General features: G+C 60.4%; 49 protein-coding genes (2 of these 49 cut by a window edge). 20 read left to right on the forward strand and 29 right to left on the reverse strand.

Going from position 1 to position 57,671, the window contains the following annotated elements; translation table 11 throughout:
- Positions 1 to 339, reverse strand: partial view of a LysR family transcriptional regulator gene (locus tag O987_RS29630; protein ID WP_043375898.1) — the 5' portion only. The gene continues 582 nt to the left of window position 1, outside the view; only the first 339 of its 921 coding nucleotides appear in the window; the start codon lies at positions 337 to 339; the stop codon falls past the left edge of the window.
- A gap of 91 nt (positions 340 to 430) precedes the next feature.
- Here O987_RS29630 and O987_RS27205 point away from each other — a divergent pair, with 91 nt between their 5' ends.
- The 4 genes from O987_RS27205 to O987_RS28570 are packed head-to-tail and all read left to right on the forward strand — an operon-like array spanning position 431 to position 5,360.
- Positions 431 to 1,564: a mandelate racemase/muconate lactonizing enzyme family protein gene (locus O987_RS27205; protein WP_043375899.1), complete on the forward strand. Its 1,134-nt coding sequence runs from the start codon at positions 431 to 433 to the stop codon at positions 1,562 to 1,564.
- A complete protein-coding gene (locus O987_RS27210; RefSeq protein WP_080731622.1) occupies positions 1,561 to 2,577 on the forward strand; it encodes a Bug family tripartite tricarboxylate transporter substrate binding protein in 1,017 nt (338 codons plus the stop codon). The genes O987_RS27205 and O987_RS27210 overlap by 4 nt, the downstream gene beginning before the upstream one ends.
- Positions 2,578 to 2,622: 45 nt before the next feature.
- Entirely contained in the window at positions 2,623 to 4,194 is a 1,572-nt protein-coding gene (gene mdlC, locus O987_RS27215) for a benzoylformate decarboxylase (protein WP_043375905.1), read from the forward strand.
- Positions 4,194 to 5,360 (forward strand): alpha-hydroxy acid oxidase, encoded by a 1,167-nt coding sequence (locus O987_RS28570; RefSeq protein ID WP_080731623.1) that lies wholly within the window; start codon positions 4,194 to 4,196, stop codon positions 5,358 to 5,360. The genes mdlC and O987_RS28570 overlap by 1 nt, the downstream gene beginning before the upstream one ends.
- A gap of 99 nt (positions 5,361 to 5,459) precedes the next feature.
- Here the strand turns inward: O987_RS28570 and O987_RS27225 are convergent, their stop codons facing one another.
- Genes O987_RS27225 through O987_RS27235 form a run of 3 tightly spaced genes read right to left on the reverse strand, consistent with a single transcriptional unit; the run spans position 5,460 to position 7,204 of the window.
- Entirely contained in the window at positions 5,460 to 6,032 is a 573-nt protein-coding gene (locus O987_RS27225; RefSeq protein WP_326998631.1) for an HAD domain-containing protein, read from the reverse strand.
- Positions 6,033 to 6,062: 30 nt separating this feature from the next.
- A complete protein-coding gene (locus tag O987_RS27230; RefSeq protein WP_043375909.1) occupies positions 6,063 to 6,620 on the reverse strand; it encodes an HAD domain-containing protein in 558 nt (185 codons plus the stop codon).
- Complete coding sequence (locus tag O987_RS27235) at positions 6,617 to 7,204, reverse strand: HAD domain-containing protein (protein WP_144244982.1); 588 nt, start codon at positions 7,202 to 7,204, stop codon at positions 6,617 to 6,619. Before O987_RS27235 ends, O987_RS27230 begins: the two co-directional genes overlap by 4 nt.
- Before the next feature lie 711 nt (positions 7,205 to 7,915).
- Here O987_RS27235 and O987_RS29740 point away from each other — a divergent pair.
- On the forward strand, positions 7,916 to 8,164 hold the full coding sequence (locus tag O987_RS29740; RefSeq protein WP_043375916.1) for a helix-turn-helix domain-containing protein: 249 nt from the start codon (positions 7,916 to 7,918) through the stop codon (positions 8,162 to 8,164).
- A gap of 405 nt (positions 8,165 to 8,569) precedes the next feature.
- Here the strand turns inward: O987_RS29740 and O987_RS27250 are convergent, their stop codons facing one another.
- The 9 genes from O987_RS27250 to O987_RS27290 form a co-directional block, all read right to left on the reverse strand.
- On the reverse strand, positions 8,570 to 9,583 hold the full coding sequence (locus O987_RS27250; RefSeq protein ID WP_043375918.1) for a hypothetical protein: 1,014 nt from the start codon (positions 9,581 to 9,583) through the stop codon (positions 8,570 to 8,572).
- Positions 9,584 to 9,946: 363 nt separating this feature from the next.
- Positions 9,947 to 11,713 carry an AAA family ATPase gene (locus O987_RS27255; protein WP_158407690.1) on the reverse strand — a complete coding sequence of 589 codons (1,767 nt, stop codon included), beginning with the start codon at positions 11,711 to 11,713 and terminating at the stop codon, positions 9,947 to 9,949.
- Positions 11,714 to 11,797: 84 nt separating this feature from the next.
- On the reverse strand, positions 11,798 to 12,931 hold the full coding sequence (locus O987_RS27260) for a dsDNA nuclease domain-containing protein (RefSeq protein ID WP_158407691.1): 1,134 nt from the start codon (positions 12,929 to 12,931) through the stop codon (positions 11,798 to 11,800).
- A gap of 336 nt (positions 12,932 to 13,267) precedes the next feature.
- Positions 13,268 to 13,699, reverse strand: a complete 432-nt coding sequence (locus O987_RS27265; protein WP_043375924.1) for a hypothetical protein — start codon at positions 13,697 to 13,699, stop codon at positions 13,268 to 13,270.
- Positions 13,696 to 15,708 (reverse strand): integrase, encoded by a 2,013-nt coding sequence (locus tag O987_RS27270; protein WP_043375926.1) that lies wholly within the window; start codon positions 15,706 to 15,708, stop codon positions 13,696 to 13,698. Before O987_RS27270 ends, O987_RS27265 begins: the two co-directional genes overlap by 4 nt.
- Entirely contained in the window at positions 15,705 to 17,252 is a 1,548-nt protein-coding gene (locus O987_RS27275; RefSeq protein WP_051962276.1) for a tyrosine-type recombinase/integrase, read from the reverse strand. The genes O987_RS27270 and O987_RS27275 overlap by 4 nt, the downstream gene beginning before the upstream one ends.
- Entirely contained in the window at positions 17,233 to 18,492 is a 1,260-nt protein-coding gene (locus O987_RS27280) for a tyrosine-type recombinase/integrase (RefSeq protein ID WP_051962277.1), read from the reverse strand. Before O987_RS27280 ends, O987_RS27275 begins: the two co-directional genes overlap by 20 nt.
- A 137-nt stretch (positions 18,493 to 18,629) precedes the next feature.
- A complete protein-coding gene (gene ssb / locus O987_RS27285; protein ID WP_043375927.1) occupies positions 18,630 to 19,178 on the reverse strand; it encodes a single-stranded DNA-binding protein in 549 nt (182 codons plus the stop codon).
- Between the two features lie 258 nt (positions 19,179 to 19,436).
- Positions 19,437 to 20,663, reverse strand: coding sequence for an MFS transporter (locus tag O987_RS27290; RefSeq protein ID WP_419177863.1), 1,227 nt, complete (start codon positions 20,661 to 20,663; stop codon positions 19,437 to 19,439).
- Positions 20,664 to 21,100: 437 nt separating this feature from the next.
- On the opposite strand from O987_RS27290, the gene uvrA reads away from it, so the two are divergent.
- Positions 21,101 to 24,169, forward strand: coding sequence for an excinuclease ABC subunit UvrA (uvrA, locus tag O987_RS27295; RefSeq protein WP_043375929.1), 3,069 nt, complete (start codon positions 21,101 to 21,103; stop codon positions 24,167 to 24,169).
- A 53-nt stretch (positions 24,170 to 24,222) separates the two neighbouring features.
- A complete protein-coding gene (locus tag O987_RS27300) occupies positions 24,223 to 25,395 on the forward strand; it encodes an NAD(P)/FAD-dependent oxidoreductase (protein ID WP_043375931.1) in 1,173 nt (390 codons plus the stop codon).
- 559 nt (positions 25,396 to 25,954) lie between these two features.
- Here O987_RS27300 and O987_RS27305 read toward each other — a convergent pair.
- From O987_RS27305 to pyrF, 3 genes are all read right to left on the reverse strand, one after another.
- Positions 25,955 to 26,938 carry a Bug family tripartite tricarboxylate transporter substrate binding protein gene (locus tag O987_RS27305; protein WP_003060082.1) on the reverse strand — a complete coding sequence of 328 codons (984 nt, stop codon included), beginning with the start codon at positions 26,936 to 26,938 and terminating at the stop codon, positions 25,955 to 25,957.
- Positions 26,939 to 27,142: 204 nt separating this feature from the next.
- A complete protein-coding gene (locus O987_RS27310) occupies positions 27,143 to 28,051 on the reverse strand; it encodes a LysR family transcriptional regulator (protein ID WP_003060079.1) in 909 nt (302 codons plus the stop codon).
- A 17-nt stretch (positions 28,052 to 28,068) separates the two neighbouring features.
- Entirely contained in the window at positions 28,069 to 28,896 is an 828-nt protein-coding gene (gene pyrF, locus O987_RS27315; protein WP_043375933.1) for an orotidine-5'-phosphate decarboxylase, read from the reverse strand.
- A gap of 215 nt (positions 28,897 to 29,111) precedes the next feature.
- On the opposite strand from pyrF, the gene O987_RS27320 reads away from it, so the two are divergent.
- Positions 29,112 to 29,996 carry a DMT family transporter gene (locus O987_RS27320; RefSeq protein ID WP_043375935.1) on the forward strand — a complete coding sequence of 295 codons (885 nt, stop codon included), beginning with the start codon at positions 29,112 to 29,114 and terminating at the stop codon, positions 29,994 to 29,996.
- Here the strand turns inward: O987_RS27320 and O987_RS27325 are convergent.
- The 6 genes from O987_RS27325 to sucC form a co-directional block, all read right to left on the reverse strand.
- Entirely contained in the window at positions 29,993 to 30,562 is a 570-nt protein-coding gene (locus O987_RS27325; protein ID WP_043375936.1) for a dihydrofolate reductase family protein, read from the reverse strand. The two genes, O987_RS27320 and O987_RS27325, sit on opposite strands and share 4 nt — an antisense overlap.
- Before the next feature lie 89 nt (positions 30,563 to 30,651).
- A complete protein-coding gene (locus O987_RS27330; protein WP_003060072.1) occupies positions 30,652 to 31,092 on the reverse strand; it encodes a PaaI family thioesterase in 441 nt (146 codons plus the stop codon).
- A complete protein-coding gene (locus tag O987_RS27335) occupies positions 31,092 to 31,526 on the reverse strand; it encodes a MerR family transcriptional regulator (RefSeq protein WP_003060070.1) in 435 nt (144 codons plus the stop codon). Before O987_RS27335 ends, O987_RS27330 begins: the two co-directional genes overlap by 1 nt.
- 136 nt (positions 31,527 to 31,662) lie before the next feature.
- Positions 31,663 to 32,355, reverse strand: coding sequence for a TerC family protein (locus O987_RS27340; protein ID WP_003060067.1), 693 nt, complete (start codon positions 32,353 to 32,355; stop codon positions 31,663 to 31,665).
- Positions 32,356 to 32,501: 146 nt separating this feature from the next.
- Positions 32,502 to 33,401, reverse strand: a complete 900-nt coding sequence (sucD, locus tag O987_RS27345; protein ID WP_003060065.1) for a succinate--CoA ligase subunit alpha — start codon at positions 33,399 to 33,401, stop codon at positions 32,502 to 32,504.
- Positions 33,402 to 33,421: 20 nt separating this feature from the next.
- Complete coding sequence (gene sucC / locus O987_RS27350) at positions 33,422 to 34,582, reverse strand: ADP-forming succinate--CoA ligase subunit beta (RefSeq protein ID WP_003060063.1); 1,161 nt, start codon at positions 34,580 to 34,582, stop codon at positions 33,422 to 33,424.
- Positions 34,583 to 35,054: 472 nt separating this feature from the next.
- Between sucC and argC the strand changes: the two genes are divergently transcribed.
- The 3 genes from argC (at position 35,055) to yddG (ending at position 39,177) form a co-directional block, all read left to right on the forward strand.
- Complete coding sequence (argC, locus tag O987_RS27355; protein WP_043375938.1) at positions 35,055 to 35,987, forward strand: N-acetyl-gamma-glutamyl-phosphate reductase; 933 nt, start codon at positions 35,055 to 35,057, stop codon at positions 35,985 to 35,987.
- Between the two features lie 719 nt (positions 35,988 to 36,706).
- A complete protein-coding gene (gene cycA, locus O987_RS27360) occupies positions 36,707 to 38,119 on the forward strand; it encodes a D-serine/D-alanine/glycine transporter (RefSeq protein WP_003060059.1) in 1,413 nt (470 codons plus the stop codon).
- A 137-nt stretch (positions 38,120 to 38,256) separates the two neighbouring features.
- Complete coding sequence (gene yddG / locus O987_RS27365; RefSeq protein WP_043375940.1) at positions 38,257 to 39,177, forward strand: aromatic amino acid DMT transporter YddG; 921 nt, start codon at positions 38,257 to 38,259, stop codon at positions 39,175 to 39,177.
- Positions 39,178 to 39,202: 25 nt separating this feature from the next.
- Here the strand turns inward: yddG and O987_RS27370 are convergent, their stop codons facing one another.
- The 3 genes from O987_RS27370 to recA form a co-directional block, all read right to left on the reverse strand.
- Positions 39,203 to 39,937 carry a hypothetical protein gene (locus O987_RS27370; protein ID WP_043375942.1) on the reverse strand — a complete coding sequence of 245 codons (735 nt, stop codon included), beginning with the start codon at positions 39,935 to 39,937 and terminating at the stop codon, positions 39,203 to 39,205.
- Positions 39,938 to 39,996: 59 nt separating this feature from the next.
- On the reverse strand, positions 39,997 to 40,467 hold the full coding sequence (gene recX, locus O987_RS27375; RefSeq protein WP_003060052.1) for a recombination regulator RecX: 471 nt from the start codon (positions 40,465 to 40,467) through the stop codon (positions 39,997 to 39,999).
- Between the two features lie 190 nt (positions 40,468 to 40,657).
- Positions 40,658 to 41,767 (reverse strand): recombinase RecA, encoded by a 1,110-nt coding sequence (recA, locus tag O987_RS27380; protein ID WP_003060050.1) that lies wholly within the window; start codon positions 41,765 to 41,767, stop codon positions 40,658 to 40,660.
- Positions 41,768 to 41,905: 138 nt separating this feature from the next.
- Here recA and O987_RS27385 point away from each other — a divergent pair, with 138 nt between their 5' ends.
- The 4 genes from O987_RS27385 to O987_RS27400 all read left to right on the forward strand — a co-directional run bounded on the left by O987_RS27385 (position 41,906) and on the right by O987_RS27400 (position 45,930).
- Positions 41,906 to 42,397, forward strand: coding sequence for a MarR family winged helix-turn-helix transcriptional regulator (locus tag O987_RS27385; protein ID WP_003060049.1), 492 nt, complete (start codon positions 41,906 to 41,908; stop codon positions 42,395 to 42,397).
- A gap of 109 nt (positions 42,398 to 42,506) precedes the next feature.
- Positions 42,507 to 43,184: a response regulator transcription factor gene (locus O987_RS27390; RefSeq protein ID WP_003060046.1), complete on the forward strand. Its 678-nt coding sequence runs from the start codon at positions 42,507 to 42,509 to the stop codon at positions 43,182 to 43,184.
- 105 nt (positions 43,185 to 43,289) lie between these two features.
- Positions 43,290 to 44,732: a sensor histidine kinase gene (locus O987_RS27395; RefSeq protein WP_043375945.1), complete on the forward strand. Its 1,443-nt coding sequence runs from the start codon at positions 43,290 to 43,292 to the stop codon at positions 44,730 to 44,732.
- A gap of 220 nt (positions 44,733 to 44,952) precedes the next feature.
- Positions 44,953 to 45,930 (forward strand): tripartite tricarboxylate transporter substrate-binding protein, encoded by a 978-nt coding sequence (locus tag O987_RS27400; RefSeq protein ID WP_003060043.1) that lies wholly within the window; start codon positions 44,953 to 44,955, stop codon positions 45,928 to 45,930.
- A gap of 90 nt (positions 45,931 to 46,020) precedes the next feature.
- Here O987_RS27400 and O987_RS27405 read toward each other — a convergent pair whose 3' ends face one another.
- The 3 genes from O987_RS27405 to O987_RS27415 all read right to left on the reverse strand — a co-directional run bounded on the left by O987_RS27405 (position 46,021) and on the right by O987_RS27415 (position 48,489).
- A complete protein-coding gene (locus tag O987_RS27405) occupies positions 46,021 to 46,800 on the reverse strand; it encodes a hypothetical protein (RefSeq protein WP_003060041.1) in 780 nt (259 codons plus the stop codon).
- 183 nt (positions 46,801 to 46,983) lie between these two features.
- A complete protein-coding gene (locus O987_RS27410; protein ID WP_043375947.1) occupies positions 46,984 to 47,817 on the reverse strand; it encodes a biotin--[acetyl-CoA-carboxylase] ligase in 834 nt (277 codons plus the stop codon).
- 165 nt (positions 47,818 to 47,982) lie between these two features.
- Positions 47,983 to 48,489, reverse strand: coding sequence for an SET domain-containing protein (locus tag O987_RS27415; protein ID WP_043375949.1), 507 nt, complete (start codon positions 48,487 to 48,489; stop codon positions 47,983 to 47,985).
- A 117-nt stretch (positions 48,490 to 48,606) separates the two neighbouring features.
- Between O987_RS27415 and O987_RS27420 the strand changes: the two genes are divergently transcribed.
- Positions 48,607 to 51,543, forward strand: coding sequence for a DNA topoisomerase III (locus O987_RS27420; RefSeq protein WP_043375951.1), 2,937 nt, complete (start codon positions 48,607 to 48,609; stop codon positions 51,541 to 51,543).
- 65 nt (positions 51,544 to 51,608) lie between these two features.
- Here the strand turns inward: O987_RS27420 and O987_RS27425 are convergent, their stop codons facing one another.
- Positions 51,609 to 52,259 (reverse strand): TetR/AcrR family transcriptional regulator, encoded by a 651-nt coding sequence (locus O987_RS27425; RefSeq protein WP_268746935.1) that lies wholly within the window; start codon positions 52,257 to 52,259, stop codon positions 51,609 to 51,611.
- A 110-nt stretch (positions 52,260 to 52,369) separates the two neighbouring features.
- On the opposite strand from O987_RS27425, the gene O987_RS27430 reads away from it, so the two are divergent.
- From O987_RS27430 to O987_RS27445, 4 genes are all read left to right on the forward strand, one after another.
- Positions 52,370 to 53,614 (forward strand): branched-chain amino acid ABC transporter substrate-binding protein, encoded by a 1,245-nt coding sequence (locus O987_RS27430; protein ID WP_043375953.1) that lies wholly within the window; start codon positions 52,370 to 52,372, stop codon positions 53,612 to 53,614.
- A 103-nt stretch (positions 53,615 to 53,717) separates the two neighbouring features.
- Positions 53,718 to 55,367, forward strand: a complete 1,650-nt coding sequence (locus O987_RS27435; protein WP_003060029.1) for an acyl-CoA dehydrogenase family protein — start codon at positions 53,718 to 53,720, stop codon at positions 55,365 to 55,367.
- A 14-nt stretch (positions 55,368 to 55,381) separates the two neighbouring features.
- Positions 55,382 to 56,923 (forward strand): class I adenylate-forming enzyme family protein, encoded by a 1,542-nt coding sequence (locus tag O987_RS27440; protein WP_080731624.1) that lies wholly within the window; start codon positions 55,382 to 55,384, stop codon positions 56,921 to 56,923.
- Positions 56,924 to 57,078: 155 nt separating this feature from the next.
- Positions 57,079 to 57,671, forward strand: partial view of a tyrosine-protein phosphatase gene (locus O987_RS27445; RefSeq protein WP_019042633.1) — the 5' portion only. The gene runs 175 nt beyond the window's last position; the window shows 593 of its 768 coding nt (coding positions 1–593); the start codon lies at positions 57,079 to 57,081; its stop codon lies beyond the right edge, outside the window.

Here is a 57,671-nt window from a genome sequence, read left to right on the forward strand (position 1 = left end):
GGCCGTATCCGACATCGCAAGATGAAAGGTCCGATTCGACGTTCGCGGCTCGAATCCAGACGCCTCTAAAGAGCGTCGTACGACTTCAAGAACAACGCCTGCGCACTCAAAAAGCGCATCAGCAGCAGGAGTTGGCAGCAACCCCTCGGAGCTTCTGACGAAAAGCTGGTCTCCGTATGCATCTCTAAGCCTAGCTAGACAACGACTCATCGCAGGTTGACTAAGGCCAAGCTCTAACCCTGCCGCAGTCAGGCTCCGCAATCGATACACGGCATCGAATAACTCCAGGAGATTGAAGTCAACGCGATTGGAAAGCCGTTGTGTAGCTCTAACCATCATGCTCCTAGAGAATGCCAACTATCAGTACATATCATTTTACGCATGACGTGCCCGAACCTACGATTAGCTATCGACGTTTGCAGAGGCATTCATGCGCATCACTTCTATACGGGCACATGCCCTCGTTGTACCGACTGCGGTCCAAGTTCCAGGCGTAGGTGAACATCGCGAACAGCTAGGCTGCTGCGTTGTTGTTGTTGAGACTGACGAGGGCTACGTTGGTCACGGTCTCACTGGGATAACACAAGAAGCAGTAGTACAGACCGTGGTGAATGATGTGCTTGCACCAGCACTCATTGGCACCGACCCCATGCTGCATGAAGCTCGTTGGGAACAGATGTACTGGATGCTGTCTTCCCGAGGACAAACAGGTTACGCACAGCATGCGATTGCTGCGTTGGACATTGCTCTCTGGGACATCAAAGGACATGCTCTGCAGCAGCCAATTTGGAAGTTGCTCGGAGGAGCACGTAAGCGAGTACCCGTGTACTCGACATTTGGATTTGATTTCCTATCCAAGGACGAATTAGTCGCAGCCGCGAAGTCCATAACCGCTCAGGGATTGCGACATCTGAAGATGGTGGTTGGACATCGGGCACTTCAACGAAGAGATACATCCAAGAGCCGTGAACTTGGGCAAGTAATCCGCGCAGATGCGGAACGCGTTCGCGCAGTCCGAGAGGCGGTCTCGGCCGAAACAACCCTCTACATCGATGCGAACTGCAGCCTCGATGCATATCACGCAGGAAGACTTGCATCCATGGTTGCAGACTGCGGTATTGGCTTCTTCGAAGAGCCAGTAACGCAGAACGACGCAAGTGCACTTGCTCACCTACGCAGAACAAGCGGAATCCCCATTACTTGCGGCCAAAACGAAGGCCTCGCACACCGATTCAAAGACTGGCTAGTAAACGGAAGCGTTGACTATCTACAGCCCAATGTGGTCATCAGCGGAGGGTTTACACAATGCGCTCGCATTGCTGCTTTGGCGTCCGCGTTCAACGTGAACATCACAAACGGTGGTGCATTTCCATTGCACAACATGCATCTGCAAGCAGGGGTTTCCAACGGCACAAAGGTCGAATGGCACCTTCCCGTGGTTGCCCTGATGAAGGAAATCTATGAGGGCTACCCGGTACCCCAAGACGGAGAAATCGCGCTAACCGATAAACCAGGTCTGGGGTTCAGCCTCCGGCGTAGCGCACTCGAGCAGTTTGCAATTTGACGAGCCTTTCCCACACCCAACAACAAGGAGACATTGTGAGAAGAAGATGTTTTGTGAGTGCCTTGGTGAGTGTGCCATTCGTCAGTCCTGCAACTGCTCAGGCAAAAAAATGGACCGAGTCTCTTGCTAGATTCGTCGTTCCTGCTGCACCAGGCGGAACACTTGACCAGTTGACCAGACTGCTTGCGACCGAAGTGGGCAAGCTCACCGGACAGCGAGTCATCGTAGAAAACCGCGCAGGCGGAGCTGGCGCACCAGCGCGTCAGTATGTTGCTACAGGTCCGTCTGATGGGACATTAATTTTCATGGGCCAAGTTCACGAGATAACGCGTGCAGCCCTCGTGAATTCCGTGCCATATGCTATGACCAAAGAGCATTTCGAACCTGCGTCCATGATTGGAGAGGTTCCCAACGTTCTTGTAGTTAATTCCAAGTTGCCTGTGAAGTCCGTCAAAGACCTGCTTGACTGGGGCAAGCGCGAAGGCCGGGAGTTGAACTATGGGGTTGGGAGCATCGGGAATCTTCAAAACCTTGCTGGGATTCTCTTTCAGCAACAGTCGGGCCTAGCCCTCAAGTCAATTCCTTACAAGGGCAGCGGGCCTGCAATCGTTGACCTCATTAGCGGTCAGATTGACCTTCTCTTTGAGACCTTACCAGCCACTCTCGCACATGTTGCATCGGGGAAGCTACGCGCTCTCGCAGTGACATCCGTAAAGCGCAACCCTGCGCTCAAACATGTCCCGTCATTTACCGAATCTGGCTTCCCCAAGATGCAGATGACTACTTGGTATGGGGCCTTCCTCAGGACAGGTGTTAGTCAAGCAACTACTTCCCAAGTTGCAACGGCGATAAGCACGGCTCTTGCCTCCCCTGAGTTGACTACTGCATGGAGTCAAGCCGGAATGTTGCCCCCTCCTTACGTGTCTGGAGAACGGTTTAGCGAGTTCGTAAGCACGGAAGAGAAGCGATGGAGCGACCTAGTCAAAGCCACTGGGGCGAAGGTCGATGAGTGAGTCACGACCAGACCGACCGACAAACAAAATCAGGAAGAGCAAGAAATGGAATTGATAACAGTTCGTGACGCCGTCTACGACTTCATGCGCCAGTGCGGTGCCAACAAATGGTTTGGCAATCCGGGGTCAACTGAGCTACCGATGCTCAAACATTTCCCTGATGATTTCGAGTACGTACTTGGCTTGCAAGAGGCAACTGTGGTTGGCATGGCTGATGGCTATGCCCAAATTACAGGGCGAGCTGCTTTTGTAAATCTGCACTCAGCTGCCGGAATTGGCAATGCCATGGGCAATATTTATACAGCGTTCAAGAACCAGACTCCTATGGTGATTGTTGCTGGCCAGCAGTCCAGAGGCATACAACAGTTCGATGCCTATCTAAACTCAAAGCAAGCAAGTGAACTTCCGAAGCCCTACGTCAAATGGTCGATAGAGCCAGCCCGTGCCCAAGACGTGCCTGCGGCCATCGCCCGGGCTTACTACACAGCAATGCAGATTCCCCGAGGGCCCGTTCTAGTGTCTGTGCCAGCCGACGACTGGGATGAGCTCGCTAGTCACGTTCATCTGCGTGAGCTTTGCTCTGCGGTCAAGCCTGATTTGAGTGCCGTTCAAGCGCTTGCTGCTCGTCTTCGAGAAGCTCATCGACCTGCCCTTATTGTCGGCGCCGCTATTGACCGGGATGACGCCTGGGAACAGGCAGTGGCTGTTGCAGAACGATTGGGCGCAGCAGTTTTTGTCGCACCTTTGTCTTGCAGGTGTAGCTTCCCAGAAGACCATCCGAACTTTCAAGGCTTTCTACCTGGGGTGAGAGACCAGATTTGCCAGCGCCTGGAAGGTTACGACCAAATATTGATTGTGGGTGCTCCCGCCTTCACGTATCACGTCGATGGTGACGGCCCTCACATTCCGCCTACATCTCAGCTTTCGATGCTCACTGATGATGCAGAGATTGCCACCTGGGCGCCGGTCGGGGATGCTTTGATTTGCGGTATCAAGGGTGGTTTAGTTAGTCTGCTTGAGCAACTCGAAAAAACGTCAGCAATTGCCGTTCGAAAGAGGGCAGACCCAAGCGCTGTGGATGACGCCACCATGTCCGCGGCTTTAGTGATGAAGAGTCTCGCCAAGGTTCGGCTACCCAATGACATCTTTGTAGAGGAAGCTCCAACAACACGCGTGGTCATCCATGAGCATCTTCCTATGCTTAAGCCTAGGAGCTTCTTCACCATGGCCAGCGGCGGGCTTGGATTCAGCATGCCTGCGGCTACGGGGATAGCGATGGGCTCGCCTGCCACCAGAGTGATAAACATCGTCGGAGATGGCTCAGCAATGTATAGCCCTCAGGCCATCTGGACCGCCGTGCAACATCATCTGAACGTCAAGTTCCTCATCATCAACAATGGGCGCTATGCCGCGCTCAAACGATTTGCAGGAGTACTGAAGTTCCCTGCAGATTCCAAGCTTGTAGGGACAGAGTTACCAGGCTTGGATTTTGTGAGCCTGGCGAAAAGCTATGGATGCCCTTCAATTCGCATTGAGACCACTGGAGAACTTGAGCGAGAACTAAAGGCAGCTATCGATGGTGACGGTCCAATGCTGCTAGAAATAGTGGTGCCTTGATGCAGCAGCTTCGAAATATTTATGCGCTGTCAGACCTCGAGAGGTTGGCTCGGAAACGCCTTCCGAAGAGCCTCTTTACCTACATCGCTGCAGGAGCCGGCGACGGGACCGTGGTTTCAGCGAGTCGGCATGCCTTTGACTCCTACAAGTTGGTGCCGAAGGTTCTAACGAACGTATCAGAGCGAAACAAGCAAGTGACCCTATTTGGACGTCCATTCGATGCCCCGATAGGAGTGGCTCCGATGGGGATAGCCTCTCTTTGTCATTTCGATGGTGACCGGGCGCTTGCTAAGGCGGCAGCACGGCATAACTTGCCCTATGTTCTTAGTGGAGCCTCGACAACACCTCTCGAGGCCGTTCTAAAGGTAAATGACGCTACTTGGTTCCAAGCCTACCTGTCCTCCCGCTGGGAGCTAACAGCTCCATTGCTCGACAGGTTGAGTACATCTGGAGTGAAAACCTTGGTCATAACGGTTGATGTTCCAGTGGCAGCTATTCGAGAGGCTGAGCGCAGAGCGGGATTCAGTGTCCCCTTGAAGGTTAGCCCGAAGCTAGCCATAGATGCACTAATGCATCCAAGGTGGCTGCTCGGCTCGCTCGGAAGGAGTCTGCTAAAGCAAGGCGTTCCTCATTTTGAAAACATAGGAGCTGGCCGCAGTGGGCCGGTGTTTTCTACCAGTGTTGACCATCGAGCGAGTCGTGCTGAATTCACTTGGGACCATATCAAGCAAATACGCGAATACTGGAAAGGAAACCTTGTACTGAAAGGTATCTTGCGTACGGAAGATGCGCTGCGAGCTGAGTCCATCGGCGTTGACGGCCTGATTGTTTCGAACCATGGAGGGCGTCAACTCGGTGGTTGCGTTACTCCAATGGAAGTATTGGCTCAGATAGTGAGTGCAGCTCCAAACCTCACGGTGATGGTCGATGGCGGTGTGCGACGAGGAGTGGATGTTCTAAAAGCCTTAGCGCTCGGTGCCAAATGTGCATTCATCGGCCGACCTGTTATGTACGGATTGGCAAGTCATGGCTCAACTGGGGCTAGCCATGCTCTTGAGGTACTGAAACGGGAAATCGACATTGATATGGCACTAGTGGGATGTAGCGAAACCCACTCAATTGACCATAGCTTCATACTTAATCCCACCCAAGCAGGGGCTCCCTAGCACTGCCTTTGAGCACAATTCACTTATGAGAATTTCAGAGTGCAAGGGAGCAATATTGGATGCACTAATGGCCGCGCGCTGCCCAGTCCGGCCACGAATTCACGACAAGCTAGATTTCGCATGATGGGGCCGCGAACTCCTTAGCCTCCTGGACTGCTCTCCAAGCCTCACTGAGAGCTCAGTGACAGTCTTCGGATTTGAGAGCCCTTGGCTCCCGTTCGATAGCACCAGATGGTTTGAGGCTGCGCCAAGCCACCCTTCATCGTCGTCATCCAATGCGACCCAGTTGGTTGCCGAGCGGCGTGTGGCGTCGGCCAATACTTGGGCACCTCGGGTCATCGCATCAAACTCGAACTTGTTCATTGCACTGTGGAACGTTGCTCCAATCACCCTCGAGCGCAAAGCTTCTGGAAGATAGGCCCTGGCCTGGGAATAGCTCAACACTCGCACCCAGGAAGTGGACAGGACGATGGCGACATCAGGGTACGGTGCCAGAGCTTCAACAAGGACCTCTGCGTACTCAAACAAGCTGTGGCCAGCATGCTCAAGACCAAAGTACATCCCGCCCCTTGGGTGCCGGTAGACCGGCTCCGGGTGCAGGACTCCGTCATAGTCTAGGTACAGAATGGTCTTTGACATGTTTGCCTGGCTTGCTGGTACGTCAGCAGGCATAGAGGTGCGCCATCTGAAATGCAGCGGATTTCACCGTTTAGAACTTAAACCTCGCAGCGCAAAGGCACGCCTAAGGCTTAGAAGCTCGTCTTTCTGGAAGCCAACGCCTTCCTGGCAAAGGACGACGAATTGACGCCGCTCGCGCGTCCAAGTATCAAACCCGGTGCCGGAGAGCCCATCATCGAGCACTGCCCACGAGTGAGCATTGTCTGGATGCTGCTCAAGCCAATTGTTGATTTCAACAGCCCGATGCGCCCGCCTCGAGACTTGAGGCGTCGTCCAATCTTGGTGCATGCCCTGTACGACAAAGCCAAGACCGCCCAGCTCGAGCGTCTTCTCCAAGAGGTCTTTGTCAAAAAACCAGCGCCAACTTGTGGAGAGCACATACCGCGGAGAGAACTCTTCATGCACCAGCCTAAGGTGCGACACAGCAGGAGTATCGAATAGCTTGGTCCACAGTTCATCCCCAGCACGAAGGGGTAGGCCTTCTCGAGCTGCTTGTGCCAAAACGGTTAATGCGTCATAGCCGCCGAATGGGTTGTTAAGGCAAATGACGTCATCGAAGTCCAGGAAGAGGATGGGACTCATACGGGCTCGGCTCGCTTCTGCTCATTGCCGAGGGATTGGCCTTCGCCCGCAGTCACACAGGCAGTGCGCCGGCTCATCCAGTCACGAAGCTTCTGCTGGACGCTCACGTCCGATATCCCAGTCTCGCTCTCACAGAGTATCAACGTGGGCCAAGACTCTGGCGGCCCCGGGAAGAACTTGGGTTTGTCGTCGAGCACAGCATAGTCAGTGATGGCGTTGTGCTCCAGCCAGGCACGAATGGCGACGTCTCGTCCTATATGTGGGTTGCCGACGGAACCTCCGTACCATCGGGCAATGGGGGCGAGGAGCTCTCCCAGCTGGGCGTCATTCAAGAAGATGCGCCAGGAACTGCTGACAACCACCGCGATATCCGCATGCTTCTGCAGCAGGCCCGCGAGGATGCCAAGGTGCTGGAAGGTAGCCGGCCATCCTGCCTGAATTTCATGCGGCTCCAGTGGAGGCTTCGCTCCTGTAATAGCTCGAGGGGGATGCAAGACTCCATCAAAGTCTAAAAAAATGACACGACTGCATCGCTTCGCAAGCGATGGCGCAAGCTTGTTAGGTCCGTACTTTGATGAATTCATCTCGACCACTCAAAAGGACAACCACTTGTGTATGACACGTCGTTGGCAAGCAACTCGGCACCAGTTGACTCGAAATAGACTAATTTCGTGAGCCCCGCTTCGCAGAAGAAGCGGTAATTTCAAGCAATGGCACCCAGTCTTCCCCCTCGGTCTTCAAGACGGGCTTCATGGTGTGACCATCGAGATACGTGTCTACAGCTCCTGACATCTTTAGGACCAACTTTTCGCCGTAGCGTCCGGAGCGAACCCATACCTCCTCTATGGACTGCGTGGCCAAGTTAGTCTGCTGTTTGGCATAGGTAACGCAATGAAGCGCAACGACGCGACAAGGCTCCTGTGTATCTCGAAGCTTGCGGAGCGCTTCTACGTCGGCAAACATAGCCGTCACTCTCTCTGAAGCCGGCTCACCTTCGGGCTGGACAGTTGCAATGAACATAGGCGCAGCACCGTCTTTGATAACGCTTCCCCAGTACCCACCACCTTTAGGAAAAAGAACCTTCTGATGCGGATAGGGGACCTGGTTTTCGGGTAAGCAAAGAAACATGAAATTCCATCTATCTAAGCTTCAATTGTGCCATGTATGTCGTACTCGATTTCGTCAACTCTAGATTGAATGTTCTTTATTAGAGCGTTGTCTACTTATCCGTTATTCAAATAGAAGTGCGCTAATGGACAGTCGACTTGAAATAGGTCTTCTAACATGATGTCGGCATGTATATCCCGAAGCTCCCAAAGCAGAAAACGGCAGTCCCGACAAAGGAGCTACTCGCGAAGAATCTGGTGCGTCTACGCGCTGAGCGAAAGATGTCTCAAGAGGACCTCAGCTACATGGCTGGGTTGAGCAGAACTGTAGTCAGCCACATTGAGCGACAAACACGCAACGTCACCCTTGAAACGCTGGAGGCCCTCGCAGCAGGCCTCGGTATCCCTGTGCGCGAGCTGTTTGACGAGTCCAACTAGTACTTTTGGTCGCCCGGGCGCTTCGGCCGCGCGACATATCGCAATAGAACGTTAAAACAGACGGTGAGCCGTGCACTGCGTATTTCGGTCGAACTGACCACCTGTGCCGATTGTGGCTGGCCAGGCTGCTGGTCGTAAACTACTGAGTTCGGCCAGAAGTGCAGGCGCTGCTACTCAATGACCAGCATTCCGCGAAGAGATGACCGGTCTGCTTGTACTGACCACCGGCAGCAATCGACCCGAAGCAGACGCTCTCGCTGTTGGGGAAGTCAGCCTGAGAGCGGTCATTGAATCAAGCCAAAGAGAGCCGCCAGCGCAGGTGATGCTGATGGTGAGATGCCTAGATAAGGTGAAACAGGCATGGTCAAAAAGCTCGCTTCTGGAACTGACGACTCTGGTGAAGAATCAACCGCGGATATGGTCGACTTCCCTGTACACAGTCAGCCGAACGAAGCTGATTCCGGGAGGTTCGTCTTCGTACAGTACGGTGGTGAAAGGGGAGATGGGTGGCATGTCAGCATCCATCAAGCTCAAAAATGAAGAGTAGTGATGGATGTGAGACCTGTGGATTCGGTGCCCAGCGTATGCATGTGGCACCGGAAGTGGCGGGCCACCTAGCAGTGAGGGAGGTTTCTCATACTTTCCGAGCAAGTCGTAAACCATCCTTGACCATTCGCAGGCAGACGGGGCAATCACAGGCTTGCCTTGTGTTGCCGCAAGGCCCATGTCTTCGATAACCTGTGACAAACGCCTTACCGAACCTAGCTTCACCTCCGTGCGCCGGCGCGGCCAACCGACCGAAAGAGGGGAAAAAAGACAAAGTTTGCGCCATTGAGAGAGGCTCTTTGGCATCATCAGATAGCGGGCGCAGTCCTCCATTCCTGCGTAGTTAGAAGATGCACCTGGTTTGAATTGATAGCTCCCGATACGGTTCGTGCGCTTGGTGTCGCGATAGAGCTCCAGTGCTGCGCGCGTGTCGGGGCACTCAAGTAGGTTGCGTTCCTTCGTTGTGCTTGGGCCGCCTAGCAGGACGTCCTGCTGGTTAGCCAACTTGCCTTGCAGGAGTAGGCCTCGCCGTGTGACAAGTTTGTTCGCAAGGTCACGTTCGTCCACAAGATACAGAAGGTCGGCCAACTCGCAGTTCACGGTCTTCCCAGACACCGTCGTGCCGCTTGCTTGGGGCGTTCCGTCAATCCACACCGATTCGACCGCAGCACGCACTGGGATACCTGCGTCGGCGTAGGCCGTCGCAACGCGGTAGGCAAGGTAGTCGAGGGTGTTGTGGCAATGCAACCGCGCAAGGGCGGCTCGCTCCAAGGACCTAAGCTTGTTGGTCTTCTTGTAATTCTCGACATGGTGCCAAAATGCCCACTCGTCAGGCCAACCTAGTTGGCCCCGCCTCATCCCTCGCTTCGCCATTTCTATCTCCTTGTTGTCAATTGGTTCGGCGCTCTGAGCCTATGACCGCCATGTTGCTTGTCATATGAAAGCCGAAGAAAGCGTGCTATCTCCTATTCAACAAAGCAGTGCGCGTCGACTTCGAATTCATCCATGCTAAGTATCTCAGCGGCTTACCCTGAAGCCACCACTTGCCACCGACTACTATTGGCCAAACTCAGTCGGTCACGACCAGCAGCCTGGTCAGTCACAGCCGGCACACGCGGTCAGTGCGACCGGAATACGCAAGAAGCGAATATTCGAACAAAGCCCTGATGTCATACACGCTTAAGCCAGTTCCGCCGTTCTGAGAGACAAGGTGCCTAAGCTGCAGGATAAGAACCGTCACGGTTCGAAGAGGTCGCGCTGCTTTGCTTCAGAGTTGGGGCGTTGACCAGAAATGCTCACGCGCTGTCGGGCAACGTCCGGACCCGGCTGAGACTCGGCCTCCGAACCGCCGTCCACGTCCTTGACCTGAGCGAGATATGTTCGAGCAACTGCCAAGTATTGAAACATTTCGCGACTCAACCTTTTGAACGTTGCGCCATCAAGGAGCTTCGAGCCTTTCTTAAATTCAATTGTCTTGCCGTCGCTGAAAGCTTCCACATACATCTCATGGCACAAAACCACTTGCGAACCCGCAGGCGCAGCTCTGACCACAGAGGCAATCAACTTCTGCAAATTCTCCTTGTCCTGGCCACCCTGATTTGGTGAGTCAACAAAGATTGGGGCAGGCAGGCGGCCATCTGTAACCATCGTGTGCCAGAGGGCAGAATAGTAAGCAAAAATTGACCTGGCATGGCGACTCCCAGAAGCATCCGGCCGCTTGGCAAGCGGCCATTTGCTAACCCCCGTGGGATTAGGAGCTTCGAGTCTGACCAATGCTTTAGCAAACTTTGTACGAAACAGCTTAAGCGGAGCCTTTGCGTCGTGATGTTTCTCCAAATCCGCCAGACTTATCTTTATTTCACCCAACTGCCGCTCGTGAGCTTCAATCTCCTTGCGAACCAAGCGCTCCTCGGAGGCCAATTGGTCATCAGCCACTAAAACACTTCGGCTCTTCAAAAAATCATCAAAGGTGAATTTCCCCTTTTTCGTAGCAAGAAGAGCGTTTAACTCACTGAAATCTCGCTTCAACGCTATTGCTTTGCTTCGATTCCGTTTAAGCCGCTCTTTTGCACTCGCGGCCATATGTACCAAGCGCTCCCTCAGCAAATTCAATTCACGTGCATCTTCTGCAAGCCCCAAGAACATATGAAAGCTCTCGGGATGTTTAGCATTACACGTTGGGCATATGAATTCGCTTTTATCGATAGACTCGCGAGCAGCAAATTGGAAGTCAGCCTCATGCACCTTGAGGGCGTGTTCGGACATTGAAATCTGCTCCGTCAGTGAGACCTCCAGGTCTTGGTCTTCAATGATGTGCTTTCGTAAATCCTCTTGCGCCTTAGACAAGGTCAACAGCCGCCTGGTCAACTCCTGAATTTCTTCTTGAAATTCTCGCTGATTCAATCTGACAGGCAAAGCTCGTTGAGTCTTCTTGAGCCTTAGCCGCGTACGCTGAAGCGTAGTAATTTCCGCCCGGCGCTCCGCGATTTTTACCTTGACACCCTGTTCTTCTGCTTTAATTCCGAAATATTTAGGTGGCCGGACTCGGGCGAAATACTCTAATGTTTGTAAGGCCGACTGCTGAAATTTCCTAATTCCGTTAAAGGTATCCCAGTGTGAACCAAACGACCCATCTTGGTTCACGAAAAATGGCAAAAAGAAATGTTCAGGTGATGCCCGCTGCAATTGGCCATCTCGACTCAAAAGTCTTAGCTGAAAGTCGACCGCTTCGGAAAATATCTCATTCCACTCTTCATCCGAGGTAGTCGCTCCAAGAAGCTCAGACCCTTCAAACAAACCACGCAGGTCCTGAAATCTAACGGAGGTAAATTCACGCCCTCGGAATGAAAAATTCAACGCGAGAATAGCCCGGTAATCCCAACCAGGAAGTTCGCCGTGCGGCTCCGCCCCAATAGCTCGGAAAACCGACTTAATTACCGCCGATTTTCCTGCGCCGTTCGGCCCCCAAAGTAGGGTCCTTTTCGGGTCGAACGTCAACTCCATTGCCGCCTGCTCTGCTTCCGAACAGATTCTTATTCTCTTGAATTGCAAGCTTGACATCTTTCTTCTTTCGCAACGCGCGCAGCACTAGACGAGGGTTTGGCGTAGGTTCCATTGGGACATTTCATATATTGCCAATGCATAAATTTCGTACTCACTCAGCACTGGCAGACTTATCTGCAGGTAGTTGGATAAGCTTACAAACAACTCTTCGTCGCTATGGTTTTTGTTGTCCGCCTCTTCGCACAATGCATCAATGGCTGCTTGGTCTGAATGCCAACGATTAGCTGTCCCGCCCAAAATTTTCTCTATCGAGCACTGCGAGAGCTTTGCGGTGACACGAGCAGCCCATCGTTCGTTTCGCGAGCCGGCCAGCTTGGAGAGCAAACGACTCCTGAACAGAGCGGCATCTGGGATTTGCTTCAACCCTTCAACCGCATCATTGAAGCTCTTCTTGCTAAATCCTCGACGCTGAAGCAATTGAGGCCAATTTGGAGCCTTCTCCGTGCGCCGCGACCTCTCTTTGATGCGAGCGTAGAGAGTCTCAACTAGCGATGACGCCTGACCTGTGTGTTCAGTAGCGATTTGGTTGAGGAAGTTGAACATGAGACCGGTCATATGCGTCTGGAGGTCATCCAGTGCCAGGGTCGCACGACAGAGCTCAACCAAGCTCAAGTCCACATCGTCTGCAACTACTGTCCGTTCAGCACTCGTCTCCTCAAGCGCTACAGCTGTCCTAAGTCCCGCCGTATGCTCGTCATCAAGCAGATTGAGCGCGACTGTTACAACCTCTACCGAGCTGTCATCACCCTTGAGCCTCACCTTGAATTTTGAGTTCGATACGAGCGCGCCTGTGGCTCTCACAGTGGTGAATGCTCGGACATGGCGGATTAGCTTTCGTACCGGACTATCAGCGACAGAAGTTTTATTTTTTGCGGTCTGGCCAGTGAGGTCGCTTACGGTCCAGTAACCGTCTTCCTTCTTTTTCAACTGGTATAGCTTGACGGTCTGAGGATTGACCTGTGAGTCGAACTCTGCGACATCCTGAACGTACTCACAAACGAACACATAGTCAGGATGTTTGGCCAGTTCAAGCTCTATGAGCCTGCCGATGACCCAATAGGCTGCGAAGTCATGACCTTTGTTGGCATGCGAACCGCCGAAGTCATGAAGCGCATCGTTAGATTCGATGTCCTCAATTTCTTGAACCGAATTTCTCACTGAGCCCACGTTAGTTACAGACTGTTGCTTTGGTACCCACTGTAACAGCAACCTGTATTTCTACTACGGTTCTGCATACTTGCATAAAAGCCCTTACTTGAGACCGCTCACCCTACGGCACCATGCGGCCATACTTGCTGAAAGCCTTATGCCGAACTTTTAGAAGAAATCTCTCTTCATGGACTGGCAATCCCCCGCAATTCCAGCGCGTTGAATCTCACCAAGATTCGCGGAGGCTGGTGGGTTCAAGTCAGGCCGTCATCGTGATTGACTGACTGCAGGTAGTGATTAGCCTCAGCACCTGAAGGGCTCATTCCAGAGGCAGGCCCTTTAACACTAGGCACCCTTGGACTGGTCTCTCGGAGGCTTAGGCAATGGTTTGTTCAATTGCGCTATGGTCACGCCACAACGCTCAGCATTGGTCGCCCAGACAACGAATTGTTCTAGGAGCAATTTATTCTCTGCTTCCAACCTGTCTGCCTTGGCCTTTGCGCGCTCGACTTTCGCATGTGCTTCTCGGATTTTTTCATCGCGAGGCTCACTTTTTGAGCGAGGCAAGTTCCCGCGCAAGGCATCCTTTCGAAACGAGAACGCATTTGCGACCTGTGGATATGCCGCGAGGGTGAAGCGGGAATAACGTACTCCTACTTCTTGCTCCAGTTTGTCGAGCAGAAGCTCCCAAGTGAGTTTGCCTCTCCAAACATCAATGAGGTCCACCGCCTGGTCAAGGCGTTCAGGGGTGATGTCCGGTGCGCGTTCTTTCCTCATGCTGTCAGTGCCTTTGTCTTGTCCATGCGGATGAATCGAATAGGCTTCTCATTGTTGTTGGTTATGAGTGGAGCATTGTGAACGTCGAGTCGGATTCGGGCTCCGACGGGAACTTCAGGATTTTCAAAAATCTCTAGCATTGCGTTAACCCGTGACAAGGTCATCATCTGGTGCTTCACCCAGCTGTCAGCTCCATACTCTTCGTCGCCAAGGGCTGCTTTCGCTTGCTTGAGTAGGTACTCGGTCTCGCCTTTGAGCAGTCTCAGATTGGCCTCCTTGTGAGAGTCCCCCTTCACACACTCTTGCTCCTCGCAGTTCATGCAATCCCTATACATGGAGCATGGCTCACTTGCGAAGTTGTGCATGCACCAGCCAAATTCGGTTGTATGTGCGGCAGTTAGACCGAGTTTCCGAAATGCGCTGCGCTCATACAAGGAGCGCTGGGCAGCGGCAATAGGCTCAAGCTCAGACGTAAACCCGGCCGCAAGAGCCTGTGACACGGGCGCCTGAACCTCCTCCGATGACATGTGGTCGTAGAACTTGTTTTGGCCTACATCCCTACGACCAGACCAGATTGCGATTTCCGTATCGCTGAGGCCTCCTGCTTGAGCAAGCGTGTTCAGATAGTGTCGAAGGCTGTGACTTTGGAACTCAATCGGACTGCCGTCATCTTCCGTGAACCCGAACCGCTCAAATATCGACTCTCTTTCCTTCCGAGCCCGAAGTGGGTTCGTGATGGTGTTGTAGTCCACCGTAGTGAACATGCACATGTACACCGAACGTGTCGCATGTAGTTCATTGGTGCGCATAACGCCAACCGAATCGCAGCACAACAAGTCGGGGGCCCCCGGCATATAAGGGAACGTCGAGGGCAGCATTTCGATGACTGCCCTCTCAACATCCGCAAACCGATATCCCAAGCGATTTCTTTCCAGCGGCGTCCCCTCGATTTCCTTTCCACTCAACCAGGTATTGGCAGACATCCGGGCTGACTCGCCGTTCCAGAGGATAAGTGCCACTTCGGCCGCAGTGAGAAGTTCTGCTCCACGAAGGTGCTTGGCGCCCTCATGCAAGAAGAGCTTCTGCGGATTGTCCATGTACCACTTGGCAAGTTGCTGCGCTGGTGCAGTGACCTTCAGAAGATTGCTAACAGCTTTCCGCGCAACATCGGCCATCTCGGTAGGTAGCCACTTCGTCGAGTTCTCAAACCCTTTTGAACCAGACCACCGCAGGCCTAGCACCCCTTTGAATTCGTTGTCGCCATTGACAATGCAATTTCGACGAAGCCGAATGACCTCATTGATACGTTCTGGGGCGCATGTCAGCAAGGCTAAGTTGCTTGACACAAGAACGTCTGCGGGCTCGACTGCCGAGATGAAGATACCTGCAATCGCACGGAGGGCAGCCGGAGAGGGCAGCTTCTCTTGACGAGCCGCCAGCGCCTCTTTTGAAATTCGCGAGCCCACTTCCCGAGGCTTTTTGACGCCGTGCGTCCAGGGCAGACTGAAACTGACGAACTGCTTCGCAGCCATTAACTCTGCGATGTACTCAATTTGCCCTGCAACTCGATACGCAACTGCGGCCGACATCTGCTGGTGCGCTAACTCCACCGCCCCATCCAGAACATCAGTGTTGACCGCCGTTGGACGCGAATCCTTACCTTGCTCCCTTAGCGCTGCTTCGATGCACCTCAATGCAGCAATCCGTACGCTTTGACTTACGACAGGGCGTTTATCCTGCAAATACACCGTCAATGCCTTGGCGAAATTCAGGAACTGAGCGGGAAAACAGGGCTCGCTCACCTTTAAGGCCGAGGCCTCCAGCGTACTAAAGATTACGCTGTTCTCGCCATTTTTCCCTTTCAAACGCTCTGTAACCCACCGGTTCTCATCAAATTGCTTGTTTGCATCGAGTACGGCGGAGGCCCTGCACAACTCAATGAACGCATCAATGTTGGCCAGCGGCTCCAACTCGTCGCGGGGCGTGAAATGAAGTACGGAAGCGCTCATGCCGTTTTAACTTTAGTTTCTGCGTTGTCGCGTTTGCTCCAAATCTCCGCACATAGGGCAATAACCTCCCTTACAGCTCGAATTGGCTCATCGTTGACAGCTGCCATGCGCTCGTCGTCGCTCCAGCGCGTCCGGTCAGCCTCAAGCCGAAGCAGGACCTTTTCGTGGGGAGCATCGAGCCATGGCTCAAACCTGAAACACGAATAGCACGCCACAGGCTTGTTAAATCCGCATTGCTTGCCCTGACCGGCGCAACTGCCAAGACCCTCACTAGAGACTCTAAAGTCTCGTATCCGACTACCTGGTGCACCACCCAGCGTGCTGCTATCTTCGCTCTCAACAATTCGTCCCTTGAAAGCCATCGCAAGCGGAGCTAGAAGCTTGCTGAGCGCTGCGTCGTAGTTCTTGACAATCTTGGCAGAGGCCGCAACGTAAACCTTCACCTGCTGAAGGTCAACATGACCAAATCGATTGGCAATAAGCATCTCGCTTGCCCCCTCCTCAGCCATCCGCGTTCCAAACGTGTACCTGAATCGTTGCGTATTTATTGGGAGAGGAGCGTTGTCGAGGCGGGAAGTGGGAGGAGCGATGTCCTCCAGCAAATTAGTAATACGTTCCCCGAGAATTGACGGTAAGCAATGGCGAAAGAACAGGTCGCCCTTTGCGTGCTTACGAACGCGTGGCCCTCTGAGCATCACAACTTCGACAGGAAAAAGCGGCCCTTCTCTCCAGTCATCGTCGTATTGGCTCAGCTCCTCAATATACTCAGCCATCAAAGCTGCAGTCTGAGGCGAAATGTCAAAATCAAGGAAGCTTATGCGAGTGTGCTCGTATCCTGTTTTCGCTTGAGGTAGCCTCAGAACGCGGGTATCTATGTCGAAATCACATACCTTCATTGACGCATACTGAGATACTCGTCCTCCACAAGCCAGAAACAGCCGAGTTAAAAGCAGGGCCCAAAGAGGGAACTCTCCCGAACCATATGCCGCGTTTACTGCAGAGTACAGGGCGTTGTATTCCTCCTCGCAGAGTGGCCCCTTCACCGGGTCTAAGGTCCGAACAGCCTCACCCTTAGGATTTCCAGGTTTCCGCTGCTCCCTTAAGTACGAAGCGCATTCCGGCGTAACGCCCGGCAATCGCAGCTTGACCCACTTTTGAAGTAGACCATTGAGCATCCCAACTCGCCCTCTCTCCTTCAATTCCAACGAAGCTGCATAGTCCGAGACGTATTGCGCCGTAATCTTTCCGTCCGCAGGAGCAGGAACCCTCGCGAAGATGTGCAGAAAGGAATCAAACAGGTTACCAATATGATGCGACGAGTGCCCTCGAAGGTACGTCACCAACACCTGCTTCAACGGCAGTTTCAAGTGTTTAGCCTCAGCTGGAAGCCTGTCAAAGGATAAATGTCCGATATCCAAACCATCCGACCACTGCCATACGTCGAGTTGAGGGTTTACAGAGGCTCGAGAACGCGTAAAAACATGCTCGGGTAATGTGATTGTGGGCAATCCCTCTGCACGAAATTCAGACGACGCTATTTCCATCAAGTTTCTCCTGAAGTTTCAGGGCGACCTCTCGCCCCTTCTTACTCGCATAGCGACGTGTGTATGTTTTTCCGGATTCCGAGTCTGCAGACCAGCCCTGTTGCTCATTTCGAGCTCTCTTCTCAGCCTGTTCGCTAAGGCCCATTTCCTCGGCTTGCTCTGAAAATCGCTCATTCCATGTATGCCGCATCACATGGCTTGTGAGCGTTACTGGCAATCCAGGGCATGCTGCCCGGAGTTCTTCAAACAAAGTGCTCAACGCTCTAGCTGATAGAGGGAAACCGTTCTGCGCAACGAAGACCTGTGCGTACTTCCTGGTTGCCTTAATACGCGCTCGGTCCGTGTTTATGTACTCCCAGACCGCCTTCATGACTGCTGGTCGCAACTCAAGGAGACGGTCATCCGTCTTTGTGTTCGCCTGCGTCGTACGCGGGTCGTCTGGCGAGTCGGCCCGTCGCAATATCTTTAACTGAGCAGTGTTCGCCATCAAATCGCGAATCTGAAGTCCGAGAAGCTCACCACCTCGCATTCCGGTGGCAAGAAGCAGCATCACGATGACCCAATTTCGACGCCGCACAAACTGGCGCTTCCATGGATTCAGGGGCGATTCTGGATGCACGACGCTCATCAGCCGGTTCTGGTCTTCCAATGACAGACCCTCACGAGCATCCAGCTGGTTTCGCTTCGGCATTTTCGGGATTTGTGCTTTGAACGCCTCCATCGCACTGAGAGATTCCGCTTCGAAAGCACGTCGTTGGCTCTGGGGAAGCGAGGCAGCACAGTATTTGACGAGAAAGTCCAAGAAAGCCGCGATGTAGCGGATTCGGTTGGATTGGCTGGCCTTGCCTACAGCCTCCAACTGTTTGACCTTTTTGCTTCGACGTAGACGAATGCGGCTGATATCGACTACCTGCTTGTCGATGTCACCGGCATTCTCGTCATAGTCAAGGTCCTTGTACTTGTACTGGCTGACCTCTGCGATACGTCCAAGCTCTGCCGAATCCAGAAACTGCCCTTGCTGAAGCCGTCCTAGGAGGTCGATGTTCGAGGCCGCACACTGCCGATACAGCAACGCAAGGTTATGACACACAAGGTGAATCGTCGCTGCGGCCCGCCCCCTTCGTCGGTAGCGATTCAGAAACAGCACGACCTCCTGAACGGGAAGCCCATCTGGCCCCATCAGAAGGGAGTAGCGCTCGCCGTTCTGAAACTTCAACTTCTTCACTACGTAAGTCGTCATCTATCTATCAACAAATATTGCAATTTCGCAGTTAACCACTTTCATCGTAACAACGATATTTAATTGTTGATATGAAAAAAGCCCACCTCTCGTCTGAGAGTGGGCCTTGAATCAACAAAAACTACCTAAGGTGCTTTTTAGAAGGGAATGTCGTCGTCCATGTCGTCAAACCCCGACGCAGCGCGCTGGGGAGGAGGAGCCATGGGAGCGGGAGCAGAACGCTGCTGCATGGGTGCCGGTGCGGGGCGCTGCTGCATGGGCGCGGGAGCTGGACGGCTGGGCGCCTGACAGCTGCTTTCACCATAGCCATCGTCACCACCGTAGCCGCCTTGCTGCTGACCGCCGCCCTGGCGGCTACCCAGCATCTGCATGGTGTCGGCGCGGATTTCGGTAGCGTAACGCTCTTGGCCGGAGGCCTGATCGGTCCATTTGCGGGTGCGCAGGCTGCCTTCCACATAGACCTGGCTGCCCTTGCGCAGATACTGCCCCACGATTTCGGCCAGCTTGCCGTTGAAGACCACGCGGTGCCATTCGGTGGCTTCGCGGTTTTCACCGGTGTTCTTGTCGCGCCAGCGGTCCGTGGTGGCGATGGTCACATTGGCCACCTGATCGCCGCTGGGGAAGGTACGCATTTCGGGGTCACGACCCAGATTGCCGACGATGATGACTTTGTTGACGGATGCCATAGAGATACCTTTTCAAAAAGTGGCCCGGGCAATTGTGAGAGGTCCCGAACCAATGAGCCTCGTATTCTGCCCCAAGCCAGCCATGAAGAGCACGGGATTTCCCGATATCCCATCTCGGCGATACATGGTGCCCCAGCAGGAAAGGGGCCACTGCACGCGAGCAGCCGAGCAAGGGCAGCCCCGCTGCGAGGGCTGCGTCCCCCTCCGCGTAGCAGAGAGGGGGAAGGCGCACAGCGCCTCAGGGGGTGTTGCTGTAAGTCAGTGGCGGCCTACCGGGCGCAGCGGCCAGGTCACGGCCAGCCACAGGGCAACCAGCACCGTCGTCATGATGAACAGGCCCGGCACACCCGCAAATTTGGCGACAGCACCGCCGACAGCACCGCCGGCAAACAGTCCCAACGACTGCAATGTGTTGTAGGCACCCAAGGCCGCACCGCGCAGCGGCGCCGGAGCCATGCGCGAGACCAGGCTTGGCTGGGTAGCCTCAAGCGCGTTGAAGCCGCAGAAGAACAGAAACATCAGCAGCGCCATGCACCAGACCGTAGGAATGGTGCCGCTGGCGGCCAGCATGCCCAGACCGATCTGCACGACCAGCACTAGGCCGATGGCCCCCAGCAAGGCGGTGCGCAGCCTGCCCTTGCGCTCCATGGAAAACAGCAGGCCCATGGCCACAAAAGACAGCAGCACGGCCGGCAGATAGATGTGCCAATGCTGCTCCTTGGCCAGACCGGCCTGTACCAGCATGGCCGGCACGGCAACCCACATGGACATCTGCACGGTATGCAGAATGAACACGCCGAAGTTCAGGCGCAGCAGATCGGACTGGCCCAGCAGCTCGCTGAACCGCCCCTTGGGCGCATCGGCATGCTGCCTGGGCTCGGGCGGCACTACCCACAGGACCACGGCAATACCGGCCAGCGCCAGCGCGCAGGTCAGGCCGAAGATGCCGGACAGTCCAATCCAGGCGTTGAGCAGCGGTGCCAGCACCAGCGCCAGCGCAAACATCAGGCCGATGCTGCCGCCCACCAGGGCCATGGCCTTGGTACGCACGCCATCGCGTGTCAGGTCTGCCAGCAAGGCCGTGACCGCGGCAGACACGGCGCCCGCGCCCTGAATGGCACGCCCTGCCATCAGGCCGGTCAGCGAATCGGCCATGGCCGCAATCAGGCTGCCCGCCGCAAAGACCAGCAAGCCGGCGACAATGACAGGCTTGCGGCCGATACGGTCGGAGGCCAGACCGATGGGCAGCTGGAACAGGGCCTGGGTCAGACCATACAGACCCATGGCCAGGCCGATCATGGCCGGGTCGTCACCACCCGGGTATTTGCGCGCCTCCAGCATGAAGACGGGCAGCACCAGGAACAGGCCCAGCATGCGCAGCGCAAAGATCAGCGCCAGAGCGCCGCTGGAGCGGCGTTCCTGGGAGGTCATGGTGGAAGGGGATTTGTCCGTGCCCTGCGTGCCCGCGCTGGGGGTGGTATTGATTTTTTTCACGCTCAGATTTTGCCAAGAGTCAAACTCTTATGCCCAGGTTAACTAAATCACTGCCGGGCAAAAGAGAGGAAATAAAACCGTAGATTGTCCGTGAACCTGAATCCATTAGGGTCTATTGAGGTTTGCTCGGAGTCGCGAAGGTATATGGCCGATTGCCAATCCAGACGCGTGACGCAGTGCGGGGCCTACCCGCACAAGGAACGCAACGACGAGCGGCGGCCGGCCATACACCTTCCCTTCGGGTTGCAGCGACAAAAGCCTGTCTGCGTTGTTGCCTGCCCTTGCAAGGCATCAGCCTTGCTGCGGTCCGGCGCCTAGCATCCAAGCCCTTGTCGCTGCAACGCGATCTTCGACCAAATATCAACAGACCCTAGTCACGCTCATTCCCGTCTGACTATCATGGAGAGTTTTCCCCGTCTGGAGCGCCCGTGTCCCTGAAGCCTGATTCGCCCTCTGAAGTCCATGATGACAGCCTCTATCTGGGCCGCTCTCTGGCTCAGACACGCATCGCCATTCGCGGCGCACGCACGCACAATCTCAAGAACATCGACCTGGACATTCCCCGCAACCAGCTGGTGGTAATCACCGGCCTGTCGGGCTCGGGCAAGTCCAGTCTGGCCTTCGACACCTTGTACGCCGAAGGCCAGCGTCGCTATGTGGAGAGCCTCTCGGCCTATGCACGCCAGTTTCTGGGCCGCCTGGACAAGCCCGATGTCGATCTGATCGAGGGCCTGTCACCGGCCATTTCCATCGAGCAGAAGGCCACCAGCCACAACCCGCGCTCCACCGTGGGCACGGTGACCGAGATCAACGACTACCTGCGCCTGCTCTACGCCCGTGCCGGCACCCCCTTCTGCCCCGACCACAATCTGCCGCTGCAGGCCCAGACCATCAGCCAGATGGTGGACAGCGTGCTGCAGCTGCCCGAAGACACCAGGCTGATGATCCTCGGCCCTCTGGCACGCGAGAAAAAGGGCGAGTTCGCCGAGCTTTTCGTGCAGCTCCAGGCCCAGGGCTATGTGCGCTTTCGCGTCGACGGGCAGATCTACGACGCCCAGTCCCTGCCCAAGCTGGAGAAGAACGAACGCCACAACATCGATGTGGTGATAGACCGCGTCAAGGTGCGCGAAGACATCAAGCAGCGCCTGGCCGAAAGCTTCGAGGCCGCCTTGCGCGCCGGCGGTGCCGATGCCGGCGGCCGTGTCATCGCGCTGGAGATGGACGGTGGCAAGGAACATCTGTTCAGCGCCAAGTTCGCCTGCCCCCTCTGCGACTACTCCCTGCCCGAGCTGGAGCCGCGCCTGTTCTCCTTCAACTCGCCCATGGGTGCCTGCCAGGCCTGCGATGGCCTGGGCAACAGCGAAGCCTTCGACCCCGACCGCGTCGTGCCCTTCCCGTCGCTGAGTCTGGCCAGCGGTGCCATCAAGGGCTGGGACAAGCGCAACAGCTACTACTTCTCCATGCTGGAGAGCGTGGCCAAACACTATGGCGTGAGCACCGAGACGGCGTTCGAGGAACTGCCTGAGAAGGTGCGCAACGTGATTCTCTTTGGCTCGGGCGACGAGTCCATGGAGTTCAACTATGTTTTCGAGAGCGGCGAACGCAAGGGCGAAGCCTTCATCAAGTCGCATCCGTTCGAAGGCATCATCCCCAATATTCAGCGCCGCTTTCGCGAGACCGAATCCCAGGTCGTGCGCGACGATCTGGCCAAGCTGCGCAGCGTTCGCAAATGCCCCGAGTGTGAAGGCACGCGCCTGCGCCGCGAAGCGCGCTTTGTGCGCGTGGGCGATGGCGAGCAGGCCCGCTCCATCTATGAAGTCAGCCATGCCACGCTGGCCGATGCACTGGGCTGGTTCAAGCAGCTGAGCATGGCCGGAGCCAAGGCCGAGATTGCGGACAAGATCGTGCGCGAGATCGCCTCGCGCCTGCTCTTCCTCAACGATGTGGGTCTCTCGTACCTGAGCCTGGACCGCAGCGCCGACACGCTCTCGGGTGGCGAAGCCCAGCGCATTCGCCTGGCGTCCCAGATCGGCTCCGGCCTGACGGGCGTGATGTATGTGCTGGACGAACCCTCCATCGGCCTGCACCAGCGCGACAACGACAAGCTGATTGCGACACTCGAGCACCTGCGTGATATCGGCAACAGCGTGATCGTGGTCGAACATGACGAAGACATGATGCGTGCTGCCGACCAGATCATCGACATGGGTCCGGGCGCCGGCGTGCATGGCGGCCGCATCATGGCCCAGGGCAGCTATGAGGACATCAAGGCCTGCCCCGATTCGCCCACTGGCCGCTATCTGAGCGGCGTACAAAGCATTCCCGTGCCGAGGCTGCGCACTGCCTGGCTGCCTGTGCTGCGCAAGGACAGTGAAGCCGAAGCCAGCCAAAGCGCATCGCGCTTTCCGGTCACGGCCGCGAAAAAGCGGGAGTCCGCGAGCAAGGTGCGCACCGACCTGCAGGCACTGACTGTGGAAGGCGCGCGCGGTCACAACCTCAGGAACGTGACCGTGGACTTCCCCGTCGGCCTGTTCACCTGCGTGACCGGCGTCTCGGGCTCGGGCAAATCCACCCTGGTCAACGATACGCTGTATGCCGAAGCAGCGCGCCAGATACACCGTGCAGGCACCGAGCCGGCTGCGCATGACGACATCGCAGGCATCGACTATTTCGACAAGGTCATCAACGTCGACCAGTCGCCCATCGGCCGCACGCCGCGCAGCAACCCGGCAACCTATACCGGCCTGTTCACGCCGATCCGCGAGCTGATGGCCGAAACCAATACCGCCAAGGAGCGCGGCTACGGCCCCGGGCGCTTCTCGTTCAATGTCTCGGGCGGCCGCTGCGAAGCCTGCCAGGGCGATGGCGTGGTCAAGGTGGAAATGCACTTTCTGCCCGATGTCTACGTGCCCTGCGACCTCTGCCACGGCCAGCGCTACAACCGCGAGACGCTGGAGGTGCAGTGGAAGGGCCGGAACATCTCGCAGATTCTGGAGATGACGGTCGAAGACGCACATGCCTTCTTCAAGGATGTGCCCAGCATTGCGCGCAAGCTGCAGACCCTGCTGGACGTGGGCCTGTCCTATATCCGGCTGGGCCAGAGCGCGACCACGCTGTCGGGCGGCGAGGCCCAGCGCGTCAAGCTCGCGCAGGAGCTGTCCAAGCGCGACACCGGCCGCACGCTTTACATACTCGACGAGCCCACCACCGGCCTGCACTTCGCCGATATTGCCCTGCTCCTGAAAGTGCTGCACCAGCTGCGCGATGCGGGCAACACCATCGTCGTGATCGAGCACAACCTCGACGTCATCAAGACCGCCGACTGGCTGATCGACATGGGCCCCGAGGGCGGCTCGGGCGGCGGCCAGGTCGTGGCCCAGGGCACGCCCGAAGACATCGCAGCCAACCCGGCCAGCGTGACGGGCCGCTACCTCAAGCCCTATCTGGACAAGGCCCCTGCCAAGTCCAAAGCCAAATCGTCCTCAAAACAAGACTGATCAAGCGCAACAAGCTATGCAAACCATAGCTTGTTGCACCGGGGAGAGAAACAATGCAGAAAGATATCTGGGATTTCGTCATCGTGGGCGCGGGCATGGCCGGAGCCTCCGCCGCCTGGCAGCTGGCGCAGTCGGGTGGCGAGACCCCGCCCTCGGTGCTGGTGCTGGAGCGCGAATCCCAGCCCGGCTATCACACCACCGGCCGCTCGGCCGCGCTGTTTGAAGAGCATTACGGTCCCGCCCAGGTTCAGGCCCTGACCCGCGCCAGCCGCGCCTTCTACGATGCGCCACCGGCCGGTTTTGCCGAAGCCCCCATCCTCACGCCGCGCGGCGTGCTCTATGTGGGCACGGCCGATCAGCGGGATCTGGTGGATGCTGCCTACGCCGAGGCCCAGGTTCACTCCCCCGATGCCCAGCGCCTGAGCGCCGCACAGCTCAAGACCCTGGTTCCCGTGCTCGACACCGAGGTGCTGGTGGACGGCTTTCTCGATACCGGTGCGCGTGACATCGATGTGCACGGCCTGCACCAGGGCTATATCCGCGGCCTGCGCCAGCGCGGCGGCGACCTGTGGTGCAACGCCGAGGTCCAGGCCATCACCCGGGTCAACGACTTCTGGCACATTGCCCTGCCCCAGGGCCGGAGCCTTCGTGCCAAGGTCATCGTCAACGCCGCCGGGGCCTGGGTAGATGTCGTGGCCGCCATGGTGGGAGCGGCTCCCATTGGCATCACCCCAAAACGCCGCAGCGCCTTCACCTTCCCTGTCCCCCAAGGCTTGGACGCCACGCTCTGGCCCGCCATCATCAGCGCCGATGAAAACTGGTACATCAAGCCCGACGCCGGCCAGCTGCTGGGCTCCCCCGCCAATGCAGATCCCGTGGCACCGCACGATGTCGTGCCCGAAGAGCTGGACATTGCCACCGGCATCCATCACATCGAGGAAGCCACCACGCTGCAAATCCGCCGCCCCTCGCATACCTGGGCCGGCCTGCGCAGCTTTGTCGCCGATGGCGAGCTGGTGATCGGCTGGGATGCCTCGCCCACGCCCGTGCCGGGCTTTTTCTGGGTCGCCGCCCAGGGCGGCTATGGCATCCAGAGCGCCGCCGGCTACAGCCTGCTGGCGCGCAATCTGCTGCTCGGGGAAACGCTGGATGCGGCGCTGGCCGCACAGAAGGTGAATGTGGGGGCAGTGTCGCCTGCGCGTTGTCAGCTGGCGACTCAGAATTGAGAGCTGGTTGCGCTTTGTGGGTCTGCGCCACAACCTGATTCTTGCTTTATTTCAGGACAGAGACCGGGATTTCGCCCCGGCAGACGACCTACTTTCTTGTGCAAGAAAGTGGGCAAAGAGCTGCCCCCTGCTGCCCACATCCCTCCGGCTTCGCCTGCGGGATGTGGGCACGAGGGGCAATACCGGAGACAGGATAGCTCCGAGATAGATTTGATAGCTGCCACCGCAATTCATATAAGCGCTTGAGCCTGATTTCGCAACCAGTCTTGCAGGCTGTCCGCTCCCACCTGCCTGGCTGCGCCTGCGGCACGCGGTTTGCCCGAAGCAAAGCGCAGGGACGCAGACACTCGGGTCGCCTTTTCTTTGGGTATTTGCTTTCGGTCGGCGATCCGATGGCGAAGCAAAAGAAAGTACCTCGCCCGCCGGGGCGAGACCCGACCCCTGTCAAAAAACCAGGCACGACACCGCAAAAGCCCAAACGCAAAAACGGCCTGCGCCCCGGAGGCACAAGCCGTTTTCCAACCTAGGCGACCTCAGGTCACCATCAGTCCAAGCAAGATCAGTTCTCGATATGCGCGAACTGAACAATCTTTGCGTACTTGGCAATTTCGGTGTTGATGTACTTGCCGGCATCCACCTTGGGATCGGCCACCACATTGCCGGTCTCTTCCATCTTCTTGCGGAACTCGGGCGATGCCATGGTTTCTTCCAGCGCCTTCTTCAGCTTGGCGGCGATAGGGGCGGGCAGGCCCTTGGGGGCCATCAGCGCAAACCAGCTGTTGATGTCCACGTTCTTGAACTGGGGCAGCTCGGACAGGGCAGGAATATCGGGGGTGATAGCCGAGCGCTTGGCTTCGGTCGTACCCAGGGCCACAACCTTGCCGGCCTTGATATGGGGCAGGCCCGAGGACAGCACGAACACGCCGAACTCGATGTTGTTGCCCACCAGGTCGGTGGTCAGCGGAGCCACGCCCTTGTAGGGCACATGGGTCATCTGCAGCTTGCCCTGCTCCTTGACCAGCTCGCCGGCCAGATGCAGCGCCGTGCCCACGCCGGAGCTGCCGTAGCTGAACTTGTCGGGGTTCTTGGACACCAGGCTCACGAACTCGGCCGCGTTCTTCACGCCGGCCTTGTGCGATGCGACCAGCACCATGGGCTGGGAACCCACCAGACCGATGGGAGTGAAGTCGCCAATGTTGTACTTCACGGCCTTGTTGATGAGCCTGGCAATGGCCAGCTCATTGTTGGCACCCACCATGATGGTGTAACCGTCGGCGGGGGCCTTGGCCACTTTTTGCGCACCGATGGCGCCACCGGCGCCGCCCAGGTTTTCCACCACCACGGGCTGGCCCAGCTGCTTGGCCAGGCCGTCGGCCACCAGACGTCCCACCAGGTCGGTGCTGCCGCCGGCCGGGTAGCCCACGACCATGGTGATGGCCTTGCTGGGATAGTTGTCGGCGGCGATGGCAGGGACTGCCACGGCAGCGCCCAGCAGCAGGCCCGCAGCGATGGCGGTACGGCGGAGGATGTTTGTGTTCTGCATGAAACTATTCCGAATCTGTATGAGGCAATTGTCCGAATACAGAGAAAACCCTTCAGTGCCGATCTGGCACATTTCCGTGCCATTTCAGCACATCAAGGTGTTTTAGAGCAAATCGAGAGGAGCAACGCCGCCGAGAAGCCGATACCCGCTGTTGTTTTTCCAGCTTAAGCTGTGGCCGCAGGCAAAAAAGGAGTGACTGCTCAGTTACTGGCCGGTGATATCGGTCCAGAACTGCTCCGCAGCGGTGCTCAGCCGGCGTTTGGGCCGATAAAGCCGCACATCGAAATGCACGTCCAGACTGCCGTCGCCGGCCAGCGCCAGACGGCCGTCCTGGCAATCGCGCTGCACCATGGACCAGGGCATCCAGGCCACGCCCAGACCCTTGAGCACGTACTCGTAATTGGCATCCGCCGAATCGCATTCGATGCAGCGGCGCAGGCGCGGCCACAGAGGATGGCTGGCAAGATGGTCTTCGACCAGCCGCCCCAACGCCATGCTGTGCGAAAAAGCCAGATAAGGCATGGGGCTGGCACCGGGCAGCAGAGCCTGTGCCAGTGCGAACAAGGGCTTGCCTTCGGCATCGGCCCGGGCCACGGGCACCAGCTTGTCGCTCATCACCGTCAGATAGCTGAACTGGCGGCCATCCAGCCGCACGGCAATGGCGGCATGGTGGTAGAGCAGGGCAAAGCTGACCTCGCCGCGCTGCAATATGTGCACGGTTTCATCGAGTGTGCGGGTGACGATGCGCATCTCCGCCGTCTGCAGCACGCTGCCATAGCGCGCCAGCCAGTCGGCCACGATGGTGCGCGCCAGCGTGCGCCCCGTGGCCAGCGTGATTACATGGGCCTGCCGGCCGGCCACGGCCTGCAGCTCGTCATGCGACTGGGCCAGGGTGCGCACCATCTGCTCGGCAGTGTCGCGAAAGGCCTCGCCGGCCGCAGTGAGACGAACCGGCCCGCCGCCCGCCTCGATCAGCGGGGTTCCGGCCCACTCCTCCAGCGCACGGATGCGCCGGCCGAAAGCCGGATGGGTGACATGGCGCAGCTCCGCCGCGCGGGTGAAGCTGCGCTCCTGTGCCAGAAGCAGAAAGTCTTCCAGCCACTTGCTTTGCATGGCCAGAGCGCCCTGACTCAACTCTGCGCTGCTGCCTGCAGCGTGGCGCGCGTGGCGATGGCTGCCGCGCGTGCGGCCTTGGCAAAGTCATCGCCCTGTCCCGCGTACAGAATGGCGCGCGAGGAATTGATGATGATGGGCCCGCCGCCAATGCGGGCGGCCTTGACCGTCGCCACGGCATCGCCGCCCTGTGCACCCACGCCGGGAATCAGCAGCGGCAGTGTGGGAGCCACGGCACGCACGCGCTCGATCTCGCTGGGACGGGTTGCACCCACCACCAGTCCCAGCTGGCCATTGGTGTTCCACGGGCCCTGGGCCAGCTTGGCCACATGCTCGAACATATGGGGGTTGCCGGGCACATCGGCCAGGGTCTGGGCCTGCAGGTCGTCACCGCCGGGATTGGAGGTGCGGCACAGCAGGAAAGCGCCCTTGCCCTCGTACTTGAGATAGGGCGTGATGGAGTCGAAGCCCATGAAGGGCGAGAGGGTCACGGCATCGGCGCCATAGCGCTCGAAGGCTTCCTTGGCGTATTGCCCGGCGGTGGAGCCGATATCGCCACGCTTGGCGTCCAGAATCACGGGCACATGGGGCGCCACTCGGCGCATGTGCGCCATCAGCTTTTCGAGCTGGTCCTCGGCACGGTGGGCGGCGAAGTAGGCGATCTGGGGCTTGAAGCTGTTGACCAGATCATGGGTGGCATCGACGATAGCTGCGCAGAAGTCGTAGATCTTGGACGCATCGCCCTGCATGGCGCCAGGAAAGCGGCTGGGTTCAGGGTCCAGACCCACGCACAGCATGGAGTCATTGCGCGTGGACGCGTCGCGCAGCATGTCGATAAAAGTCATAAAGCGTGATTTTAATTGTTCGCCCCTTCCAAGCCTTGCCACAGGTTTTGCGCCAAGCCGCAAAACAGACGCACACACCAACTCAGTGACACCGAGGAAGCGCCGCCGCGCACCGACGGTGTCCTCCTCCCCTAGCGCGCTGCGCGTACAGAGAGGGGGAAGGCGCGAAGCGCCACAGGGGGAGAAAATCATTCCGGGGGAGATAATCCAGCCCCATGCCTTCGTTCACGCCCAAACAGCTCATCCTCCTCGTCTTGCTCACCATCGTCTGGGGTCTGAACTGGCCGGTGATGAAGCTCGGCGTGCAGCATTTCCCGCCCCTGAGCTTCCGCATGGTCAGCATGTGGGTAGGGCTGCCCATTCTGGCCCTCTTCGTCGCCAGCAAGGGCTTGCCGCTGGCCATACCGCGCAGCTACTGGGGCCAGCTAGCCAAGCTCACGCTGTTCAACATGGTGCTCTGGCACTGCCTGATCATCATCGCCATCCCCACGCTGTCCAGCGGACGCGCGGCGATTCTGGGCTACACCATGCCCATCTTCTCGGCCGTGTTCGGCAGCCTGTTCTTCAGGGACAGGCTGGGCGTGCGCGCCTGGGCGGGCGTGGGTGCAGCCTTCGCCGGCGTACTGCTGCTGCTGTGGCATGAAGTCGGCGCTCTGGGCAGCAAGCCCCTGGGCGTGATGCTGATGCTGATTGCTGCCGCCGGCTGGGCCTGGGGAACGCAGTTGCTACGCCGCACCGAGGCGCCCGTACCGCTGATGACGCTGTCGCTGTGGATGGTGGCCATCACCACCGTGGTACTGACCGTGCTGGCCTTTGTTTTTGAGCGAAAACAATGGCAGATGCCCGACCAGACTGCGCTGGCTGCTATCGCTTTCAATGGCATCCTGGTGCTGGGCTTCGCCCAGGCCGTGTGGTTCTATCTGGCCCGCAGCCTGCCGCCCGTGGCCTCCACGCTGAGCGTGATGATGATTCCGGTGCTTGGCGTGTTTGTGGGCGCCTGGTGGCTGGGCGAAGTCTTGCACTGGCAGGACTGGACTGCCGTCTGCCTGATGGTGGTGGCGATTGCCTCGGTGCTCTGGCCTGCCAAAAACAGTCGTTAATTCCCAGGCAGCTGCGTCTTGCACACGGTGTAGCGCAGCTCCGCCATGCCCGTGCCAATCTGCTGCACGGACTGCAGCTGCAGCACGGGACTCAGCAGCCGGCGCGGCAGCAGAGGCTTGCCCCGGCCCAGAGTGGCCGAACCGATCTGCACAATCACCTCGTCCAGCAGGCCCGCGTCATGGAACTGACCGGCCAGATCACCGCCGCCCACAATCCAGATGTTCCTGTTGCCGGCTGCAGCCCTCATGCTTGCCAGCACGGGCTGCACAGCGCCGCTGACAAAGCGCACATCGGCACCCTCTATCAACGGCAGCTGGCGGCTGGAGAACACCCAGGCAGGCTGCGCATAAGGCCAGGCTGCGCCAGTCTCCTGCTTCACGGCATCGGCGTTGCGGAGCATCCATTCATAGGTGGCCGAGCCCATGGCCAGCGCACCGACCTGCGCAATAAAGCCCGGATAGCTGGACTCCGTCAGGCTGCCCAGGGGAAACAGCCAGTCCAGGGAGTCGTCTTCGGTGGCGAGAAAGCCATCCAGGCTGGAAGCGGTGTAGTACTGGGTTTTCATGATGGAGCGTAGTTTGCCCCGGCGGCGCGGGCTCGGACCGCTGCAAACCTGCCGTCCGGGCAAAAAACCTCGGGCGCTGCCCCCAAAAGTCAGTCCTGGGATGCGGGAGCCAGATTCCGCGCCGTGGCCAGCATGGTTGCGCAAAGCAGCTCCCGGCCTTCGCGGCAGGAAAACACATCCGCCCGGGCCACTGTCAGCAGCTTGCTGGCCTGGATGACGCGGCCACGGGCCAGCAGGCTCGTGCCATCGGCCGCCGCCAGGTATTTGATGCTGCAGTCCACGGTGGCATTGAACCAGCCCGGCGGCAGCAGCGTCCCTGCGGCCGATACGGCAGCAAAGTCCGCGATGGCAAAGACGGGCGTGGCCTGCAACTGGCCGGGCCTGAAGCTCAGGCTTTCCTGATAGGGCAGGCAGAGATCGACCTCGCCTGGCCCTATGCGCTCGAAGCGCAGCTGCAGCATCTGCGCCACCGGCATGGAAAGCACCAGGGCCTGTACGTCACGGGCGAAATTCTCGTTCTGCGGTGTCATCACTCTCTCCTGCTCCTGCCGGATGAACCGGCCTCGTCACTGCCGCGCGCACGAACACGCGGAAATCCTGGCTTGACGGCTGGCTGCGGCTCACGCTCGCCAAACCATGCGATATGTGAAACCAGGTGCTTGCGCAGTGCGCGCCGCTGGGCAATCTCCGCATCCAGTTCGGCAATGCGCTCCTGCAGCCTGACAATCATCTGGGCCGCCGTCAGGGTCTTGCGACGATAGGCCGGCAGCACTTCGGCGATCTGCGCCAGGGAGAAACCACATTGCCGCGACATGGCGATGAATCGCAGCTCGCGGATCACGCTGTCATCGAACTCGCGGTAGCCGGAGGGGCGCCGGGCGGCGGCAATCAGGCCCAGACTCTCATAGTGACGAATGGCGTGCACGGACACACCCGACAGGCTGGCAAGTTCCGATATCTGCATGGCGACAAGGCTAACAAGCCTGGGGTTACACGAAGGTTGGAAGCCATGTTCACACAGTTTGTCGCCCACGCTGCGGCCATAAAAAAACGCACCGTGCTTCCACGGTGCGTTTTTTGGGGGGAGCTTGTCGGGGCGATCAGGCCGCAGCGACTTCCTTCCTGGCAGAGCGTGCCTGCATGAACTTGCCCAGTCCGACCACCAGCACGGCGCCCGCTGCAGCGGCAGCATAGTGCAGCCAGGGGTGAGCCATGGTGTAGCCATGCAGCAGGTTGTCGTTGACGATGGTCTCGCCGCCCACCCAGCCAATCAGCGCCGCGCCCAGCGTGACGATGACGGGGAAACGCTCCATGAGCTTGATCATCAGCGTGGAGCCGAAAATCACCAGGGGAATGGAAATGGCCAGGCCCAGGATCAGCAGCACCATATTGCCCTGGGCAGTGGCGGCCACGGCAATCACGTTGTCCAGGCTCATCACCAGGTCGGCGATCAGGATGGTGCGGATGGCAGTCATCATGGAGCCATGGCCCTTGGACTCGCCTTCGCCGTCTTCGTCGCCGGTCAGCAGCTGATAGCCGATCCACAGCAGCAGGCAGCCGCCCACGACTTGCAGGAAGGAGAGTTCCAGCAGCTTGGCTGCCACCACGGTCAGCACGATACGCAGCACCACGGCGGCGCCGGAGCCGAACATGATGGCTTTCTTCTGCTGTTCAGGGGGAAGCGAGCGCGCGGCCAGTGCGATGACCACGGCGTTGTCGCCGGAGAGAATGATGTTGATCCAGATGATCTTCACCAGGCCGATCCAGAAATCGGCGCTATTGAGCATTTCCATGATGACTCCACTGTTTTGAATATGAAAGCGCCGCATTGCGCGGCGCTTTCTTTTAAGAGTGGAGCCAGTGTAGGACGCCAGGCCTATCCTTGTCAGTTCGTAATACTGCGTAAATTCAACGCCGCATCAGGAACTTTTGCAAGGACTTACTTCTTCAGCAGGCCTTGCAGCAGGCGGCCCATTTCGGAAGGGTTGCGGGTGATGGTGAAGCCGCACTCTTCCATGATGGCCAGCTTGGCGTCAGCCGTGTCGGCACCGCCGGAGATCAGGGCACCTGCGTGGCCCATGCGCTTGCCGGGAGGCGCAGTCACGCCGGCGATAAAGCCCACGATAGGCTTCTTCATGTTGGCCTTGCACCACTGGGCAGCTTCGGCTTCGTCGGGACCGCCGATTTCACCGATCATGATCACGGCATCGGTGTCGGGATCGTCGTTGAAAGCGCGCATCACGTCGATGTGCTTCAGACCGTTGATGGGGTCGCCACCGATACCGACAGCGGAGGACTGGCCAATGCCCAGTTCGCTCAGCTGAGCCACGGCTTCGTAAGTCAGCGTACCGGAACGGGACACCACGCCCACGCGGCCCTTCTTGTGGATGTGACCGGGCATGATGCCGATCTTGATTTCGTCAGGCGTGATCAGACCGGGGCAGTTGGGGCCCAGCAGCAGAGTCTTCTTGCCGCCGGCAGCTTCCTTGGCCTTCATCTTGTTGCGCACTTCCAGCATGTCGCGAACGGGGATGCCTTCGGTGATGCAGATGGCCAGGTCCAGATCGGCTTCAACCGCTTCCCAGATGGCAGCAGCAGCGCCTGCGGGAGGCACGTAGATCACGGACACGGTAGCGCCGGTTTCCTTGGCAGCGTCCTTGACGGAACCAAAGATTGGGATGTCGAAAATCTTTTCGCCAGCCTTCTTGGGGTTCACGCCTGCCACGAAGCAGTTCTTGCCGTTCGCGTATTCCTGGCACTTTTCAGTGTGGAACTGACCGGTCTTGCCAGTAATGCCCTGGGTGATGACCTTGGTGTCTTTGTTGATAAAGATCGACATGTTTCTATCTCCGGGGCGTATTACTTAACGGCAGCAACGATCTTGGTCGCTGCTTCAGCCATGGTGTCAGCAGCGATGATGGGCAGACCGGAATCCTTGAGGATCTGCTTGCCCAGCTCTTCGTTGGTGCCCTTCATGCGCACGACCAGAGGCACGCTCAGGTTCACGGCCTTGCAGGCGGTGACCACGCCGTTGGCGATGGTGTCACACTTCATGATGCCACCAAAGATATTGACCAAAATACCCTTGACTTCAGGGTTCTTGAGCATGATCTTGAAGGCTTCCGTCACCTTCTCGGCCGTAGCGCCGCCGCCCACGTCCAGGAAGTTGGCAGGTTCGCCGCCGAACAGCTTGATGGTGTCCATGGTGGCCATGGCCAGACCGGCGCCGTTCACCAGGCAGCCGATGTTGCCGTCCAGGGAGATGTAGGCCAGATCGAACTTGGAGGCTTCGATTTCGGCAGCGTCTTCTTCGTCCAGATCGCGGAAGGCCACGATTTCGGGGTGGCGGAACAGCGCGTTGGGGTCGAAGTTGAACTTGGCGTCCAGGGCCATCAGGTCGCCCTTGGAGTCGCAGTTCAGGGGGTTGATTTCCACCAGCGACGCGTCGGTGTCCATGTAGCACTTGTAGATCTTGGCGAACAGATCCACGGCCTGATCCACGGACTTGCCTTCCAGACCGATGGCAGCTGCCACCTTGCGCGATTGCGCTTCGGTGATGCCGGTCAGGGGGTCGATCATCTCGGTGATGATCTTTTCGGGAGTGGAGTGAGCCACTTCCTCGATGTCCATGCCGCCTTCGCTGGAAGCGATCAGGGCAACCTTCTGTGTGGCACGGTCAGTCACCAGCGACACATACAGTTCGTTCTTGATGTCGGCGCCGTCTTCGATGTACAGGCGACGGACCTTCTGACCTTCGGGGCCGGTCTGGTGAGTCACCAGCTGCATGCCTAGGATCTGCTCGGACAGCTTCTGCACGTCCTCGATGGACTTGGCAACCTTCACGCCGCCGCCCTTGCCGCGGCCACCAGCGTGGATCTGGGCCTTCACCACCCACACGGGTCCACCCAGCTTCTGGGCTGCTTCAACAGCCTCTTGCACGGTAAACGCAGGAATGCCACGGGGAACGGGCACACCAAATTGGCGCAAGATTTCCTTGCCTTGGTATTCATGAATCTTCATGACTTTGTCTCTCTGAACTGAGGGGAAATACCCGCTTGCCACCGACTCGGGGGAGCCTGGCCATCGGGTTCATATGACATGGCGAGCAGGAATGTACCATGCTGCACCGCGCAAAACGACACCTGAACATGCGCAAAATCCACAATTTCACGCAACTTTGTCGTGTTCCGGAAACAGCTGCAATGCCTTGAATTTCTTAGGGAAATTATTCCTACACGATATCTTTTCTTCCCGCAACTTTCTTATGTCTTATATACGAGTCAAGGGCATTGAAGCAGCGGCTGGCAATGTGCTGACAACTGCGAATAGCTGCTACGTCTACTGGGCCATTCGCGCAAGACTTGCCTAAAAGACAGGCAGTGCGCATGCCTGACGAGATTCAAGGACAATCACCGCTCGGAAAGCGGCAATGGTGCCGCAGGCAGCGGCATATAAACCAAGAAATGCGCGCGCCGGTGCAGGAGAAAATGCAATGGCAAAAGTCTTTATTGACGGAGAAGCAGGAACCACAGGTCTGCAGATCCGTGATCGTCTGGTCGATTTTGCAGGTGTGGAGCTGGTCAGCATCGACCCCGCACTGCGCAAGGACCCGGCCGCCAAACGCTCTCTGATTGCCGGCGTGGACCTGGTCATCCTCTGCCTGCACGACGATGCCGCCCGTGAAACCGCTGCCATGGTGGACTCCATAACCGCAGAGACTGGCCGCGCCATCAAGATCATCGACGCCTCCACCGCCCATCGCACGGCCGCAGGCTGGGTCTACGGCTTCCCCGAACTGCGCGCCGGCCAGCTCGACGCCGTGAAGAACGCCACCCGCGTCTCCAACCCCGGCTGCTATGCCACGGGCGCCATCGCCCTGCTGGCACCGCTGGTGGCTGCCGGCCTGATTCCCGCCGACTACCCCGTGAGCCTGCCCTCCGTGTCCGGCTACACCGGCGGCGGCCGCACCATGATCGAAACCTACGAAGGCGGCGATGCCGCACCTTACGAGGCCTACGCACTGGGTCTGTCGCACAAGCACATTCCCGAAATCCTGCACTACACCGGCATGACCCGCCGCCCCGTGTTCATCCCCGCCGTGAGCAACTTTGCCCAGGGGATGCTGGTGCAGCTGCCGTTGCACCTCGATCTGCTGCCCGGCGCGCCCAAGGCCGCCGACCTGCACGACGCTCTGGCCAGCCATTACGCCCAGACCAACACCAGCGCCAACTGGGTCAGCGTGCTGCCGCCCACGGACGACAACAAGCTGGCCGCCGATACCCTGGCCAATACCAACAAGCTGGAACTGCGCGTGTTTGCCAACGAGCAATATCGCCAGGCCGTGCTGATCGCACGCCTGGACAATCTGGGCAAGGGTGCCAGCGGCGCCGCCGTGCAGAACCTGCAGATCATGCTGGGCCTGTAAGCGTGGGCTCGGTCGGCGCTCCGACTCGCTACGGTTGCGATAGCTGCAGGCGCTTGCCCCGCGCGCACCAGCGCCTGCATGCGCTCCACATCGGCTGATGCCCGCCCCGGCGGGCATATCTAATACGCCTGCCCGGCACCGGCCCGCCGCCGAACTCCTGCGGCGGCAGGACGCCGGGCCCTGCTTGCCAGACCGGACACGAAGACAAAGGGCCGGCACAGGGCGGTTGACACCGCCAGGTGCTGCTGCCCCAGCCCGGATGCCAGTACCCCGGATGCCATGGGCCGGCTTGGTTTATCCTTGCCGACTCTAAGAGCGTGTTTACGATCTCCTCGCGCCGCGACAGAGGCTTTACGGGATGGGATGCAAGGGGGCGGCCCCCCGCGCGCGACACCGCAGCAATAGCCGCGCTATTGCGAGGATTCGCGCGGCCGGCGAGGCAACGTCGCAGACCGCCCCTGACCGGGCGCCCGCAAAGCCCCTGTCCCGAAGGGTTGGAGCGCAATCGGGCGATTTCTGTGCGCTAACTCTTGCTTGCACCCCGGTGCAAGCAGCGAGCCATCGCTTCGAACTCATCCCGATTGCGCTCCAACGCGGCTGCGTAGAGATCGTAAACACGCTCTAAGATTTCAGGTTTCCTGCCAGCCATTGCGGTCCGGCGCCGCAGCGGCGGCGTTGCCGTTCGTGGCGACGGCAGCTTTTGCAAAGGTTTCCCTCAGATGACTCGCAAGGCATCAGACGCGCCGGGCCAGGATGGCCATGACCACCTGCAACGCAATCTCACCAATCGCCACATACAGCTGATCGCCATCGGCGGCGCCATAGGTACGGGCCTGTTCATGGGCTCGGGCAAGACCATCAGCCTGGCCGGGCCGTCCATCGTCTTCGTGTACATGGCCATCGGCATCATGCTGTTCTTCGTGATGCGGGCCATGGGCGAGCTGCTGCTGTCCAATCTTCAGTACCGCTCCTTCATCGATTTCTCTGCCGATCTGCTGGGCCCCTGGGCAGGCTTTTTCACGGGCTGGACCTACTGGTTCTGCTGGATCGTCACCGGCATCGCGGATGTGATTGCCATCACCGGCTACGCACAGTTCTGGTTCCCCGACATCCCGCAGTGGCTGCCTGCCATTGCCTGCGTGCTGCTGCTGCTGGGCCTGAACCTGCTGACGGTGAAGCTGTTCGGCGAGACCGAGTTCTGGTTCGCCATGATCAAGATCGTGGCCATCGTGACGCTGATCGGCGTGGGCCTGTGGATGGTGTTCTCGGGCTTCGTATCGCCTGCGGGTCGCCAGGCTGCGCTGGCCAATCTCTGGAATGACGGCGGCATGTTCCCCAACGGTCTGATGGGCTTTTTCGCGGGCTTCCAGATTGCGGTGTTCGCCTTTGTCGGCATCGAACTGGTAGGCACCACCGCCGCCGAGGCCAAGGATCCGGAGCGCACGCTGCCGCGCGCCATCAACTCGATTCCCGTGCGCATCATCGTCTTTTACGTGCTGGCGCTGGTGGCCATCATGACCGTCACGCCCTGGCGCGACGTGGTGCCGGGCAAGAGCCCGTTCGTGGAACTGTTCGTGCTGGCCGGTCTGCCCGCCGCAGCCGGCGTGATCAACTTCGTGGTGCTGACCTCGGCCGCCTCCTCGGCCAACAGCGGAGTGTTCTCCACCAGCCGCATGCTCTACGGCCTGTCGCTCAAGGGCGATGCCCCCAAGTCCTTCGGCACCCTGTCATCGCGCAGCGTGCCCTCGCGCGGCCTCATGTTTTCGTGCATCTGCCTGCTGGCAGGCGCTTTCCTGATGTGGATGATTCCCGACCTGATGGAAGCCTTCACCCTGGTGACCACGGTATCGGCCATTCTGTTCATGTTTGTCTGGTCGCTGATTCTGCTGTCCTACATCGCCTACCGCCGCCAGCGTGCAGCGCTGCACCTGGCCTCCCGTTTCAGGATGCCCGGCGGCGTCCCCATGTGTGTGGCCTGCCTGGCCTTCTTCGCGGGTATTCTGGTGCTGCTCACGCTCAAGGACGATACGCGCCAGGCACTGATCGTCACCCCGTTGTGGTTTGTGCTGCTGGGCGTGGCCTACCAGTTCGTGCGCAAGCGCGCCGCGGTCGGTGTGGTGGCAATCCAGTAAGCTCGGCGCACAATGCGCGGCATTCTTGTTTTGGATAGCAGCTGGCACTTTCCCAGCATGGAATTTCAGGTGTTTTGCCTGAAATTCCTTATCTGACAGGCGCAGGTAGCTATTGTTTTGATAATCCGGCCCGTCCCATGTCCCAGAATCCCAGCCTGCAGCACCGCGCCACCCTGATAGGCCTGCTGGCCGTGCTCTGCTGGAGCTGCACCGTGGGCCTGATGCGCGCCGTGGCCGAGCCGCTGGGTGCGGTCGGCGGCGCGGCCTGCCTCTACACCATGGCCGCCCTCTGCATTGCCGTGGCACGCGGGCGCAAAGGCTGGCGCGAGCTGGTCCGCTGGCGCAGCATGCATCCGGCCTATCTCTGGGGCTGCGGCCTGCTGTTCGTGGTCTACGAGATCTGCCTGTCCGTGGCCGTGGGCCTGGCTCACGACCGCAGCCAGGCCATGGAGATCGGGCTCATCAACTACCTCTGGCCCAGCCTCACCATCGTGCTGGCCGTGCTGTGCGGCCAGCAGGCGGCGCGCTGGTGGCTGTGGCCCGGGGTGCTGATCTGCCTGTGGGGCCTGGCGCGCGTGCTGGGCGGCGCAAGCTTCAGCCTGCCGGTCATGTGGAGCCATGTACAGAGCAACCCGCTGGCCTATGGCATGGGTTTTGCCGCCGCCCTGCTCTGGCCGGCCTATTCGCTGCTGGCGCGCCGCCATGGTGCGGGCTTCAACGCCGTGGGCCTGTTCGTGACCTGGACGGCCTTGGCGCTGTGGCTCAAATGGCTGATGCTGGACGCACCACAGCCCATGCACTGGACCTGGCTCACCGCCGGCCAGGTGGTTCTGGTCGGCGCACTCACGGCGCTGGGCTACAGCTGCTGGGAGCATGGCATCCAACATGGCAAGCTGGCCCTGCTGGCCGCGGCGTCCTACTTCACGCCCGTGCTCTCGGCGCTGATGGCCAGCGCCCTGCTGCAGGTGTTGCCGGGCTGGAGCTTCTGGCAGGGCGTGGCCCTGGTCACGCTGGGCTCGCTGATCTGCTGGTGGGCGACACGCAGCAGCCGGGACTAGGCCAGCACCGCGCCCACCCGGTCCCTCAGGCAGTCAGCCAGATGCCGAAGCCGAGTACGGCAGCATGCCCGGCCAGCAAGATCCACAGCAGCGTCCAGGGCGGCTCGGTCAGGCCCTGCAGCATCTCCTGGATGCGGGCGCCCAGAAAGGCGCGCAGCGCCGGATCGTCCTTGCCGCCTTCGCTGCCCCACTGGGCGCGCGTGTGGCCCCATTCCTCGAGCAGGTCGGCCAGCGGCAAGCGATTGAGCACGCTGCGCACCACGAACTGCACGGCACGCCCGTTGCCGACCCAGGGCTGCAGATGCTCCATCGCCGCGCCCACGGTGAGCAGATCGGCCGCCTTGTGCATGGCCTTGTGAGCGCTGGGCAGGGCCTCGATGCGCTGTGCCAGCATGGCCGCCAGACGCTCGGCCAGGCCCTGGCCGTAGCGCGCCACCAGCTTGCCTGCCGCGCGGGCGCGGCCCAACTGCAGACCGACCATGAGGTAGGCGGGAATGATGAAGATCAGGACCACGGCCACCAGCAGCGGCGGCGACATCAGCAGGCTGATCACGGCGCCGTAGATGCCGGTATGGGCCGAGGCATGAATGCCCTGGCCGGGATCGGCCATCAGGCGCGAAAAATAGAACACGGCCGCGCCGCAGCCCAGCACCAGGGCCAGCAAGGCACCGAGCATCAGGCCGCCCAGCAGCGATTTGCCGGCACTCAGGCCCACGCGCAGGGCGGATGGGGCGTCAGGGGGTTGCGAAGCAGTCAGCACGTGGGTCCCTCCGGTGTAAGAAGCGGTTCCTCGTCCAGCAGGAGGGAGCAGGCTGCAGCTCAGTCCTCGCTGTCGGGTGCTGCGCAGTATGGAGCATCGCGCAGCACGCGTGAAGCCACATCTGCCGAAAAGCCGCGCGAAGCCAGAAAGCGCAGCTGCCTGGCCTTTTCCTTGATGTCGACGGGAACGCTGCCAAAACGCTTGCACCACAGCTCGCGCGCACGCTGCAGCTCGCTGCAGCGCAGCTGCTCGCCCGCCTGGCGCACGGTCTCTTCATCCAGCCCCTTGCTGCGCAGGTCATGCACCAGACGCGCTGCGCCATAACGGCTGGCCTTGCTGCGCATGACAGACTCGACCACGCGCTCCACGCTGATGAAGCCACGCCGCTCCAGCTCGTCGAGAACGGCATTCAGATCATCGCCCTCCTCCACATGTGCAGCGAGCTTGCGCTGCAGCTCCAGCCGCGAATGCTCACGCTGCGCCAGCAGCTTCAGGGCGCGGCCCTTGAGTGAGAGCTTGGCAAAGCTCATGCTCGGATCTCTCCCATAAAAAATGCGCAGGGACCGCCTGCGCAAAGATGGCTAACTTTTGGCCCCGCCAGGCTTTCACATCGATAGCAGCGAGCACCGGGCCAGGGCCCCGCTGCCCTGCAGCGGGAATCTCAGTCCCTGCCGATGCCAGGCATTCGGCAAGGGAAAGCGACCTGGTCGCTCAGGAGGCTCAGGCCTCGATCACACCGTCCTTGTCTACCTTGCCCTTGCCGCCCTTGGCAGGCTTGGCTTCGGCAGCGGCAGCCCCGTCCATGGGCAGCAGCTTGATGCCCAGGCTATCGCGCACCTTGTTCTCGATTTCGATGGCCAGCGCGGGGTTCTCGCGCAGGAACTCACGCGAGTTGTCGCGGCCCTGGCCGATTTTTTCGCCGTTGTAGGCATACCAGGCACCGCTTTTTTCCAGGATCTTGGCGTTCACGCCCATGTCCAGAATCTCGCCTTCGCGGCTGATGCCTTCGCCAAACAAGATGTCGAACTCGGCCGTCTTGAAGGGAGGCGAGACCTTGTTCTTCACGACCTTGACCTTGGTTTCGTTGCCGATGGCCTCATCGCCCTTCTTGATGGTGCCGGTGCGGCGGATATCCAGACGCACGGAGGCATAGAACTTCAGCGCATTGCCGCCGGTGGTGGTCTCGGGCGAGCCGAACATCACGCCGATCTTCATGCGGATCTGGTTGATGAAGATGACCATGCAGTTGGTCTTCTTGATGGTGGCCGTCAGCTTGCGCAGGGCCTGGCTCATCAGACGGGCCTGCAGGCCGGGCAGGGCGTCGCCCATCTCGCCTTCGATTTCGGCCTTGGGCGTCAATGCGGCCACCGAGTCGATGACGATCAGATCCACGGCACCCGAGCGCACCAGGCTGTCGCAGATTTCCAGGGCCTGCTCACCGGTGTCGGGCTGGCTGATCAACAGATCGTTGAGGTTCACGCCCAGCTTCTGGGCATAGCCGGTGTCGAGTGCGTGTTCGGCATCGATGAAGGCACAGGTGCCGGCCTGCTTTTGCATCTCGGCAATGACCTGCAGCGTCAGCGTGGTCTTGCCCGAGGATTCTGGACCGTAGATTTCAATCACGCGACCACGCGGCAGACCACCCACGCCCAGTGCGATATCCAGGCCCAGCGAGCCGGTGGAGACGACCTGGATGTCTTCAATGGCCTCACCTTCGCCGAGCTTCATGATGGTGCCCTTGCCGAACTGCTTTTCGATCTGGGCCAGGGCGGCTGCCAGGGCTTTGGCTTTTTCGCTGTTGGCGTCGTTGGTCTTGGCGATGGCGTTCATATCAGGCTCCGAAGTAGGTGAATGACTGTCTGTGGCCAGCCCTGTCTTTACATTCAGGCTGGATGCTTGAACAGTAGTTTATGAGCTTGTATCGGCTGTGCGTCCAAATATTTAGTCAGTTTGCCTTACTATTTACCCATGTCCGAAATTGCACCTGTCACCCCCGCCGAAGATGCCTGGCGCCAGACCCATCTGGGCCGCCTGCTCGGCCATGCCATGCGCCGCTTCGATGCACGCGTGCTGCAGCTCATGGCACGCGATGTGGAGGTGCCGCTGGCCCTGTCCAACCTGGCGGCGCGCGACAAGGTGGGGGCAGCCCACATCCACATCACGCGCCATCTGTCCCTGGCCGGCGACCGCCTCACCGATCTGGCCGACAAGGCAGGCATGAGCAAACAGGCCATGGCCGACCTGGTGACGCAGTGCGAGGCCTGGGGCCTGGTCACGCGCGCGATCGACCCGCACGATGGGCGCGCCAGGCGCGTGCGCTTCACCGATGCGGGCCTGGTCTGGCTGCGGGCTTTTCACGACGCCGTGAGCCAGGCCGAGGCCGAGTTCCGCGAGGCCGTGGGCGAGGATGTGGCCACCGTGGTGGCGCTGGGCCTGGAAGCCTATGCCGAAGGCTACTGAGGCCTGACGCCTGCGAGCGCCTGTCGACAATTGCGCCGGACGGCCTTGGCCCGTCCCTACAATGGCAGCAAAAGTGCAAACAGGCACACATAACAAGCAGGAGACTCCCATGCGCATACTGATTGCCGAAGACGACCAGGTGCTGGCAGACGGCCTGCTGCGCACACTGCGCAGCTCGGGCGCCGTCGTCAGCCATGTGGCCAACGGCAGCGAGGCCGATACCGCCTTGCTGACCAGCAGCGAATTCGATTTGCTGATTCTCGATCTGGGCCTGCCCAAGGTGCACGGCCTGGAAGTGCTCAAGCGCCTGCGCGGGCGCGGCGACGCGCTGCCGGTGCTGATTCTCACGGCAGCCGATTCCATCGAGGAGCGGGTGCAAGGCCTGGACTACGGTGCCGACGACTACATGGCCAAGCCGTTTGCGCTGTCCGAGCTGGAAGCGCGCGTACGCGCCCTCACGCGTCGCGGCATGGGCGGTGCCAGCTCCACCATCAAGCATGGCCCGCTGGTCTATGACCAGACCGGCCGGGTCGCCACCATCGACGGCAAGATGGTGGAGCTGTCGGCACGCGAGCTGGGTCTGCTCGAGGTGCTGCTGCAACGCGCAGGCCGCCTGGTCAGCAAGGACCAGCTGGTGGAGCGCCTGTGCGAATGGGGCGAGGAGGTGAGCAACAATGCCATCGAGGTCTATATCCACCGGCTGCGCAAGAAGATCGAGAAAGGGCCGATCCGCATCGCCACCGTGCGTGGCCTCGGCTACTGCCTGGAAAAAATAACCCCCCCCTGAGCGGCTTTGCCTAGGCGGCCCCGCCGCTTCCCCCCAGGGGGACGGCAGCCTTTGCTTCGGGGCGGCCCTCGCTGGCTGCCTCTTGGATGAGATAGCGCACCAGCCATGAAGATCTTTCAGCGTGAGCAGCGATCCCTCTTTGGCGAGATCCTCGACTGGATGCTCACGCCGCTGCTGCTGCTCTGGCCCGTGAGCCTGGCGCTGACCTGGCTGGTGGCCCAGGGCCTGGCCAACAAGCCCTTCGATCGCGCACTGGAGTACAACGCCCAGGCCCTGGCCCAGCTGGTCATCGTGCAGCGCGGCAAGGTGCAGTTCAATCTGCCGCAGTCCGCCAGCGAGATCCTGCGCGCCGATGAGTCGGACACGGTGTTCTTCCAGGTCCGCGGCACCAGGGGCGAATATCTGGCCGGCGAACGCGACCTGCCCCGCCCGCCTACCACCGATGAGGACCCGCCCACGGGCACGGTGCTGCTGCGCGACGAGGAATACAAGGGCATAGACCTGCGCGTGGCCTATATCTGGGTGCGCATGCCGCTGCCCGGCGAGCCCAGCGCCCTGGTGCAGGTCGCCGAAACGCGCGAAAAGCGCAGCGTGCTGGCCACGGAAATCATCAAGGGCGTGATGCTGCCGCAGTTCGTCATCCTGCCGCTGGCCGCGCTGCTGGTGTGGCTGGCGCTGGCGCGCGGCATCAAGCCGCTGCACCGGCTGGAGGAACGCATCCGCGCGCGCAAGCCCGAAGATCTCTCGCCCATCAACCACAAGGATGTGCCGCTGGAAGTGGTGCCGCTGGTCGACTCGGTCAACGATCTGCTGCAGCGTCTGCATGACTCCATCGCCACGCAAAAGCGCTTTCTGGCCGACGCCGCCCACCAGTTGAAGACCCCGCTGGCGGGGCTGCGCATGCAGGCCGACCTGGCCCAGCGCGAGGGCACGAATACCGAAGATCTGAAGCGCTCGCTGGCGCAGATCGGCCGCTCCAGCATGCGCGCCACGCATACCGTCAACCAGTTGCTGGCGCTGGCGCGGGCCGAGAGCGCCGTACCCGCCATGCAGGGCTGCAACCTCGTGCGCATCGTCACTGAGGTGGTGCAGGACTGCCTGCCGCGCGCCATGGACAAGCACATCGACCTGGGCTACGAGGGCGCCGGCGCCAGCACGCCCGGCGTCTGGCTCAACGGCAATGCCACGCTGCTGACCGAGCTGGTGCGCAATCTGGTGGACAACGCCATCAACTACACGCCATCGACCAGCAAACAGCCAGGCGTGGTCACCGTGCGCGTGCAGGCCGATCATTTCGGCCAGATCCTGCTGCTGCAGGTCGAGGACTCCGGCCCCGGCGTGCCGCTGGCCGAGCGCGAGCTGATCTTCCAGCCCTTTTACCGCGCACTGGGCTCCGAAGCCGACGGCTCCGGCCTGGGTCTGCCCATCGTCATGGAAATCGCACGCCAGCATGGCGCGCAAGTGCTGCTGCAAGACGCCAGGCCCGGCCATGTGCCGCCGGGAGCGCTGTTTACCGTGCGCTTCAAGGCCATGCCGGGACAGCAGTGAAATCGTTCCGCATGCGCACCAACTTGGTGCCCTTGCGGCCTGAAAAACCGCGCCAGACTTGGCTTTGCGCCCCTTTGCCCCGATTCGCATAACGGAAACTGCGTATCTGACAACCTCTCGCTTACCCTAGAATCAATTCGATCATGGGTTGTCTGAGGAGTCGCTTTTTGTGCCACCGCAAGACAGCAATTTGGAATCAACGGATCCAGGGAGCTTTTTGATGCAACGTCGTCAATTCATCTACACCGCCGCTGCTGCCGCAGCCGCTTCTTCCTTCTCCGGCATGAGCATGGCGCAGGACACCTCGCGTCCTCTGCGCATCGTCGTGCCCTTCCCTGCCGGCGGCCCCACCGACATGGTGCCCCGCAACATGCAGGACGTGCTGATCAAGCTGCTGGGCGGCCAGGCCGTAGTGATTGAAAACAAGGCCGGAGCCGGCGGCTCCATCGGCATGGCCGAAGTGGCCCGCGCCACCGACGGCGTGACCTTCGGTATCGCCACGCTGTCCACCCATGGCGTGAACCCCGCCGTGTTCAAGAAGCTGCCCTACGACGCGACCAACGACTTCGTGGGCGTGACCGAGATCGTGAAGGCTCCCGGCGTGCTGGTGATCAACCCCAAGCTGATCCCCGTGAAGACTTTTGCCGAGTTCGTAGCCTACCTCAAGGCCAACCCCGGCAAGGTGTCCTTTGCCACTCCCGGCAACGGCACCATCGGTCACATGTGGGGCGCCCAGTTCCTCAAGAGCACGGGCACCGAAATGCACCACATCCCCTACCGCGGCTCGGCTCCGGCCATCAACGACGTGCTGGGCAACCAGGTGCCGGTCTACTTCGACCAGGTGAACTCTTCGCTGCCCCATATCAAGTCGGGCAAGGTGCGCGCCCTGGCCGTGTCCTGGCACGAGCGCCTGGACGTGCTGCCCGATGTGCAGACCTATGCCCAGGCCGGTCACCCCGACCTGAACGAGCCTTCCTGGTTCGGCCTGGTGGCCCCCAAGAACACGCCTGCCGCGCAAGTGGAACGCGTGCAAAAGGCCATCGTTGCCGCGCTGAAGGACCCCGCCGTCAAGCAGCGCATGGCTGCTCAAGGCCTGTATCCCTCGGGCACATCGAGCGCTGACTTCACCAAGCAGATCTCCAGCGAAGTGGCCAAGATGAAGAAGCTGGCCGCAGCGGCCAATATTCATCTGGACTAAAAACAGGAGCTGGTTGCGCTTGCTGTAACTGGTTTTCCAATACAAAAGGCCTGCAAATGCAGGCCTTTCTTGCGATAGAAGCTACAAAAATTACTTGACGCAGGCTTGCAATGCCTTGGGCACCAGGTTCTTGCCAGCCAGCGCGGCCACTTCGTTGCGGAAGGTGGGTGTGGCCTTGGGCAGGCGCAGCGCATAGGTAGTCACATCGGGGCGCTCCTGCACCACGCGTGCGGTACGCACGCCCTGGCGCGCAAACGTGGCCAGCTGGCGCTGCGCAGCTTCTTCGGTAGAGAAACGGCCCAGAGACAAGCCCGGCTCCAGATTGCCACCCGCTCGGTCAAAGTCGATATTCATCAGACGCAGCTCGCCGCGCTTGCGGTCCAGGAATTCGGTATCGGGGAACTTGCCCATATAGACCATCCAGCGCCCGCCCTGGTGGCTGGCCACCAGCTCCCAGTCGCTCTTGGACTTGCCCGCCAGCGCACGGCGAATGCTGTCGGCCTGCGCCTCCTCGATGCCGCTGGCCTGATAGCAGGTCTCGGGCTCCTTGACCGCTGTTTTGGCGTCCTTTGCAGGCTTGGCGTCCTCGGCCTTGGCCTCGGGCTTGCTGTCCGCCTGCGCATCGGGCCTGGATGCGGGCGCACCATCGTCCACCGCGGGTGCCTCGGACGGCTCGGTTTTTGCGGGTTCGGGAGCCGGCGCGGCTTCAGGCTGCTGCAATACCAGCGCATCGGGCTTGATCTGCTCCTGCAGGCGCTGCGGCTCGGACTGCAGCTCCGGCGCCAGCCCCATGCCGGCCAGATAGCCGTGGCTCCACAGGTAGTAGCCGGCGTTGCCCAGCACCAGGAGCAGAAAAACGATTCTCAGCATGGCGTTCCCATATCAATGTTATCCGCCAGGTTACAGCCCCTGCATGGCCTGTGAACCCGGCGCATTCCAATCGCGGGCAGCCGAGCAAGGGCCGCCCCGCAGCGAGGGCTGCGTCCTTCTCCACTTGCGCGCAGCGCGTAGAGAGAGGAGGAAGGCGCAAAGCGCCTCAGGAGGTGCTTCATTTCAAGCCTGCAACGGGCTGCTGGCCGGACGCACGCTGATTTCCGAGCTGGTCACGGCCTGTAGCCCCGCAGCGGTGCGCACCAGAAAGCCGCCATCGGCCGCCACACCCTGGGCGATGCCGCTCGTGCCGTCGCTCAGACTCACTTCGCGCCCGGCCAGCAGATCGCGCTGGGCAAAGCGCTGCATCAGCGGCACAAAACCGTGTCGGGCAAAGCTCTGCACCTCGGCCACCAGATTGGGCAATATGCAGGCCAGGGCCGTGGGCGCGTCCAGCGCGGCATCCAGCTCCTGCAGGCAGGCCGGAGCCGTGCGCATGCCGTCACCGGGGCGGGGACGGACATTGATGCCGATGCCTATCACCACGTAGCGCGGCGCCGTCATATCGTGCTGCTGCGTGCCGACGAAGCTTGCGGTCTCGATCAGAATGCCGGCCAGCTTGCGGTCGCCTTCCAGCCACAGATCGTTGGGCCATTTGATGCCGATGCGCGGCGTGGCGCTGCCGGCAACCGGCAGATGGGGCTGCAGGCTCTCAGCCACACTCACGCCCACCGCCAGCGACAGCCCCGACCAGTCGCGCGGCGCCAGCGGCAGGCCCAGCGAGAACATCAGCGAATCCCCGACGCCGCTGACCCAGTTGCGCCCCAGCCGGCCACGGCCCTGCGTCTGCTGCTCGGCAATCAGCAGCACCGGCTCCGTCAGCCCGTCGCGCGCGCGGCGCATGAGCTCGGTGTTGCTCGAGCCAATGGTCGGCAGCACCTCGACCGTGAAGCCCGGCAACTGCGGTGCAATGGCTTCCCACAGGGCTTCGGCATTCCAGTGAATCGGCTGAGTCATTTTCTTTATCCAAAATTTCTATGCAGCGAGCACGCCTTGAACAAGCATGTTCCAACTCAGAGACGCCGAGCAAGAGCCGCCTCGCGGCGATGGCGTCGTCCCCCTCCCGCATTGCGAAGCAACGCGAGAGAGGGGGAAGCGGCGGGGCCGCCTAGGCAAAGCCGCTCAGGGGGTGCCGTGAGGCATCGGCGGCTTCCAGCCCCTTTTCGGCGCCAGCATGGTGCCACGGCAGTTCGCCGCACCGCAGTAGCAGGCATATTCGGCCTTGAGCTTGGCCGTGTAGCGCTCCTCCACCATCAGGCCATAGTCGTAGTTCAGTTCCTCGCCTGCGGCAATATTGCGCAGTGCAATGATGTAGATGCGACCGTCGATCTCGTCGGTGTAGCAGTTGGGATCGCAGCTGTGATTGATCCAGCGCGAGGAATTGCCCTTGTGCGTGGCGTCGATCACACGCTCATCATCGACCTGAAAATAAAAAGTGTGATTGGGCTGGCTGGGATCATGCGGATGACGGTCCTGCGCCTCCTGCCAGTCGATCACCTCACCCACGTACTCAATAAGGGCTTCGCCTTGCGCAATATCCTGCGCGGCGAAAACGCCTTTGCCGTGCACGCCGGAGCGCCGGGTCTGGATACGGCGGCCTGTGGAAGAGGCCAGTGATGTGCGGGGCATGTTTTCTCTGATACTTTGAATATGCACACATGTGCGCATGCGCGCGCGTGAGAAGCGAATTGTATGGGCCTGAGTTTCGATTCGGGTTCAGGTGGTTAATGACGACGAGAACACACAATGACTAAAACCCTGGTGATTGCAGAAAAGCCTTCTGTCGCACAGGACATCGTCCGTGCGCTGACCCCGGTGGCAGGCAAGTTTGAAAAACACGATGACTATTTCGAATCCGACAGCTATGTGGTGACCAGTGCGGTCGGCCACCTGGTGGAAATTCAGGCGCCCGAAGAATTCGACGTCAAGCGCGGGAAATGGAGTTTTGCCAATCTGCCGGTCATCCCCCCGCGCTTTGACCTCAAGCCCGTGGACAAGACCAAGACCCGACTGAACGCCGTGGTCAAGCAGGCCAAGCGCAAGGATGTGACCGAACTCATCAACGCCTGTGACGCGGGCCGCGAGGGTGAGCTGATCTTCCGCCTGATCGAGCAATACGCGGGCGGTGCCAAGGGCGGTCTGGGCAAGCCGGTCAAGCGACTGTGGTTGCAATCCATGACGCCGCAGGCGATTCGTGACGGCTTCAACAATCTGCGCAGCGATGCCCAGATGCAAGGCCTGGCCAGCGCCGCGCGCAGCCGCTCCGAAGCCGACTGGCTGGTGGGCATCAACGGCACGCGTGCCATGACGGCCTTCAACTCGCGCGACGGCGGTTTCTTCCTGACCACCGTGGGTCGCGTGCAGACGCCCACCCTGTCCCTGGTGGTGGAGCGCGAGGAAAAGATCCGCCAGTTCGTCAGCCGCGACTACTGGGAAGTGCACGGCACTTTCGACGCCCAGGCCGGCCAGTACCTGGGCAAGTGGTTCAACCCGCAGTGGAAGAAATCGGACGATGCCGAGGCCAAGGCCGACCGCCTGTGGAACAAGGCCGAGGCCGAAGCGATTGCCGCCGCCGTCCAGGGCAAGCCGGCCACCGTCACCGAGGAAAGCAAGCCCACCACGCAGGCCTCGCCCCTGCTGTTCGACCTGACCAGCCTGCAGCGCGAAGCCAACGGCAAGTTCGGCTTCTCGGCCAAGACCACGCTGGCGCTGGCGCAAAGCCTGTACGAACGCCACAAGGCCCTGACCTATCCGCGTACCGACTCGCGCGCCCTGCCCGAAGACTATCTGCCCGTGGCGCGCCAGACCTTCGACATGCTGGCCACCAGCGGCATGCGCCATCTGGCGCCTTTTGCCCAGCAGGCCATCAACGACAACTACATCCGCCCCACCAAGCGCGTGTTCGACAACAGCAAGGTGTCGGATCACTTTGCCATCATTCCGACCACCCAGGCTCCTTCCGGCCTGTCGGAAGCCGAACAGAAGCTGTACGACCTGGTCGTGCGCCGCTTCATGGCCGTGTTCTTCCCCAGCGCCGAATACCAGGTCACCACGCGCATCAGCAAGGTCGAGCAGCACAGCTTCAAGACCGAGGGCAAGGTGCTGGTCAAGCCGGGCTGGCTGGCCATCTACGGCAAGGAAGCCGCCAACGAGGTGGAGGATGCCAAGGAAGGCGACAAGGGCCAGCCCCTGGTTGCCGTGAAGCCCGGCGAGCAGCCGCGCACCCACCACGCCGATGTCAAGGGCCTCAAGACCAAGCCGCCGGCACGCTACTCCGAAGCGACGCTGCTGGGTGCCATGGAAAGCGCCGGCAAGCAGATCGACGACGACGAGCTGCGCGAAGCCATGCAGGAAAAAGGCCTGGGCACGCCAGCCACGCGCGCGGCCATCATCGAAGGCCTGCTGACGGAAAAGTACATGCTGCGCGAAGGCCGCGAGCTGATCCCCACAGCCAAGGCCTTCCAGCTGATGACGCTGCTGCGCGGCCTGGAAGTCGAGGAACTGTGCCGCGCCGACCTGACCGGCGAATGGGAATTCAAGCTGTCGCAGATGGAAAAAGGCCAGCTCTCGCGCGAAGCCTTCATGCAGCAGATCCAGGCCATGACCGAGAAGCTGGTCAAGAAGGCCAAGGAATACGACCGCGACACCATTCCCGGTGACTACGCGACGCTTTCCACGCCCTGCCCCAACTGCGGCGGCGTGGTCAAGGAAAACTACCGCCGCTACGCCTGCACGGGTGCCAATGGAGCCAGCGAAGGCTGCGGCTTCTCGTTCACCAAGTCCCCTGCCGGCCGCACCTTCGAGACGGCCGAGGCCGAGCAGCTGCTGCGCGAGCGCCGTATCGGCCCGCTGGAAGGCTTCCGCTCCAAGGCCGGCTGGCCGTTTGTGGCCGAAGTCGCCATCGTGCGTGACGAGGAAAACAGCAACTTCAAGCTGGAATTCGACTTCGGTGACGACAAGGATTCCGAGGACACGGGCGAGATCGTGGACTTTGCCCACCAGCAAAGCCTGGGCCCCTGCCCCAAGTGCGGCTCGCCTGTCTTCGAGCATGGCGCCAACTATGTCTGCTCCAAGGCCGTGCCCACGCTGGCCCAGACCACGCCCAGCTGCGACTTCAAGAGCGGCCAGATCATCCTGCAGCAGCCCATCGAACGCGAGCAGATGAGCAAGCTGCTGCAGACCGGCAAGACCGACCTGCTGGAGAAGTTCGTCTCCAACCGCACGCGCCGCAACTTCAAGGCCTTCCTGGTCTGGGATGGTGCGGCAGGCAAGGTGAACTTCGAGTTCGAGCAGCGCGAAAGCAAGTACCCGGCACGCAAGACGGCTGGTGCAGCGGCGGCCAAGACCACGACCGCTGCCGCCAAGAAGACAGGCACGGCTGCCAAGAAGACCGCCGCCAAGACAGCGACCAGGGCGACGACCAAGACCGCTGCGGTGAAGAAGCCCCGCACCGTGAGCGCCACGCTCAAGCCCAGCGCCGATCTGGCCGCCGTGATCGGCAGCGAGCCCACCTCGCGCCCCGACGTGATCAAGAAGCTCTGGGACTACATCAAGGCCAACGGCCTGCAGGATGCCAAGGACAAGCGCGCCATCAACGCCGACGCCAAGCTCAAGCCGGTGTTCGGCAAGGAGCAGATCAGCATGTTCGAGCTGGCAGGCATTGTGGGCAAGCATGTGAGCTGATCGCCAGCCCTGCCCCGCCAACCCACAGAGACCGCCACGGCTTGCCGCTGGCGGTCTTTTTCATTTCAGGCAGCGCAGCGCAAGGCGTTCAGATAGCCGGATATGGCCGTGTTGGCGCGCTGGCGCAGCAGATCCAGATCCGGGACGCTGTCCGTGGCCAGATAGCTGTGGTTGAGCAGACCGTACAGAATGCACTGGCTCACCCGTGCTGCATCGCGCACCGGGTAGTCCGGGGGCAGGTCGGCTGCCTGCTCTATGGCAGCGGCCCAGGCGTCCACAAAGCGCTCGAACATCTTCCGGTAGGCCTGCGAAGTGGAGTAGTGACGCTCCAGCAGATAGTGGGCCCCCCATTCATCTGCCCGCTCACGATGCGCCTGCAGCTGTGACTCGACCACTGCCTCGGCAATCTGCATCAGCGGCTGGCCCGCATGGCTGCTGGTCACGCCGCGAATGCCCAGCAGCAGTGACTTGGAGCGCAGATGCAGGCACACCTTGGCCAGGTCTTCCTTGCCCGAAAAATATTCGTAGAAACTGCCCAGCCCGGTGCCCGCCACCAGGACGATCTCGCGCACGGTGATTTGCGCGTAGCTGCGCTCAAGCAAAAGCCGAACAAAGGCGTCCTGCAAGGCTTGAAACGTATGCCGTGCACGAGACTGCAAAGGGCGGCGACGCCCTGCTGTCGCGGAGGAAGGGGTGTGTGGTTTCCTGCTGGCCAAATCCGAACACCTTTTTTGCACGGGTTTCTAGAATTTTCCACAGAGACCTCGATGCCGATGTGCACGGTAACCCGGTGGATAGGAAATTCTCATCGAAGACGGAGACAAGCATGCCCCCTCTCACTCCCATCTGCCTGGCGGCAGTGGCACTGGTCTGCATTTCGGCGGCTCACGCACAGCCTGCCACGGTAGTGAAGATTGCCTCGCTGGATGCCATGAGCGGCCCCATGGCGGGGCTGGGCCTGAATGTGCTCAAGAGCTTCCAGTACAGCGCCAAGCTTGCCAACGAGCAAGGCTGGGCGGGGGCCGTAAGGTTCGAGATCGTGCCCTTTGACAACCGCCTTTCCGCACAGGAGGCGCTGAGCCAGCTCAACTCCATCATCGGACAGAACATCCACTATGTGGTGCAGGGCGCCAGCTCCTCGGCCGTGGGCCTGGCGCTGCAGGAGGCCATCGAAAAGCACAACAGCCGCAACCCCGGCAAGGAAATCATCTATCTGAACTATGCGGCCCAGGCGCCGCAGATGACCAACGCCAAGTGCAGCTACTGGCATTTCCGCACCGATGCAAATTCGGACATGAAGGTGGCCGCGCTGACCTCCTACCTGGCCGGGCAAAAGCAGGTCAAGCAGGTCTTTCTGCTCAACCCCAACTATGCCTACGGCCAGGAAGTCTCGCGTGCCGCACGCAGCATGCTGGAGGCCAAGCGCCCCGACCTGAAGATCGTGGGCGATGACTTCCACCCTCTCGGGCAGGTCAAGGATTACTCGCCCTATATCGCCAAGATCAAGCAATCCGGAGCCGATGCCGTCATCACTGCGGACTTCGGCGCCGACCTGGCGCTGATCGTGCGGGCCGCGCGCGAAGCGGGTCTGGACACGGACTTCTACACCCTCAACGGCAACAACTTCGGCGTGCCCAGCGCCATGGGGGCAGCAGGACAGGGGCGGGTCAAGCTGGTTTCGGCCTTCAGCCCCAACTCCCAGCCTCTGGTCGGCGATTCGCTGCTGCCGGGCTTCAAGCGCCAGTTCAACGAGGACTTCATCAACGGCCTGGGCCACAACGCCCTGCTGATGCTGGCCCAGGGCATACGCGAGGCCAAGTCCGTGGAACCTGCCGCGGTGGCGGCCAGGATGTCGGGCATGCGCTTCGACGGCATCAACGGCCCCGTGGAAATGCGCAAGAGCGATCACCAGGCCCAGCAACCCATCCATGTACTGAGCTGGGAACAGGTGGACGGCAGGGCCGTGGTGCATGACCAGGAAGGCACAGGCCTGGGATGGAAACCCGTCAGCACGGTTTCTGCCCGGGCGGCCGCCCTGGACACCAGCTGCAAGATGAGGCGGCCCTCCTGACTCCGCCTTCTGGCGGGCCCTTCCCGCCTGCCGGACATCTCGTAGAAATCACAAAGCCCTGCGCCCTGCTGCAGGCAGGGTCACATAGAAAGGAAGAGACACCATGACCGGCATTCATCCTCATAACCAGGCCCCGGAGCTCAAGGACTACAACGTCTTCACCAGTGACCCGGTGCTGCAGCGTGCCGTGGCACGCGGCGGCGCGCAATGGCGCGAGCCGGAGCTGCAACGCCAGGGTGCGGAATATGGCGCCGAAGCCACGCTGCGCGCTGCCGAAGACGCCAACCATTTCGAGCCCGAGTTGCACACGCATTCCCCGACAGGCGACCGTATCGACCAGGTGCGCTTTCACCCCGCATGGCATCAAATGATGACGATTGCCCGGCGCAACGGCATCTGCAACCTGCCCTTCACCGACGCGCGGCAGACGGCCTGGCCGGCCTATGGCGCATCGCTGTTCATGCACAGCCAGATCGAGTCCGGCTCGGGCTGCCCGACCACCATGACCAAGGCCAGCATTCCGCTGGTGCGTCTCAACCCCCAGCTCCATGCGGTGCTGGGGCCGCTGCTTGCGTCCACCGATTACGACGCGCGTGACATCCCCGCCGAGGGCAAGCGTTCCATCACCGTGGGCATGGGCATGACGGAGCGCCAGGGCGGCAGCGATGTGCGCAGCAACACCACGCGTGCCGTGGCCCTGAACCCATCGGGCAGCCTCGGCCCCTGGGGCGAGGAATATCTGATCACCGGCCACAAATGGTTCTTCTCGGCCCCCATGTGCGATGGGCATCTGGTGCTGGCCAAGACCGAGGAGCGCGGTCCCACCTGCTTTTTCGTGCCACGCTGGCGACCCGACGGCCGCAAGAACGCCATCCATATCCAGCGCCTCAAGGACAAGGTGGGCAACCGCTCCAACAGCAGCAGCGAAGTGGAGTTCGACAACGCCTGGGGCGTACTCATAGGCCAGGAAGGCCGGGGTATATCCACCATCATCGAAATGGCTACCTACACCCGTCTGGACTGCGCGCTGACCAGTGCGGGCTTTATGCGTCAGGCCCTGGTGCAGGCCCTGCACTACACGCGCAACCGCCATGCCTTCGGCCTGCCACTGGCCGAGCAGCCGGTGATGACCGGCCTGCTGGCCGATATGGCATTGGAATCCGAAGCCGCCACCTGGCTGGCCATGGATCTGGCCGCACGCTTTGGCTCCGAAGACCCGCTGGATCAGGCCTGGCGCCGCATCGTCACGCCTGCAGCCAAGTTCTGGAACTGCAAGCGCGCCGTGGGCTATACCGGCGAAGCCATGGAAGTCTTCGGCGGCAACGGCTATGTGGAGACCGGCCCCATGGGGCGCTTGTTCCGCGAGGCCCCCGTCAACTCCATCTGGGAAGGTTCGGGCAACGTCATGTGCCTGGATGTGCTGCGCGCCATTGCCCGCAACCCCGACGACGCCCATCTGCTGCTGGACCATCTGCAGCAAGCGGGTGCAGAGGAAGCCGTGCTGCGCACGCAGGTGGACAAGCTGCGCCAGGCCATCATGCTGGCGCCTCAGGATCTGGAGCGCGAAGCGCGCCGCTTCACCCAGCGCCTGGCCATCACGGTGCAGGCCACGCTGATGCTGCAGCATGCAAGCAGCGACAGCGCTGCGGCCTTTCTCGGCAGTCGCTTCGACCCGGACTGGGGCCCGGTGGCCGGTGTTGCCTGCGGCAGCAGCGACCCGGCCGCCCTGCTGCGCAATGCCTGGACTGGTTGAGGAGGACGCCAGCCATGATGAATTTCATTTCCCTGCTCGACCAGCAGGCACGTACGCGCCCCGAAAAACTGGCGCTGCGCGCTGACGGCCAGGACTGGAGCTATGCCGCACTGGCCGAGGCCAGCCGCCGCGCCGCCACCGTGCTGCAGGCGCAAGGCCTGCGCCAGGGCGACAGGGTCGGCCTGCTGTGCTTGAACACCCCGGGCTTTGTGTTCGCGCTATTCGGCGCCTGGCGGCTGGGTGCCGCCGTCGTGCCCATCAACCACAAGCTGCAGGCCCCGGAAGTCGCCTACATACTGCGCCACTGCGGCTCACGGCTGTGCATCGTGGATGGAACGCGCGCAGCGTTGATCGCAGCGGTCCAGGCCGAACTGCAGCCGGCGGCAGAACTGCGGTGGCTGAGCACGGCTTCTGCCGCCGAAGGCCTGGGCTTCTTCGATGAGTTGCTGGCGCAGGCCCCCCCCTGCGGCGACCAGCATGGCCATCCGGCACCGGACGCGCTGGCCGAAATCCTCTATACCTCTGGCACCACGGGCCAGCCCAAGGGCTGCCTGCACAGCCATGCCAATGTCTTTCACGCAGCCCTGTGCACGGCCGCCGCCACCTCGCTGTCACCCATGGAGCGCACGCTGATCGCCATGCCGATCTGGCACTCGTCGCCGCTGAACAACTGGTTTTTGGGCACCTTGCTCATGGGCGGCACCGCCGTGCTGATGCGCGAATACGCTCCCAGGGAGTTTCTGCAGACGCTGGAGCGCGAGCGCATCAGCTTCACTTTCGGCGCGCCGATTGCCTTTCTGGCCCCGCTTGCCGTGGTGCCGGATGTGGCCAGCTACGACTTCAGCGCCATTCGCCTATGGACCTATGGCGGCGGCCCGCTGGGCGCGGAGATGGTTCGCAAGCTGGCCCAGGCCTATCGCAGCGACCGCTTCATGCAGGTCTATGGCATGACCGAATCCGGCCCGCTGGGCAGCATGCTCTATCCAGAAGAAGCCTTGACCAAACCAGGCTCCATCGGCCGCAGTGCCATACCCGGCGTGGAACTGGAACTGCGCCGCCAGGATGGCAGCCCGTGCGGCCCCGGCGAGGTGGGCGAGATCTGCCTGCGCTCCGCCGCCATGATGCAGGGCTATCTGAACAGCCCCGAGGCCACGGCCGCCGTGCTGGACGAGCAGGGCTGGTATCGCAGCGGCGATCTGGCGCGCAGGGACGAGGACGGCTATCTCTATATCGTGGACAGGCTCAAGGACATGATTGTTACGGGTGGCGAAAACGTCTATTCCAAGGAGGTGGAAGACGTGCTCTGCACCCACCCCGACGTGCAGGACGTTGCTGTCATCGGCCGGCCCCATCCCGAATGGGGCGAGACCGTGGTGGCCGTGCTGACCCTGAAGACCGGCAAGTTGCTGGACCAGGAGACCCTGCGCGAGTTCATGGCCCCGCAGCTGGCGCGCTACAAGATTCCGCGCCTCTTCGAGTTCCGTGACACACTGCCGCGCACCGCTACCGGCAAGCTGCTCAAGCATATGCTGCGGGGCAGTGCAAGCAGCCATTGAGCGCGAAGGCACTGTCGCAAGATGGCTCTCGGGCAGATTCGGCGCTGCAAGTCCTGGCCATGCGGCGCTTTCCGTTCGGGCCGACGATCCTGGCACCGCGCCCGGGTAACACGGATGACATGGATGGGTCTTTGCAATCCGCTATAAGCATTGGTATGCAACTGAACCATGACCTGCTGACGGAGCGCCCCGCGCGCCAAGTCTCCCTTTCGGGAGCCTCCAACTTCCGTGATCTGGGCGGATATCAGGGCCTGGACGGCCGCCGCCTGCAATGGGGCAAGCTGTACCGCTCCGCGCATCTGGCGCACCTGACACAGCAAGACCTGGACCAGCTGCAAAAGCTGGGCATACACCGCAGCGCAGACTTTCGCGGCGAAGGCGAAAGTGCGCATCTCTCCTATGCCTGGCCTCTGATCGAGCGCCATGCCCTGGTGGTCGAGCCCACCGTGGTGCAGCGCGCCCAATCCCTGATGGAGCAGGGTCGCCACCTCAGCAGCCGCGATACCGAGGAGCTGATGCACGACACCTACCGCAGCTTTGTGAACGTGTACGGCAATCGCTTTGCGCAGTTCCTCGCACTGCTGCAGCTCAGCGATGCACCGCTGGTCTTTCACTGCACGGCCGGCAAGGACCGCACGGGCTGGGCTGCGGCCCTGCTGCTGACGGCGCTCGGCGTGGACGAGGAGCAGATCATGGAGGACTATCTGCTGACCAATCAGTACTTCGTACGCCCGACCCAGATGTATGG

The organism is Comamonas testosteroni TK102 (genome assembly GCF_000739375.1).
In the GTDB taxonomy this organism is placed as follows: Bacteria; Pseudomonadota; Gammaproteobacteria; order Burkholderiales; family Burkholderiaceae_C; genus Comamonas; species Comamonas brasiliensis.

Excerpts from the sequence above, each read along its gene's own strand:
- O987_RS27205 (WP_043375899.1), top strand. The coding sequence starts at position 431 with ATGCGCATCACTTCTATACGGGCACATGCCCTCGTTGTACCGACTGCG.
- mdlC (WP_043375905.1), top strand. The coding sequence starts at position 2,623 with ATGGAATTGATAACAGTTCGTGACGCCGTCTACGACTTCATGCGCCAG.
- O987_RS28570 (WP_080731623.1), top strand. The coding sequence starts at position 4,194 with ATGCAGCAGCTTCGAAATATTTATGCGCTGTCAGACCTCGAGAGGTTG.
- O987_RS27225 (WP_326998631.1), bottom strand. The coding sequence starts at position 6,032 with ATGCCTGCTGACGTACCAGCAAGCCAGGCAAACATGTCAAAGACCATT.
- O987_RS27230 (WP_043375909.1), bottom strand. The coding sequence starts at position 6,620 with ATGAGTCCCATCCTCTTCCTGGACTTCGATGACGTCATTTGCCTTAAC.
- O987_RS27235 (WP_144244982.1), bottom strand. The coding sequence starts at position 7,204 with ATGAATTCATCAAAGTACGGACCTAACAAGCTTGCGCCATCGCTTGCG.
- O987_RS29740 (WP_043375916.1), top strand. The coding sequence starts at position 7,916 with ATGTATATCCCGAAGCTCCCAAAGCAGAAAACGGCAGTCCCGACAAAG.
- O987_RS27250 (WP_043375918.1), bottom strand. The coding sequence starts at position 9,583 with ATGGCGAAGCGAGGGATGAGGCGGGGCCAACTAGGTTGGCCTGACGAG.
- O987_RS27255 (WP_158407690.1), bottom strand. The coding sequence starts at position 11,713 with ATGGAGTTGACGTTCGACCCGAAAAGGACCCTACTTTGGGGGCCGAAC.
- O987_RS27265 (WP_043375924.1), bottom strand. The coding sequence starts at position 13,699 with ATGAGGAAAGAACGCGCACCGGACATCACCCCTGAACGCCTTGACCAG.
- O987_RS27270 (WP_043375926.1), bottom strand. The coding sequence starts at position 15,708 with ATGAGCGCTTCCGTACTTCATTTCACGCCCCGCGACGAGTTGGAGCCG.
- O987_RS27275 (WP_051962276.1), bottom strand. The coding sequence starts at position 17,252 with ATGGAAATAGCGTCGTCTGAATTTCGTGCAGAGGGATTGCCCACAATC.
- O987_RS27280 (WP_051962277.1), bottom strand. The coding sequence starts at position 18,492 with ATGACGACTTACGTAGTGAAGAAGTTGAAGTTTCAGAACGGCGAGCGC.
- ssb (WP_043375927.1), bottom strand. The coding sequence starts at position 19,178 with ATGGCATCCGTCAACAAAGTCATCATCGTCGGCAATCTGGGTCGTGAC.
- O987_RS27300 (WP_043375931.1), top strand. The coding sequence starts at position 24,223 with ATGCAGAAAGATATCTGGGATTTCGTCATCGTGGGCGCGGGCATGGCC.
- O987_RS27305 (WP_003060082.1), bottom strand. The coding sequence starts at position 26,938 with ATGCAGAACACAAACATCCTCCGCCGTACCGCCATCGCTGCGGGCCTG.
- O987_RS27310 (WP_003060079.1), bottom strand. The coding sequence starts at position 28,051 with ATGCAAAGCAAGTGGCTGGAAGACTTTCTGCTTCTGGCACAGGAGCGC.
- pyrF (WP_043375933.1), bottom strand. The coding sequence starts at position 28,896 with ATGACTTTTATCGACATGCTGCGCGACGCGTCCACGCGCAATGACTCC.
- O987_RS27320 (WP_043375935.1), top strand. The coding sequence starts at position 29,112 with ATGCCTTCGTTCACGCCCAAACAGCTCATCCTCCTCGTCTTGCTCACC.
- O987_RS27325 (WP_043375936.1), bottom strand. The coding sequence starts at position 30,562 with ATGAAAACCCAGTACTACACCGCTTCCAGCCTGGATGGCTTTCTCGCC.
- O987_RS27330 (WP_003060072.1), bottom strand. The coding sequence starts at position 31,092 with ATGACACCGCAGAACGAGAATTTCGCCCGTGACGTACAGGCCCTGGTG.
- O987_RS27335 (WP_003060070.1), bottom strand. The coding sequence starts at position 31,526 with ATGCAGATATCGGAACTTGCCAGCCTGTCGGGTGTGTCCGTGCACGCC.
- O987_RS27340 (WP_003060067.1), bottom strand. The coding sequence starts at position 32,355 with ATGGAAATGCTCAATAGCGCCGATTTCTGGATCGGCCTGGTGAAGATC.
- sucD (WP_003060065.1), bottom strand. The coding sequence starts at position 33,401 with ATGTCGATCTTTATCAACAAAGACACCAAGGTCATCACCCAGGGCATT.
- sucC (WP_003060063.1), bottom strand. The coding sequence starts at position 34,582 with ATGAAGATTCATGAATACCAAGGCAAGGAAATCTTGCGCCAATTTGGT.
- argC (WP_043375938.1), top strand. The coding sequence starts at position 35,055 with ATGGCAAAAGTCTTTATTGACGGAGAAGCAGGAACCACAGGTCTGCAG.
- cycA (WP_003060059.1), top strand. The coding sequence starts at position 36,707 with ATGACTCGCAAGGCATCAGACGCGCCGGGCCAGGATGGCCATGACCAC.
- yddG (WP_043375940.1), top strand. The coding sequence starts at position 38,257 with ATGTCCCAGAATCCCAGCCTGCAGCACCGCGCCACCCTGATAGGCCTG.
- recX (WP_003060052.1), bottom strand. The coding sequence starts at position 40,467 with ATGAGCTTTGCCAAGCTCTCACTCAAGGGCCGCGCCCTGAAGCTGCTG.
- recA (WP_003060050.1), bottom strand. The coding sequence starts at position 41,767 with ATGAACGCCATCGCCAAGACCAACGACGCCAACAGCGAAAAAGCCAAA.
- O987_RS27385 (WP_003060049.1), top strand. The coding sequence starts at position 41,906 with ATGTCCGAAATTGCACCTGTCACCCCCGCCGAAGATGCCTGGCGCCAG.
- O987_RS27390 (WP_003060046.1), top strand. The coding sequence starts at position 42,507 with ATGCGCATACTGATTGCCGAAGACGACCAGGTGCTGGCAGACGGCCTG.
- O987_RS27395 (WP_043375945.1), top strand. The coding sequence starts at position 43,290 with ATGAAGATCTTTCAGCGTGAGCAGCGATCCCTCTTTGGCGAGATCCTC.
- O987_RS27400 (WP_003060043.1), top strand. The coding sequence starts at position 44,953 with ATGCAACGTCGTCAATTCATCTACACCGCCGCTGCTGCCGCAGCCGCT.
- O987_RS27405 (WP_003060041.1), bottom strand. The coding sequence starts at position 46,800 with ATGCTGAGAATCGTTTTTCTGCTCCTGGTGCTGGGCAACGCCGGCTAC.
- O987_RS27410 (WP_043375947.1), bottom strand. The coding sequence starts at position 47,817 with ATGACTCAGCCGATTCACTGGAATGCCGAAGCCCTGTGGGAAGCCATT.
- O987_RS27415 (WP_043375949.1), bottom strand. The coding sequence starts at position 48,489 with ATGCCCCGCACATCACTGGCCTCTTCCACAGGCCGCCGTATCCAGACC.
- O987_RS27420 (WP_043375951.1), top strand. The coding sequence starts at position 48,607 with ATGACTAAAACCCTGGTGATTGCAGAAAAGCCTTCTGTCGCACAGGAC.
- O987_RS27430 (WP_043375953.1), top strand. The coding sequence starts at position 52,370 with ATGCCCCCTCTCACTCCCATCTGCCTGGCGGCAGTGGCACTGGTCTGC.
- O987_RS27435 (WP_003060029.1), top strand. The coding sequence starts at position 53,718 with ATGACCGGCATTCATCCTCATAACCAGGCCCCGGAGCTCAAGGACTAC.
- O987_RS27440 (WP_080731624.1), top strand. The coding sequence starts at position 55,382 with ATGATGAATTTCATTTCCCTGCTCGACCAGCAGGCACGTACGCGCCCC.